We start from the raw sequence: 52,997 nt of genomic DNA on the forward strand, positions 1-52,997 counted from the left end.
GTCCTTGAGCGCCTCCCAGAGAAAGTCGTGGAATTCCACCGGCGCGCCGAGGCGAAAGCCGCTGCGGTGGGTGTAGGCGGCGATGGGATTGCGGGTCATGGACTCGGCCGCCACGCACAGCACCCGGCTGGCCTGGCCGCTCTGCAACTGATCGCCAGCCTGGCGCAGCAGCTCAAGCCCCGTGCCGCAGACGCGTTGCACCTGCAGCGCCGGCACCGCCTCGGGCACCCCGGCATAGAGGCCGATATGGCGTGGCAGCAGATAGGCATCGAAGCTGGCCTGGGCCACCGAGCCGGCCAGCACGGAATCCACCGCTCCGGCCTCATGCCCGCGCGCCAGCAGCGCCCGCGCCACGGCGATGCCCAGGTCGGTGGGCGATACCTGCCCCAGGGCGCCATTCAGATCGGTCCAGGGCGTGCGCACGCCATCCAGCAGCAGGACATCGTCGTAGAGCGCACTCATTCCAATGGGCATCGGCTCCTCCTCTATTGCAGCAGATAGGCGTCGTAGACCACCGCCTTGCCCAGGCGCATGGCGCTGCCCACGCCCAGGGCGCGGTTGAGCCAGGCATAGGCCGGCGCGGCGGTCTCGAAGGTCAGGGTGACGCGAAAGAAATAGCGCCGGGGATCCACCGGCTTGCCGGCGGCCAGCTCGCGCATCACCTCCGGCGGGCCGTAGCGATAGCCCTTGGTCTGCAGATAGATCAGGGCGCCATCGTCGGTCTGCAGCAGATAGCGGGTGTCGATGATGGCCAGGCCATCGGCGGTCACCACCTGCCAGTCGGCGCCGTTGTCGAGGATCCGTCCATGCAGGCGCTGGCCGTCGAAGCGGCCGCCGGTGATGGGGATGATGCGCCGCTTGCCCAGGTCACTGGTCTGGCCCAGCTCCCAGACCGGGGCGTCGAGGGCCACCTCGAAGCGCGCCAGGAGTTCGAGCTGCAGCGGCGGTGGCGTGGCGGTGGCCGGATCGCCGTCCGTGGTGGCCGCCCGGGCCAGGCCAGTCAGCGTCAGCAGGGTGACGAGCAGCAGACTACGCATGCCCAGGCGCCTCCGCGTGGGTGGTAGCCGCCGGCACCGGCGCCCGCCGCTGCAGCAGGGCCAGCACCGCGCCCGCGGCCACCAGCACTGCCGGGGTGGTGGCCACCACCAGGGTCGCCGCGCCACCGCCCAGGGCCAGGACCTGCCCCGCCAGCAGTGGGCCGGCCATGGCGCCCAGGCGTCCGACCGCCACCGCCGCGCCGGTTCCGGTGGCCCGCACCGCCGCCGGATAGAGCTGCGGCGCCAGGGCATAGAGCACCAGTTGGCCGCCGACCACGAACAGCCCGGCGGCGAAACCGGCCAGGGCCACCAGCGGATAGGCCTTGGCCAGCCCTAGCCCGGCCAGACCCAGCAGGATGCCCAGGTAGATGGCCAGCACCGTCAGCCGCGGCCGCCAGCGATCCATGAGCAGGCCGAACAGCACCGAACCGATGCCGCCGCCCAGGTTGAAGAGGATCTGCACCCCCACCGCCTGGCCGCGGCTGAAGCCCTGCCCCACCAGCAGCGACGGCAGCCAGTTGAGCAGCATGTACATCACCGTGAGGGTGAAGAAGTAGCCCAGCCACAGCAGCAGGGTGGTCGACAGCGGGATGGCGCCCAGCCAGGCCCCGCGCGGACTACCCGCCTGAGTCCCGCCTCGCTTGCGCAGAAAGCCGGCGGTCTCCGCCAGGTAACGCCCGAGCAGCGGCGCCACCAGCAGCGGCGCCAGGCCGCCGACATAGAACACCGTCTGCCAGCGGCCGACGTCCAGCAGCCCCACCACTGCCGCCAGGGCGCCGCCCAGGGGCACGCCGCAATACATCAGGCTGACCGCCGTGGCCCGGGCGCGCTCGTCCACCGACTCGGCGGACAGGGCGATCAGATTGGGCAGGGCGCCGCCCAGACCGATGCCGGTGAGCAGTCGCGCCAGCAGCAGGCTCTCCAGACTCCAGACATGGGCGGTGGCCACCGAGAAGACGCCAAAGATCAGCACGCAGGCGATCAGCACCTTCTTGCGGCCGATGCGATCGGCGCACCAGCCGCCGATGAAGGCGCCGGGCAAGAGGCCGAGGATGCTGGCGCTGAACACCAGGCCCATCTGCCCCGGCTGGAAGCCGAAGGCCTTGGCCATGGCCGGCGCGGCGATGCCCATGGCCTGGAGGTCCATGCCTTCCAGGAGGGCGACGATGAAGCACAGCACGAGGGTCAGGCGGGCCCCGGGCGGGGCGGTCGAGAGCAGGCGCATGGTGGATTCCTCAGAAGCGGAAGGTGGTAGCAGCCATCAGGAAGCTGGTGTCGTCGCCATCGGCCTGGCGCACGGCGGCGCCGGCCTGGAAGTAGCTGTATTCCAGGTCCAGGGTCAGGTTGGCGGTGGGCATCCAGCGCAGGTTGTTGCGCCAGAGGGTGCCGGCCTTGCGCGCCGAGCTGGCCGCGGTGCCCGGCACCGTGGTCATACCCGGCAGGTAGACGCCGTCTTCGGTGCTCTGCCGCCAGACGCCGAACAGTCCGCTCTCCAGCTGCAGCGTCGGCCGCGGCGCCAGGGTCAGCAGCGGCCCGACCAGATAGAGGTTGGCCAGGGTGGTGAGCCCGGAGTCGCCATAGAAACCGTTCTTGGGAAAGAGCGGATCGAAGGTGCCGACGCGGTCGTCGCCCAGGCCGTGATCGCCGCTGGCGGCGTCCACCCGCAAGGCCAGCCGCGGCTTCCAGGCGCCGCCCAGGCGATAGCCGGTTTCGCTGCTGAGGCCCCAGGCGCGGATCCGGGCGCCGGCCAGATGCCCGCCCTGCCCGGCCAGGTCCCAGCTCCAGTCCCAGGGACCGGCGTTGCCGAACAGACGGATGCCGGCGGTGTAGCGCTTTTCCGCGCCGGTCAGGCCATCCAGGGTGCGCTGGTCGGTCTCCAGACCGAAGCCGTAGACGTCGAGCTTGAGCGGCCCGGTCAGCGGCAGGGTGCCATAGAGACCATAGAACTTGACCGCGTTGTTGGAGCCGTCGTCGAAGCTGTCTTCGCCGGTCACCACGGGCCGCAGGCCGAAGGCGTCCAGCCGGTAGCCGTCCGGACGGGTCCAGGCCAGGCGCAGGCCGTCGAAGTTGAGGCGGATGTTGCGCGCGTCGCGGTAGGTGACGAAGGCCTGGTTGCCGTAGCCCAGCTCCTGGCGACCGATGCGGGTCATCAGCTTGCCACCGGCCAGCGGCGTGTTGAGGTCGATGAAGGCCTGGTGCAGTTCGGTGCGGCTCTGGTCGTAGGGGCCGTAGAGCGCCTTGTTCCAGGCGCGGGTGTTTTCCAGCTGGACGAAGGCGCGCAGGGCGTCATCGAACAGGTGCAGGTCCGCGTGCAGCTGCAGGCGCTGCTGGATGTAGTGATCGGTATCCACCCCCCGCCGGCCAAAGACCGGATTGCGGATGGTGTCGAAGCGGTAGCGCGCCTCGCCACCGGTCTGCAGCCAGGCCGAGTCACCGAGGCGCTGGTAGCGCAGCCCGTCGAAGGGATCGGTGCGCTTTTGCGGATCGTCGAGGAAGCGATAGTCCTCCGCCCAGCGCGGCGGTCCGGGCGGCAGGGGACGCGCCGTCTCCAGGTTGTTGAGCGGCTTGGGGCGGGCGCTTTCCAGGGTGGTGGAAGGCGCGGCGACAAGGCCCTGGCTGGCGAGCAGGGCGGCGAGAGCGGTAAAGGCGAGGCACGAGCGGGCCCGTGCGCAGGCCGGAAGCGAGCGCGAACAAGACATGAGATGACCGTCCTGACTGAGGATGCGGAAGGCGCCGCGGGGGCGCGGATCAGGGCCTAGCGGGCGCGGATCGGGTAGCGATCAGGCGGGAGAGTGGTTGGATAGCGAGCTGACATGGCGGGTGTCCCTTTGTTGTTGTTGTCGTCACCGTGGGGGCCGGGTGGCCCTGGTTCGATGATGGTCGATGGCCAAAATGGATCAAGCCATCCGACCCGAATCTGGCCGATTACCGAACGTTATATTTATTAACTTTATGCCTGCAGGAAGACTGCTCACCCAGGTCTCGCAACGTCTCCTGTATCGCGCTTTGTAACAATGCCCGCCCTTGAGGGGTCCATCAGGAGGCCCGTACGGGTTAAGGTTCCTTCTCTCACGATCGAAAAGGCGAACTCATGAGCTTCAAGACTCCCCTCCTGCTGGCTGGCGCCGCGCTCTTCACCCTGCTGGCCGGTTGCGGCTCGCACGAAACCCAGAGCAGCCCGGCGGCCTCTTCGGCCCCGAGCGGCGCCGTCAGCAGCAGTGGCCGGTGCAACTCCGATGCGGTCCAGGATCTGGTCGGCAAGGCCCTCTCCCCGGCCCTGGCCGAAGAAGGCCGGCAGCGCGCCGGTGCCCAGGTCGTTCGCGTGGTCCGTCCACAGGACCCCATGACCATGGACTTCAACTCCCAGCGCCTGACCATCACCACCAGCGCCAGCCTGGTGGTGCAGACCGCCACCTGCGGCTGATCCCCCTCGCGCCCCACGACCTGCCGGCCACCGCCGCGCAGGTCGGCGCCTGCCGCTAGAGGCCGAAGCCCTGGCGCAGGGCTGCCACGCTGTGGAAGTGAAAGGCCGGGCGGTGGCGCTCCAGCTCTTCCCGGCTACCGAAGCCATAGCCCAGGGCCACCGCCGCCACGCCGTTGGCCCGGGCGGCGATCAGGTCGTGCTCGCGGTCGCCCAGCATCAGGCAGCTCTCCGGCGCCAGGCCTTCGGTGTCCAGCACGAAACGCAGCAGCTCGGTCTTGTCGGTGCGGGTGCCATCCAGCTCGCTGCCATGCAGGGCGATGAAGAACTCTGTCAGCGCGAAGTGCCGGAGGATCTCCACGGCGAACACCCGCGGCTTGGCCGTCACCAGATAGAGCCGCCGCCCCGCCGCCTGCAACGCGGCCAGCAACTCGCGGATGCCTGCATAGACCTCGTTTTCATAGAGACCGGTGGCGCGGAAATACCCGCGATAGGCCGCCACCGCGCGCCAGGCGCGCGCCTCGTCGAAGCCGTAGTGGGTCATGAAACTCTGCAGCAGCGGCGGACCGATAAAGACCTCCAGCCTGCGCAGATCGGGCTCCTCGATCCCCTCGGCGCGCAGCGCCACCTGGATCGCCCGGGTGATGCCCAGGCGCGAATCGGTGAGGGTGCCATCGAGATCGAACAGCAGATGGGGGTGATGCATGGGGCGTCCTGGGCGGCGGAGATCCCCGTCAGTATGGCGACCGGCGGCAGAGATCGGTAGGCTCGACCGCTCCACTGGAAATGAGTCTTGTTCGCTGATGCCTCTGTCGCCGCTCTCCTCTCGCCGCCCCCCACGCTGCGCCTGGCTGGCCCTGCCGCTGCTGCTGGCCCTGGCCCTGCCGGGCCAGGCGCGCCCCATCGATCAGCCCATGGACGCCCAGGTGCTCCAGCAGCCGGGCCACGGCTATGCCTTCAGCGAACTCCAGCTGGATTCCACCGACGGCGCTCGCCACTACCAGGTGTGGATCGCCCGCCCCACCACCCCGGCGCCGGCCACCGGCTATCCGGTGCTCTATCTGCTCGACGGCAACGCCGCCCTGGGCGGGCTGAATGCCGAATTGCTCGACACCCTGGCCAAGCGGCCCCATCCGCCCGTGCTGGTGGCGGTGGGTTACACGGGCGGCAAGCGTATCGATGGCCCGGGTCGGGCCTATGACTACACGCCCTCGGCCCCCACCAGCGAGCGCTTTCGCGAGATGGCCACCGGCGGCGCCGACGTCTTTCTCGCCTGGCTGCTGGAGCGCCTGGAGCCGGCGGTGGCCCGTCAGGTCCCCCTGGATCCTGGCCAGCGCGCGGTCTGGGGTCATTCCCTGGGCGGGCTGTTCGTCCTCCACGCCCTGCTCACCCGTCCGGACGCCTTCGCCGAGGGCTACGCCGTGAGTCCTTCGCTGTGGTGGAGTCCCACCGTGCTGCCGCAAGACGACGAGCAGTTGAAGGAACGCTTCCAGGCCCATCCGGCCCGTCTGGTGCTGCTGCAGGGCGGCGCCGAGCGCGAACTCCCCGCGCACTTCCAGAGCGAGGTCCCCGCCGATGCCACCCGGCGCCTGGCCGATCGCCTCGGCCAGCTCCCCGGCATCCGGGTGCGCTACGAGGTGATAGAGGGCCTGGGCCACGGCCCCATGCTGCCGGCCTCGCTGCAGGCCGTGTTGAGCGAGTGGCGCTAGTCCGCCAACCAGCGATACATCACATGGCAATCCACCAGCCCCAGGCTGGAGTGGCGATAGGCCCTGGGCAGGGTGCCGACGATCTCGAAGCCGTGCTTCTGCCAGAGCCTTACCGCCACCTGGTTGCTGGCCACCACCGAGTTGAATTGCATCGCCTGAAAGCCCAGGTCGCGGGCCACCTGCAGGGAGTGCTCGCAGAGGGCGCCGGCGACGCCCTGGCCGCGGGCGGCGGGGGCGACCATGTAGCCGCAATTGCAGACATGATCGCCTGGCCCCATGGCATTGGCCTTGAGGTAGTAGCTGCCGAGCAGCTGGCCGTCGCGCTCGGCGACGAAGGTCGCCCGCGGTAGCTCCACCCAGAGGCGCCAGGCCTCGTCGCGGGTCATGTCCGGGTCGTAGGCGTAGGTCTCCCGGGCCTGGGCGACCTGCTGGATCAGCGGCCAGACCTGGTCGAAATCGGCGGCTTCGAGGGGGCGAATCTGCATGGGTGACTCCGGCGGACGAAGGAGCCGCCAGTGTCGCCTAGCCGAGTGCCGCTGCCAAATCACCGCCCTCTTCCAGCAGCCCCTGAGCGCCCTGGCGACAGGCCGCCAGCAATTCCTCGGCGAGGCTCTCGTCATCCAGTGCCCGCGCCAGGGCCACGCCCCCGATCAGGGTGGTGGCCAACTGCAGCGCCCGGGCGCGCCGCTGCGCCGGCGGCCCCGACAGATCCTGCTCCAGTCGGGTGACGAAGCGCGCGAAGAAGCGGGTATAGCTGCCCCGGATGGCGGCCTCCCGGTGGGTGACGTCGGCCGCCAGAAAGGCCAGCGGACAGCGCAAGGCTTCGCCCTCGGCATGCTCGCGACTCAGGTAATGCTCGACCAGTTGCCCGAGGCCTTGGCTACCGAGATCGTCGAGCCGGGCACTGCCGACCCGCGCGGCATGGGCGATGGCCTGGTCATAGACCTCGGTCTTGGTGCGGAAGTGGTGGTAGAAGGCGCCGCGGGTGAGACCGGCATCGGCCATCAGGTCGTCGAGACCGACCGCATCGAAGCCGCGCAGGGCGAACAGGCGGGCGGCGCTGTCGAGGATGCGCTGGCGGGTCTGCTCGCGCTGATCAAGGGGCCAGGCCATGGCTACTCCAGATTATGTTCTTGAACATAAGGTCCCCTTTGCCAGCATGCAGCCTTCTTTGCAAGGAGCCTGCAGCATGACGCCCTATCTCTTCGGTCCCGCCTTCAGCACCCTGGTGCGCAGCGTGCGCCTCCATGCCCTGGAACAGGGCCTTGAGCTGCCCTGTGGCCTCGCACCCGCCGGCCAGGCCATCGCCTGGCGCAGCGAAGCCCATCTGGCGCTGCACCCCTTCGGCCAGGTGCCGGTGCTGTTCGATGGCGAGCTGCGGATCTTCGAGACCCTCGCCATCTGCCGCCATCTCGATCGTCGGCTCTCGCCGGAGCGCGATGGCAACCCGGAGCAGGACGCCTGGAGCAGCGCCCTGCTGACCACCGTGGATACGCGCCTGGTCCGCCGCTACCTGCTGCGCGTCGCCGGGCCACGACCCGCCCCCTTCCGCACGCCGGAGGACGAGCAGCGCGCCCTGGCCGACGTCGACGCGACCCTGGCCGTGCTCGATCGCCAGCTGGGCAACCAGGACTTTCTCTGCGGCGCCGAATTCAGTCTGCCCGACGCCTTGCTGGCGCCCATGCTCGACTATCTGGAGCCCCTGCCGGCCCTCAACTGGCGGACGACCTGGCCCCGCCTCGCCGCCTATCTCGACCGCCTGCGCGCGCGACCCTCCGGCCAGGCGATCCTGGTGGCAACCGACTTAAAGCTGCGCTGAGCCGACCGGAGCTACCAGGAACCACCTACCTCCCCAACACACCGTAACCATCCCCTCTCCCTCCGGGAGAGGGCTAGGGTGAGGGCCCACCCATCACCCCTCCCTACCTGCTAGCCTTGGAAGCTCCTCCCCTGTCCAAGGACCGCCCATGACCACCGCCCGCCCCATCGCCCTCGTCACCGGTGCCTCCCAGGGCATCGGCCGCGCCGTCGCCCTCGGCCTGCTGCAGGACGGCTTCCGCGTGGTCCTCGCTGCCCGTCGCGCCGAACCCTTGGAGGCCCTCGCCGAAGAGGCGCGGCAACAGGGCGGCGAAGCCCTGGCGGTACCCTGCGACGTCACCGATGCCGCCAGCGTCGAGGCGCTGTTCGCCCGCATCCGCGAGACCTACGGCCGCCTGGACCTGCTGTTCAACAACGCCGGCGTCGGCGCTCCGGCGGTGCCCATCGACGAACTGGAACTGGACGCCTGGCACCGGGCGGTCAACACCAACCTCACCGGCGTCTTTCTCTGCAGCCGCGCGGCCTTCGCCCTGATGCGCGCGCAATCGCCCCGCGGCGGGCGCATCATCAACAACGGCTCGATCTCCGCCCACACGCCACGCCCCTTCAGTGCGCCCTACACCGCGACCAAGCATGCCGTGGCCGGGCTGACCAAGGCCCTGGCTCTGGACGGCCGCGCCTTCGACATCGCCTGCGGCCAGATCGACATCGGCAACGCTGCTACCGAGATGACCGAGCGCATGGCCAACGGCGTACTCCAGGCCGACGGCAGCACCGCCGTGGAGCCGCGCATGGACGTCAGGCACGTCGCCGACGCCGTCCGCTACATGGCCAGCCTGCCGCTGGACGCCAACGTCCAGACCCTGACGGTGATGGCGACCAAGATGCCCTATGTGGGGCGGGGCTGAGGGGTTCCACGTGGAACCCCAAGGGGCTGCCAAGAGGGCGGTGAAAGCCATTCCTTCTGCCGCCTCGCATGGAGATGATTTCTAAGCTGCCGCGGAGGCAGCTTAGAAAACTCAGCCCGTCGTTGGCGAGCCGGTATCACGGTTCACTGCTGTATAGGCAGCATTAGAAAATGCCGGGTTTTTTCAAGGTGCGTAGCGATAGGTTCACTGCCGTGCAGGCAGCTAAGAAAGCATTCCAACCCAGACTGGGGTAAGGGGAAAATTCATTGCCGCAACGGCAGCTCACAAACTAGGACTGGGACGGTCAAGCCTCCAACGCCGCCAGTACATGCACGGGATCGTTCTTTAGCGCTACCAACAAGGCCTTCGCCGGCCCGGTAGGTTCGCGGCGGCTCTGCTCCCAGTTGCGCAACGTACCGACGTCGATATTGAGCTTTCTGGCGAACTGCGCCTGGCTCAGACCGGTATTCTTGCGGATCTGCTTGATCTGCAAGGCATCGACGTGGAATTCACGGGAAGGTTGTCGCTCACCCCGGACGATCTCGTCCATTTGGGTAACGCTTTCCATGAGGTCATCCAGGAACTTGGTCATGCTGTCTATCTCCACTTTTCGATCATGGCCTTCAGGGCTTTCCGGTCCTCGACGGAGAGGTCATCCTTCTCACTCTTGGGGTAGATCAGTAGCAGCGCAATGCGAGCATCGGCAGCGAAGTGATAGTAGATCACCCGAAAGCCGCCACGCTTGCCATGGCCACCGCTGGCGACACGGATCTTGCGTAGGCCGCCGGTATCCCTGATGACATCGCCTGCAGTCGGATTTTGCGCCAGTTCACGTTGGAAAGCGGCGTAGGCATCATCCTCAAGTAGCTCTTTGACGAGCCGAGTGAAGACCGGCGTTTCGATAAAGATCATGTCGCAATCCATGCGTCATTGGCGTACCCCAATCATACGGTGGCCAACATATAAGTCAATGACGCACCATCCCCATGACGCAGCCTCCTCGGATAGCCGCGTCTCGCCGTACCAAGCAATCAATTGCCGCAGGTCTCCAGGCTATGCTTTGTGGAACCACCACCCAGGCAAGCCGGGATCGATCGGAGGAAGACAGCATGCAACCACAGGAGGTCGTAACCTTCTGGCGCTCTGCCGGCAGGCGCAAATGGTTCAGCGGCGGCCCCGAGTTCGACACCGAATGCCGTACACGCTTGGAGGCAGGGCATTTCGCTGCGAGTCGTCGCGAATTCGATAGCTGGGCCGCCAGCGCCGAAGGCGCCCTGGCCCTGTGTCTGCTGCTCGACCAGATCCCGCGCAATATCTATCGCCACAGCGGCCACGCCTTCGCCACCGACGGCCTGGCCCTGCAGCACGCGCGACAGGCGATAGCCGCCGGCCTGGATCAGCAGGTCGAAGCCGAGTTGCGCGCCTTCTTCTATCTGCCGTTCGAGCACTCCGAGACCCTGGCCGATCAGCAGCGCTCGCTCGAACTGTTCGAGGCCCTGGGCATCGAGCACTATCGGCGCTATGCCGAGGCCCATCTGCAGGTGATCGCCCGCTTCGGTCGCTTCCCGCACCGCAACCGGGCGCTAGGCCGCATCAATACGCCGGACGAACAGGCCTGGCTGGATGCCGGCGGCGGTTTCTGAAGACCCAGGGTTCAGGCCAGGCGGCGGGCATCGCGGCGGATCATCTGCGGCGGTACGCCGAAGCCGCGCATGAACACCTCGCGCAGATGGCGGCGATCGCGAAAGCCGGTCTCGCGGGCGACCGTTTCCAGCGAATGACGAGTCTGCTCGATCATCAGCCGCGCCGCCTCCAGGCGCAGCCCCTCGATGGCCTTGGCCGGTGACTGTCCCGTCTCGGCGGTGAACACCCGGCTGAATTGCCGAGGACTGAGGTGGGCGACCTCAGCCAGCTCCTCGACACTCAAGGCGCGGCCCAGGTGCTGCCGGGCGTAGGCGAGCGCGGTCTGGATACAATCCGACTTGGGCGCCAGGGCCAGCAGCTCCGAATGCTGGGTCTGACCGCCCGAGCGAAATTGCTGCATCACCAGGCGATGCGCTACCGAACGGGCCACGTCCATGCCCAGGTCCTTCTCCACCATCCCCAGCGCCAGATCCAGGCCGGCGGTCATGCCGGCGGAAGTCCATACCGGACCATCGACGATGAAGATGCGGTCTTCCTCGACGCGGATCTGTGGATAGCGTTCCTGCATGGCCCGGGCGAACGACCAGTGGGTGGTGGCCCGGCGCCCATCGAGAAGGCCAGCCGCCGCCAGGGCGAAGCCGCCGGTACAGATGCCGGCGGTGCGCCGCGCCTGGGCGCCGGCCTGGCGCACGAAGTCCAGCAGCGTCGGCGATGGCTCGGTGGCCAGGGGCGTCAGGTTGCCGACGATGAACCAGGTATCGGCGCGGCCAGGCGTACCCAGGGCTTCGGTCTCCACCAGCAGTTGCTGTGAAGAACGCACTAGGCCGCCCTGCTCGGAAAAGATCGCCTGGGTATAGAAGGGCTCGCCCAGGACCAGATTGGCGAATTCGAAAACGCTCTGGGTCGCCAGCGCCATCACCTGGAAACGCTCGCCCAATACATAGCCAATCCGGTGCATGGCTGCTCCTGATGTCCTAAATCATGACTATAAGCGTCATTTGCGCCATCGACCAGCGCGCTCATCATGGCCTCACACCCACCCCGGAGACACGATGATGACCCGCTCCCCACAAGGTACTGCCCTGATCACTGGCGCCTCGTCCGGCATCGGTGCCCACTACGCCGAACAACTGGCCCAGCGCGGCTACGACCTGATCCTGGTCGCCCGGGATCGCCAGCGCCTGGATGCCCTCGCCCAGCGCCTGACCGACGCGACCCGCCAGAGCGTCCAGGTCCTGCCGGCCGACCTGGCCGACCCTGCCGCCCTGGCCGAGGTCGAGCGAACCCTGCGGGAAGACGCCAGCCTCACCCTGCTGGTCAACAACGCCGGGATGGGCACCCACACGCCGCTGCTGCAGAGCGATCCGGTGCAGATGCTGCGGATGATCGCCCTCAACGTCACCGCCCTCACCCAGCTGACCTATGCCGCCGTACCGGCCTTCGTCGCCCGCGGTCGCGGCGCCATCATCAACGTCTCCTCCATCGTCAGCCTGGCGCCGGAGTTGCTCAACGGCGTCTACGGCGGCAGCAAGGCCTATGTCACGGCCTTTACCCAATCCCTGCAGCGCGAGCTGGCCGGGACCGGCGTGCGCGCCCAGGCCGTGCTGCCCGGAGCCACCGCCACCGACTTCTGGGCGCGCGGCGGCCTGCCGCTGGCGCACCTCGATCCGGAGATCGTCATGAGCCCGGCCGACCTGGTCGCCGCCGCCCTGACCGATTTCGAGCGTGAAGTCGCCATCTCGATCCCCTCGCTGCACGACCTGTCCCGCTGGGAGACCTACGAAGCCAGTCGCCTGGCCATGGCCGACCAGTTGTCCAGCCGCCAGCTCGCCCCCCGTTATCACACCGCCCATTGATCTTGATCCCGAGAGGAGCACACCCCATGAAACTGACCGACAACACCGTCTTCATCACCGGCGGCACCTCCGGCATTGGCCGCGCCCTGGCCGAGGCCCTGCACCATCGCGGTAACCAGGTGATCGTCGCCGGTCGCCGCCAGGCGCTGCTCGACGAGATCGCCGTCGCCAATCCTGGTATGGATACCGTGCTGCTCGACATCGGCGACCCGGCGCAGATCAAGGCCGTCGCCGCCGAAGTCATCGCCCGTCACCCCGGTCTGAACGTGGTGATCAACAACGCCGGCATCATGCCCTTCGACGATGCCGGCGCCGGCGATCTGGACGATGCCCAGGCGGTGCAACTGGTCACCACCAACCTGCTCGGCCCGGTGCGGGTGAGCGCCGCCTTCATCGAGCACCTCAAACGGCAGCCGACGGCAACGCTGATCAACAACACCTCGGTGCTGGCCTTCCTGCCGCTGGCGGCCACGGCGCTCTACTCGGCCACCAAGGCGGCCCTGCACTCCTACACCCTGTCCCAGCGCTTCCAGCTACGCGACACCTCGGTGCAGGTGCTGGAGATCGCCCCGCCGTGGGTGGACACCGACCTAGTCCACAAGAGTGGCGACAGCCGCGCCATGCCCCTCGACGATTTCATCGCCGAGACCCTGGACAAGCTGGCCACCGCCGAGACCGAGGTGCTGGTGGATCGCGTGGTGCCGCTGCGCGCCAACCCCGGTCCCCAGGAGCATGCGCTGATCGACCAGTTCAACCTCTCGCTGGTCGAGAACCCCATCCCCGTCGCCTGACCTCGGCACGCCGGCCGCCTTCTGCGGTCGGCGTGCGTTCTGGAGCCTCCCATGTCCTCACTTCCCTTGCCCGGGGCGCTGCGGCCCCTGAGCCTGGCCTACTTCGTCCAGGCGGTCGGGGCGCTGTCGGTCGTCGGCTGCCTGCAGGCGATTTCCCGCGAGTGGCACCTCAGCGACAGCCAGAGCGCCTACCTGCTCAGCCTCTTCGGTATCACCTTCGCCCTGGCGGCGCCCTTGCTGCAGATACTGCTCGGCCATTGGGCGCGGCGGACCCAGGTGCTCGGCGGGCTGCTGCTGTTCAGCCTGGCCGCCCTGCTGCTCGCCTGCGCCGCCGATTACCCGACCCTGCTGGTCAGCCGGGTGCTGATGGGTGTGGGCGCCGGTTTCATCGGTCCGGTGCTGGGCGCGCTGGGCGCCGGTCTGGTCAGCCGCGAGCAACAGGGCAGCGCCATCGCCACGGTGCTGCTGGGGCTGAGCCTGGCCAGCCTGGTGGGTCTGCCGCTGAGCGCCTGGGTCGCGACGGCCCTTGGCGTGCGCCCGCTGTTCGCCGGCATCGGCGGACTGGGGCTGCTCACCGCCTGGCTGATCTTCAGGCAGGTGCCCGATCGGGTCCCGGTCGAGCGCATCGCCCCGGCCGTGGTCGCGCGGCTGCTGACCACCGCCCACTCGCTGCACGCCTTCCTGGTGGTGTTCTTCATCGCCGCCGGGGTGTTTTCCACCTACGCCTTCCTCACGCCCATCGTGCGCCAGGACTTCCACGGCAGCGTCGCCGATGTCTCCCTCGCACTCGCGGTGCTGGGTGTCGCCGGGGTACTGGGCAACCTGCTGGTGATCCGCGCCGCACGCCGCTTCAGTGCCGAGCGGCTGCTGCTCGGCGGCCTCCTGCTACTGGCCCTGGCGCTTTCGATCCTGGCCCTCGGCCAGGGCCGCTTCGTGGCGCTGCTCCTGGGCCTGGTGGTCTGGGCGTTGGCCACCGACATCCTCTGGCCGTCCCAGCAGAGACGTATCCTCGAACAGCTCGCCGAGGTACGGGGCATCGCCCTGGCGCTGACCGCCTCCTTCATGTTCTGCGGCATCGGCGTCGGCACCTTCGTTGCTGGGCAGGTCTATCCCCGCCATGGCTTCCAGGGACTGCTGCTGACGTCGCTGGCTTTCCTGCTGCTGGCGCTGTTCAGTCTGCAGCGCTCAAGGCGCACGGCGACCGCGCCGCCGCTGCCGGCCTGATCCGGCCACAAAAAGGCCCCTGACCGGGGCCTTTTTCATGCTCAGGCGGCGGGCGGAAAATCCACTTCGGTCGCCGCCAGGTTGTTGAGGTAGTTGGTCAGGGTCAGCAGGCTGACCTGCGCCACCACCTCGACGATCCTGGCATCATCCAGACCGGCTGCGCGGGCGGCCTGCAACTGCTCGTCATGCAACTGGCCACGCTGCTCGGTCACCTCCCGCGCCAGGCGCGCCACGGCGCTGAGCGTACCCGCCCGGGCGGCGGCCAGCTCCACAGTGGTCAAGCCGGTCTTGCCACCGAAGAATTCATGGGCCGCCAGGCAATAGTCGCAACCATTGACCGCCGAGGCCGCCAAGGCCACCACCTCGCGCTCCTGGGCGCTGAGTCCGCTCCTGCCCAGCGCCTGGGCCAGCGCCAGATAGCCTTTGAGCGCTGCCGGCGAATGCGCCAGGGTTGCGAAGGCGTTGGGTAGGAAACCGAGGCCCTTCTGGATGCCCTGCAGGGCGGTTTGCGCCTCGGCGGAAGCCTGGTCGAGGGTAAGGGGGGCGATACGGGTCATGAGGGTGCTCCTTGGGTTGCGGCCTGGTCATCAGGCGTGGAACCAGATTAGGCAGGGCGACTTGACGCCTGGACGCCCAGCGTCCAAACATCGCGACAGATCGTCCAAATCGGTACCTCATCCATGGATCGCCTCGCCGTCTTGCTCGACCACTTCGCCTTCACTGCGGACAGCTACCACCAGGGCGCCTTCTGTGGCGTGAGCCGCCATGCGGACGGTGAAGCCACCGGCCAGGTCCACCTGCTGCGCGGCGGACGCCTGAGCTTCGCAACCGCACGGGGCGAGCGGCAGGACCTGGTCGAGCCCAGCCTCATGCTGGTGATCCGCCCGCGCGCGCATCAGCTGAGCACCCCGGACGATAGCCCTGCCGAGCTGGTGTGCGCCTCGCTGGCCTTTCGCGGTGGTCCGGATAACCCGCTGACCCGCGCCCTGCCGGATTACCTGGTCAGTCCACTGCGCCAGCTGCCAGGTCTCGCCGCCAGCGCCGACTGGCTGTTTGCCGAGGCCTTTGGCAACGACTGCGGGCGCGGTCTGGTGCTCAACCGCCTGTTCGAACTGATGATCATCCAGCTGCTGCGTCAGCTGCTGACCCGCCCCAGCGCCACGCCCGGCATGCTCGCCGGCCTGGCGGATCGCCGGCTCGCGCGTGCCCTGACCGCCCTGCACGAACGGCCCCAGCAAGCTTGGACCGTAGCCGAGCTGGCGGGCCTGGCCGGCATGTCACGCGCGGGTTTCGCCGCACATTTCCAACGTGTCGTCGGCAGTGCCCCAGGCGACTACCTCACCCGCTGGCGCATCGCCCTGGCGCAACAGCGCCTGCAGCAGCGCCGCCCTCTGGCGCTGATCGCCGACAAGGTCGGCTACGAAAGTCCCTCGGCCCTGGCCCGCGCCTTTCGCCGCATCATTGGCGCGAGCCCGACCGAATGGCAGCGGGCACAGGCCTAGGCCTTGCCGGCAGCCGCCCCATCCCGCCACTCCACCACCAGATCCGCCCGCGCCCGGTCGCCGTCGATCAGGCGCGCATTGGGCTCGTCGGTGCTCGCCACCCAGGCCTCCGCGTCCGCGCGGCTGCGGCCGAAGTGCATGTGCCGGGCGACCAGCCGCTCGCGACGCTCCGCGGGATCGACGCGCACGTACCAGCACTCGTCGAACACCTCGGCGACATCGCTCCAGGGCGCCTGGGTCAAGAGCAGGTAGTTGCCCTCGCTGATCACCAGTTGGGTCTCGGCGTGGACCGGGATGGCATTGGCGATGGGTTCTTCGATCTCGCGATTGAACAGCGGCGCATAGACGGTCTCGCCGGCCACCGGCGTCTTCAGCCGCTGCAGCAGGGCGCGATAGCCGCGGGCGTCGAAGGTGTCCGGCGCGCCCTTGCGCTGGGCGCGGCCCAGACGCGCCAGTTCGCGATTGGCCAGGTGATAGCCGTCCATGGGCACCACCACGGCGCGCTCGCCGAGCGCCGCCGCCAGGAGCTCGGCCACCGTCGACTTGCCCGCGCCCGGCGTACCGGCGATGCCCAGCAGGCGGCGTCCCCCCTGGGCCAGCAGCGCCTCGGCGCGGGCGAGGAGTTCGGCGGGGAGTTGCAGGCCATCGACCGGACGCTGACTGCTCATGCCGGCACCCCCGGTAGCGCAAGGATGGAAACGGCAGGCAGGCACGGGAGAGCGGTCATGGCGGAGGTTCCGGCAGTGGGGATCGCGGCACGCTAGCACCCCGTGGAGCGGGTCGTCGACTCGGCACCGACACCGCCGGAAAGCCATCACAGTCTGTGGCCAGGCGAGGCGATCCCGGCCGCTCCCCCTCGGCATCCACCCGGCGCTCTCGTACACTCCGCTTCCTATCGGCCGTGCGCCGCCGTGAGCCTCATGCAAAGGGATTTGGTCACCATGAAGAAACCGCTACTTACCACCCTCGCCGGTGTGGCCCTGGTCGCCGTCGGCACCGCCGTGGGCGGCGCCTGGTACACCGGCACCCGGCTGGAAGGCGAATTGCGCCAGGCCGCGAGCCAAGCCCAGCTGGCCCTGCAGGCGCAACTGCCCGAGTACCCCTTGCAACTGCAGCTGGTCGAGGTGCAGCGCGGTATCTTCAGCAGCACCGCCACCTTCAGCCTGAGCGTACAGGCCGAGGATCGACCGCCGGTGGAGGTGCTGCGGGTGCTCGACGACATCCAGCACGGCCCCTTCCCCCTGAGCCGCCTCAAATCCCTGCAGCTGGCGCCGGTCATGGCGGTCAACCGCTTCACCCTGGCGCGCACGCCGCTCACCGCCGATCTCTTCACCCTGGCCAAGGGCGCCGAACCCGTGCGGCTCGACGCCACCCTGGGCTACGACCGCACGGTGGACGGCGGTCTGACCCTGGCCGCCCTGCACCTGGACCAGCCCCAGGGCGCGGTGGCCTTCTCCGGCCTGACTGCCACCTTCGCTACCGACATGGAAGCCAGCCGGCTGCGCCTGGACAGCACCGTCGGCCAATTCAGCCTCAATGTGCGCACGCCGGATGGCTGGGCCAAGCTGGAGACCGAAGGCTTCGGCCTGACCGGCGACAACCGTCGCAATGCCGATGGCTTCTGGCTCGGCCCGGGGCAGTTGCGCCTCGGGCGCCTGCTGCTGGCCATGCCCAGCAAGCCCGCGGTCGAGCTGCGGGATCTGCAGCTCCAGGGCGACACCCGGCAACAGGGCCAGCAACTGGCGGGCACGCTCAACGCCAGCCTCGGCCGGCTCGACATCGCCGGCCAGACCCTGGGCAAGGCGACCCTGAAAAGCCACTACAGCAATCTCGACAGCCCGGCCCTGGCCCAGCTCAATGCCCTGCTGCAGCACCTGCAGCTGGATACCGAGCAGGGTCTCGATCCCACCACCCAGGCGACCCTGCAGCAGCACCTCGGCGATGTGCTCGCCGCGCGTCCCCAGCTGGTGGTGGATGAGCTGCGCTTCGACACCCCTGGCGGCAGCAACCGCCTGCAACTGGACCTGACCCTGGCCAAGCCGGCGACCTACGATCTGCCGCCGGAGCAACTCGCGGCCCAGCTGCTGGCCGGTCTCGATGCGCGCCTGTCGGTGGCGCGGGGCAGCCTGGTGGATGGCGTGCTGCTCCAGGCGGGCGCCCAGCGCAGCCAGCCGGCCATGCAGCAACAGGCCCAGGCCACCGCCGAAGCCCTGGCGGGCATCGGCCTCAACAGCGGCCTGCTCAAGGCCGAAGGCGAGGATCTGGTGGCTACCTTGAATTACAGCGCCGGGCGGCTGCTGCTCAACGGCCAGGAGGTCCCGCCGGAACAGCTGCTGGCCCTGCTGGAACGCCCGCAACCCGCGGCACCCGCCAAACCCCAGGGCAAGGCGCCGAAGCGCTAGCGGATGCCGGGGCGGTTGGGCTTCGACGATGGCGCCGTCTCAACCCAACCTACACAGCTCCCGTGGGTTGGGTTGAGCGCAGCGAAGCCCAACAGCCTGGTACCGCTCCCCTCACCCCAGCCCTCTCCCCAGGGGAGAGGGGGCTATCTGGCCCCTGCTGTACCTTGCGCAGGCTGGGTTGAGCCCAGCGAAGCCCAACAACGCCCGGCCGCCCCAACCGCCCTACTTCAACTCCAGCCCGCCACTGGCCTTGTTCAGCTCGCGCAGGTGCTTGCCGAGCAGGTCCAGGTTGGCTTCGGTCAGGTCCAGGCCATCGCGGGCCTCCGGCGAGAGCAGCTGGCGAACCTCGTTGTTGAGGGTGTCCCGGAGGCTGCGCAGGTGCGCCTGGCGCTTCTGGCTCTCGGCGGTCAGCTGCTCCCACTCGCCCGGCTGCGGCAGGCCGTAGCCGTCGGTGCCGAGCAACTCGGCCGGACGACTCAGGTAGCCGCTGTCCTTGAGGATCTGTTCCAGGGCACCACCGGCCTTGCCGAAGCGTGCCTTGTCCACCGTGTCCTGGCCCAGGTAACGATCCTTGAGCTCGGTCTGGGCCTGCAGCAGCGCCCGGCGATAGGCTGCCTGCTCCAGCAGCAGCAGGGCGGCGCTGGCGCGCAGGTCGGCACGCTGGAATTGCTCGCGACGCTGCTGCGGGGTCAGCGCCAGCCAGGCCTCGACATCCGCCTGGGGCAGCTGCAGGCGCTCCCGCGCCACCTTGAACATCGCCTGGAAACGCTCGCGGAAGCTGTCGAAGCGATAGCCCAGCCGCAAGGCCTCGCGCGGATCGTCGAGCACCGAGGTGTCCACCAGGTCCTTGAACCTCAGCGCATCCATCAGGCCCGTCGGGGTGATGACATCGAGCTGGGCATCGGCCAGGCGCGGCACCCCGTCGTGCAGCAGCTTGAAGGTCTCCACCGCGCAGTTGTTGGTCACGAAGTAGTACTGGCCGTCATAACTCCAGTGCACCTGGGCGGTCCGCTCGAGGAAGTCGGCGATCTCCGGGCGGGTCAGCTTGAGCGGCACGGATTGCAGGCCGCGCAACTCCACCTTGGTGTACTCGTCCACCACCTGGGCCAGCGGCAGCACGAACAGCCGCGACGGATAGGAGCCGGTCAGGCCGCGCCAGCTGGAAAGCTGGACGTCATTGACGAAGGCGCGGAACGACAGCACCAGGTGGTATTGCAGATCCAGCCGGCAATCCGGGCCACGCGGCCGACCGGGGGCGCAGACAACCAGGCGCAGCATGCTGTGCCCCCAGCGGCTCATGACCTTCTCGTTGCCCTCGGCCAGCAGGTAGTCCACCGCATAGACCCGCTCCGGATCGAGCCAGCCCAGGGGCGCCTCGCCGAAGTCGTTGCCGGCGTTGAGATAGGGATAGCGCCCCGGACAGGCATCGTGCTCGGGCGACCAGCCGAAGTGCTCGGCGAAGTAGCGCTGCAGCGCCGGCCGCCGGCAGGCGTAGCTGGGGTCGAGCAGGAAGTACTCCATGTTCACCGCCACGAATTCCTTCGGGTTGGTGACTTCATAGAGATCGGGACTGCGGGCGATGAAGAGATTCTTCGACTCGCGATTGCCATGCTTGCGCGTCTTCACCTGCCAGCCGGCCAGGTCCAGCAGCCGTGGATCGTCGGACAGGGTATAGCTGCGCCCGGCCTGGCCCTGGCATTTCACCGGCAGCTGGTCGGAGGTCAGCCCCAGGCCGCCGCAGGAGAGGATCAGCTGGCGCTGCGCGGGCGTCCAGACGCGCTCGCGGTCATAGAAGTGGGTCAGCTCGTGCAGCACCGTGGCCAGCAGCTCGCGGTGCTGGGTGCCATGGGGCCGGCCGGTCTGGATGCGGGTGTCGCTGCCGTCGACCAGGCTGGGCAGCAGGCGGCGATTGAGCAGCAGATTGCGCCGGTCCGCCTCGCCATAGGCTTCTTCCAGCAGCTCGCTGCTCCAGCGCACCGGGATGCGCTCGTCCAGCGCCGCCTTGAATCTGGGTGGCAGCAGGGCCTGGGCTTCATCCAGCAGTTGCTGGGTCGCCTGGATCTGCGCGGGCGTCAGGCCCTGGGTATCGAGTTCGAGGTGCAGGGCGGCCTGGGCCCCACCGAGGGCCAGGCCGGCCGCGAGGCCGGCCAGCCACTGCCGCAGCCGGCCGGCGCGGTTCTTCACAGTGCCAGGATGGCCTGGGCCAGCTGCAGGTCGTTGGCCTGGCGCGCGGCCGGGAACTGGTCGCGCAGGCTGCGGAAGGCTTCTTCCAGCTGGACGCCACGGATGTCGCCGTCGGTGGCGACAAAGCTGGCGGCATCGCCGCGCGCGGCCTGGATCATCTTGGCGTCGCGGATGGAGGTGGTGGTATCGGAGGTGAAGTCGATGCTGCGCTGCAGCGCCCGCACCACGATGTTACTGGTGGCCACCAGGGTCTGGGCCTGAGCCAGGCTCGAAACGCCCAGGGTCAGGGCAGCGGCGATAAGCAGGGAACGGCGCATGGATACTCCAGGGATGTCACGGAATTGAAACGGACTACTGACTCAGAATCGCCTGGGCGAGTTCCCGGTCGGAGGCGTGCAGTGCCGGATCGGCTGCGCGCAGGGCGCGGAGGGTTTCCTCCAGCTGAGCACCGCGCAGGGCGCCGTCGGTGGCGACGAAGGCCGCGGCATCGTCACGCGCCGCCAGGACCAGCTTGTTCTGGAAGGGGCCGGTGGTGAGCTGGCTGGTGCCGTAGATGGTCTTCACCAGCCCCTCGGTGGTGGAGTCGAACGCCAGGACCGGCGTGGCAAGACAGAGGCCGAGCAACAGCGCGGCAGAACGACGGATATGCATGGATGACGACCCTCCGGTGGCAGATGGTCGCCAAGGCTAACGCAGCCCCCCGCTCCGGGCTAGCAGCCACGGGGTACGGGGGGTATCGCGGTGTTGCGCGTCAGATGGCGAGAATCGCCTGGGCCAGTTGGTCATCGCTGGCCTGCCGCAGTTCGGGCGCCTGGCTGCGCAGGTGGTCCAGCGCCGCTTCCAGGCGTACGCCGCGGATGTCGCCGGCGCTGCCAACGTAGGTAGCCGCATCGTCACGGGCTTCCTGGACCAGCTTGTCGTTCTTGAAGGAGCCGGTGATGGACGAGGTGGTGTCCGAGGTCGCATCGATGGCGTTGACGATGATGTCGGTGGTGACATAGAAGCTCGACGCCGAGGCGGCGGTGGACAGGCAGAACAGCGCCGCGGCGGCGCCCAGGTGCAGGGTTTTCATGGGGGACTCCCGTCTGGATAGGCCTGAGTGAGACTACCGTCAGCCCAAGGAAGTCGCATCCCGGCGCAGATTTTCACTCGCGCCAGAAGGGTTTGTCGCCTTCCCGCCGCTGATCCGCCAGATTCAGACCCAGATCGCCCAGCGCCCGGCCGTCCAGCTGCTGCAGTTGCCGCCGGCCCAGGGCACGCAGGCGCCAGCGGACGAGCAGCGCGAACAGGGCGCGGCATCCGCGCCGAGGGGAGATCGAGCGGGCAATGGCACTGTCGGGCAAAAGGCGGTCCATGGCGATATCCAGCGAAACGGCAGAGGAGACTCAGCTTCGCCGCTGGCGCGGAACCAGACCACTTACAGCTGCAAAGCACTGTATCCGTACAAAACTCCCAATTTCGGATCTGTACCTGTCGCTCCTGTCCAAATCGCTCTGGCACGGCTCACTGCGCCGGTCGGACGGGATACGGCTGTATCGCCTGCCTGCGGCGTATGCCTGATCTGTCCGAGTCGCTACAATCGAGGCTTTCAGCGCCCATCCGCGAGAGGCACCGCCATGAGCTTCAAAGTTTTCGTCGACGGCCAGGAAGGCACCACCGGCCTGCGTCTGCTGGACTACCTGACCGGCCGTTCGGACATCGAACTGCTGCGCATCGACGAGAGCAAGCGCAAGGATCCGGCCGAACGTGCACGCTTCCTCAATGCCGCCGACGTGGCCTTCCTCTGCCTGCCCGATGCCGCCTCCCGCGAAGCGGTGAGCCTGGTGACCAATCCCAACACCTGCATCATCGACGCCAGCACCGCCTTCCGCACTGACAGCAGCTGGACCTACGGCCTGCCGGAGCTGGCGCCCGGTCAGCGCGAAGCGCTGCGCGCCAGCAAGCGCATCGCCAACCCTGGTTGCCACGCCACCGCCTTCATCCTGCTGGCCCGGCCGCTGGTGGATGCCGGTCTGCTGGCCCCGGACACCCCGCTGTCGGCCTTTTCCCTGACCGGCTACAGCGGTGGCGGCAAGCAGATGATCGCCGCCTACGAAGCCGGCGGCGACGCGCGCCTGCTGAGTCCGCGCCCCTATGCCATGGGCCAGGGCCACAAGCACCTGCCGGAAATGCGCGTGCAGAGCGGTCTGACCGCCGCGCCGGTGTTCAGCCCCATCGTCGGCCCCTTCCTCAAGGGCCTGGCGGTGACCATTCCGCTGCATGCCAGCCAGCTGCGCCCGGGCACCACCGCTGCCGACCTGCAGGCGGCGCTGGCCCGTCACTATGACGGCGAAGCCTTCATTCGGGTGGCCCCGGTGGCCGCCGAGGAGGAGCTGGACAATGGCTTCTTCGACGTCCAGGCCAGCAATGACACCAACCGCGCCGATCTCTTCGTCTATGGCAATGCCGAGCGGATGACGCTGGTGGCGCGCCTGGACAACCTGGGCAAGGGCGCGGCGGGTGCTGCGGTCCAGTGCATGAACGTGCACCTGGGCGCCGACGAGGGTCTGGGGCTCGCCAGCGGCCGCTAGTCAGGGCACCGGCTTTCTGCTCGGACGGGGCGAACCTTTTTCCTGGCGCCCCGTCTGAACTGCTGAACGGTTTGGATAGCCGTTCTGCTCCTTTGCTGTTTAGTGTTGGCAGATGCTGGACCCCTGCTTGGCGGTCCAGTCTTGAACTCCGGACTTCTCCCCTCCCCCGATGGAAGTCCGGAGTTTTTTTATGCCTCGGCGACGGGCTCGTCGAGGCCCAGCCAGCGGGCCAGCACACGCTGGGCGTCTTCCACGCCCTGACGCTTGGGCGCCGAGAACAGCTGGATGCTGGCGGTATCGCCCCAGCCCTGGCGTACGTCGCGCTGCACCTTGAGCAGGGCATTCTTCTGCGCCCCGAAGGCCAGCTTGTCGGCCTTGGTCAGCAGGATGTGCAGCGGCATGGAGCTGGCCTGGGCCCAGTCCAGCATCAGGCGGTCGAATTCGGTCAGCGGATGACGGATATCCATCATCAGCACCACGCCGCTGAGCGAATTGCGGCTGCTCAGATAGGCCTCCAGGTGCTCCTGCCAGTGCTGCTTGAGCGGGATCGGCACCTTGGCGTAGCCATAGCCGGGCAGGTCCACCAGGCGCCGCTCGTCGTCGAGGCTGAAGAAGTTGAGCAGCTGGGTCCGCCCCGGCGTCTTGGAGGTACGCGCCAGATTGGCGTGGGTCAGGGTGTTGAGCGCACTGGACTTGCCGGCGTTGGAGCGACCGGCGAAGGCCACTTCCAGGCCGCTGTCGAGCGGGCACTGATCGACCTTGGCGGCGCTGATGAGAAAGGACGCCTGCTGGCACAGACCGACGATGGGATTCTTGAAGCTGGACATGGGGGTACTCGCGAGCGCGCGGCAAAGCCAGCAGTATATCGGATGCGCCGGGCGAGAGCCGTGCCCCCGGCAACCTGAACGAAGCCTGAACATGGCCGGCCTCGGGCGCGCCGGCGACTAGGCGCGGCGATGCACCCGGCTACAATGCCCGCAATCCGTCATGCCCGGTTGGTGGGCGTGCCTTCTTCCAGGAGTAGTCCCATGCGCAACCTGCTTTTCTCCGCCGTGTTCGCCGCCGCCAGTCTGTTCGGCGCGGCCGCCCATGCCGACGACATCCAGGCCGGCAAGCAGTACACCGAACTGAGCAGTCCGGTTCCGGTGTCCGAACCCGGCAAGATCGAAGTGGTTGAGCTGTTCTGGTACGGCTGCCCGCACTGCTACGCCTTCGAGCCCACCCTCAACGCCTGGTCCAAGAAGCTGCCCGATGACGTCGCCTTCAAGCGTGTGCCGGCCATGTTCGGCGGCATCTGGAACGTTCACGGTCAGCTGTTCGTGACCCTGGAAGCCATGGGCGTGGAAGCCAAGGTGCATGACGCCGTCTTCGCCGCCATCCACAAGGAGCACAAGAAGCTGGCCACCCCCGAAGAGATGGCCGACTTCCTCGCCACCCAGGGCGTGGATCGCGACAAGTTCCTCAGCACCTACAACTCCTTCGCCGTGAAGGGTCAGGTGGAAAAGGACAAGAAACTGGCCATGGCCTACCAGATCACCGGCGTGCCGACCATGGTGGTCAACGGCAAGTATCGCTTCGACCTGGGCTCCTCGGGTGGTCCGGACGAGACCCTGAAGGTCGCCGACTTCCTGATCCAGAAAGAACGCGCAGCTAAGTAAGCGTTACCCGCCGCCGCGTCCCGCGGCGGCTCCTCAGCTCGTCCCTCTCAAGCGGCCTCCGGTCGTCCTGCTCAAACTTTCCCCGAAACCGCCGATACCCTAGCCACTATCAAGTCGGCTGGCCGCCCCGTCGTGCCTGCCTGCTGGCCACCCTCAAGCCTTTGGAGCGGGCGGATGGAGCGCGCGGACGTCGAACGCTGGAAAAGCAAATACCTGGAGAGCCTCGAGAACCTCGAACGCCTGGAAAGCCGGTGGGAAAACCGCCTGGACCTGGTGCGTCGTGGCCTCGTGCGCAGCAGCCTGGCCGCCGAAGGCAACGACGCGGCGGTGGACGCCTGCCTGGTCGAATTGCGCGACATCCTCCGCCGTGACGACAGCGACGCCGACCTCGCCAAGCTGATTCCGCGCCTGGAGCGCACCGTGCTCGATTCCGAGCAGCGCCGGGAAATGCGCGCGCGCCAGGTGGCCGAGGCCTTTGCCGAACTGTGCCGGCTCTTGCAGACCCTGGAGTTGCCGCGCGACCAGCGCAAGGCGCTCAAGGGTTTCGCCAAGCGCGCCCAGGCCGCGGCCGACCAACCGGGTGAATTGCCCGCGCTGCTCGGTGAATTCAGCCGTCTGCAGCAACAGGCGCTGAGTCAGCTGCACCCCGAACAGCCCGCCCGCGCCGGTTTCCTGCAGCGCCTGCTGGGCGGTCGGGGCGAGGCGGCGGAAGAGGCGCCGGCGACCGCGTCGAGTCCGCTAGCTGAAGACGCCTCGCCGGCGCCAGTAGCCTCGCCAGCGACGGAAGCGCTGGCAACGCCCGAACCGCCGCCGCTGCCGGTCGAAGGTATAGCCGCTGCGCCATCTGAAGCCCCTGTAGAGCCCCTGGCAGTCCAGGCCGATCCGGCCTATGCCCTGCCCCCGGTGCCCGAACCCGGCTACAGCGCCATTGCCCCGCACCTGGAAGCCACCCTGCTGCGGCTGCTCGACGACCTGGCGCTGCCGGACAGCCACAAGCCCCAGGCCGAGCACCTGCGCCAGCGCATCCAGGGCAGTCTGAACTGGTACGAACTGGTGCCGGTGCTCGACGATCTGTCGGTGCTGGTGCTGGCGCTCAACCATTCCGGGCAGAGCGAATTCCAGCTCTACCTGCGCCGCCTCAACGAGCGCCTCGCCGCCTTCCAGACCGGTCTGCAGGACGTCCACGTCGGACGCCAGGACGGCCAGACCCAGGAGCGCGCCTTTGGCGACGCCCTGCGCGGCCAGGTCAATGAATTGCAGACCGAGGTGCAGGAGGCGACCGACCTGGACAGCCTCAAGCTGTCGCTCGACAGCCGCCTGGAAGGCCTGCTGACCAGCCTGGCCGACCAGCAGAGCCAGCGCGAGACCCGCGAGCAGGAAGCCAGCGAAAGACTCAGCGCCCTCACCGAGCGCGTCGCCGGCATGGAGCGCGAGGCCCAGCAGTATCGCGGCCACCTGGAAGAACAGCGGCAGAAGGCCCTCTGCGACCCCCTCACCGGGTTGCCCAATCGCGCCGCCTGGAGCGAGCGCCTGGAGCTGGAGGTGGCCCGCTGGCAGCGCCACGGCGGCGATCTGCTGCTGGCGGTGCTCGACGTCGATCTGTTCAAGCGCATCAACGATGGCTACGGCCACCTGGCCGGTGACAAGGTGCTCAAGATCATCGCCAGCGAATTGCAGCGCCGCCTGCGCAAGACCGACTTCATCGCCCGCTTCGGCGGCGAGGAATTCGTCATGCTGCTGGGTGCCACGCCGGTCGCCGGCGGGGTCACCCTGATCGAGCAGCTACGCGCCGCGGTCGCCGCCTGCCCCTTCCATTTCAAGGGCGAACGGGTGGTGATCACCCTGTCCGCTGGTCTCGCGGCCTTTGCGCCGGGCGAGGATGCCGATACCGTATTCGAGCGTGCCGACCAGGCGCTCTACCGCGCCAAGCGCGCCGGACGCGATCGCCTGGACGTGGCCTGACCCCTTCCACGTTCGCGAGGTAATCGTGCGAAAGCCTTTCAAGCTCCTCCCCTGGCTGCTCTGCGGCCTGCTCCTGGCCGGCTGTTCCAGCGGTCCGCGCATCAATGACGACTACACCGCCCGCGATCAGGACAGTCGGGTGCAGTACATCGTGCTGCACTACACCGCAGCCGACTCCAAGCAGTCGCTCAAGCTGCTGACCCAGGCCGGTGTCAGCGCCCACTACCTGATCGATACCGACGGCACCATCTATCGCCTGGTGGACGAGAATCGCCGCGCCTGGCATGCCGGCGTGAGCGAATGGGAAGGCCGCACCTGGCTCAATTCCACCTCCATCGGCATCGAGATGGTCAACCTGGGCTTTCGCGACACCCCGGCCGGACGCCAGTGGTATCCCTTCAGCGAAGCCCAGATCAAGGCGCTGATTCCGCTGCTCAAGGACATCGAACAACGCCATGGCCTGGATCGCCGCGCCATCGTTGGCCACAGCGATATCGCCCCGGGGCGCAAGCAGGATCCGGGTCCGCTGTTTCCCTGGGCGCGTCTGGCCGCCGCGGGCCTGATCAACTGGCCGGATCCGGCGGTGGTCGCCCAGCGTCAAGCCAGCCTGGGGGGCGTGCTGCCACCCCCGGCCTGGTTTCAGGATCAGCTGGCACGGATCGGTTATGCGGTGCCCCGCACCGGCGTGCTCGATGCGGCCACCCGCGATGTGATCGGCGCCTTCCAGATGAAGTACCGGCCGGGCCGCTTCGACGGCCAGCCGGATCTGCAGACGGCGGCGGTGCTGCTCAGCCTGCCCAGCGGTCGCTAGGCGGCCGCAGGCGGCTTACAGCCGCACGCTGGCAAAGGTGGATTCGCCCTGGGCCTGGCTCAGGGCCGCCAGCGCGGACGAGGCCGGCATCAGCGACAATTCCTGGGACAGCGGCATCAGCGCGATGGGCTGCTGGATGGTCGGCCCCTGGCGCTCGTCACGCGGCGGGATGCCGAAGTATTCGCGGTAGCACTTGGAAAAGTGCGGAGTGGAGACGAAGCCGCACACCGAGGCCACCTCGATGATCGACAGGGTGGTCTGCTTGAGCAGCTGCCGGGCGCGGATCAGCCGCAGCTTGAGGTAGTAGCGCGACGGCGAGCAGTGCAGGTACTTCTGGAACAGCCGCTCCAGCTGGCGTCGGGACACGTCCACGTAGACCGCCAGTTCGTCGAGGTCGATGGGTTCTTCGAGGTTGGCTTCCATCAGCGCCACGATTTCCTGCAGCTTGGGCTGGTTGGTGCCCAGCATGTGCTTGAGAGGGACGCGCTGGTGATCCTGCTCGTTGCGGATGCGCTCGTAGATGAACATTTCCGAGATCGCCGCCGACAGCTCGCGGCCATGCTCGCGACCGATCAGGTGCAGCATCATGTCCATCGGCGCGGTGCCGCCCGAGGCGGTGCAGCGATTGCGGTCGATGGTGAACAGGCGGGTGCTGAGCACCACGCGCGGATAGGCTTCCTGCAGGGCCGCCAGGGTTTCCCAGTGCACGCTGCAGTCGTAGCCGTCGAGCAGGCCGGCCCGGGCCAGGGCCCAGCTGCCGGTACAGACCGCGCCCAGCTTGCGGCCCTGGCGCGCCTGGCTCTGCAGCCAGGTGCAATGTTCGCGCGACACGCTGCGCTGGATGCCCACGCCGCCGCAGACGATCACCATGTCCATCACCGGGGCGGCGCTCACGGCGCTGTCCGGGGTGATCTGCAGGCCATCGCTCGCCCGCACCGGTCGGCCGTCCAGGCTCAGGGTGCACCAGCGATAGAGTTCCCGTCCCGACAGCTGATTGGCCATGCGCAGCGGCTCCACCACCGACGCCAGGGAGATGAGTGTGAAGTTGTCCAGCAGCAGAAAGCCGATGGACTGGATCGCACGGGCCTGTGACGAGGTGGGAATGGGCGACATGGTTTGAATCTCCTTCACGCAGGCTGGGGCCCTTGGCTGGGCTCTAATGAGGTGCGACGGACAACGTTGGGTGAAAGATGTGTCGCGGACGCATAAGTCATGTCGCAATTCCCATGCCGAAACTGGGTGAACCCCTGCCCAGGCAAGCTGTCTGGCACGAACAACCCATTCAGCAGCGCTCAATGACGTTGATTAGCTAGGGTTTTTATTTGCGACCTTTCTGATCCGAGACCGACCCTTTGCCGATGGCACTTCGCCAGGTGGACGCCATCGGTAACACCGAGACGTAACCGACGCGCGCCAAAATGTGGCATGGCGACTCAACGGGCACGGTTGTAGGTCAGGCCCGGCGACCGTCCGTCGCCCTTCTGGCCACTTATGGCGAAAAGCCACCAGCCCCCGGGCCAGACGGACCGGTACGTGCAGCGGCCAGCGGCCCTTCCCCTCGCGACCCCTGGAGTTCAGGATGAAAATCTACCCAGCGCTGTGGTTGTCCGGTCTGTTGCTGAGCGCTGCCGTACAGGCAGGCGAAGCCGAGAATTGTCAGCAGGTACGCCTGGCCGATGTCGGCTGGTCGGATCTCAATATCACCAACGCCACGGCCCGCTATCTGCTCAGCGCCCTCGGCTACGAGACCGAGGTGCTGCGCCTGTCCCTGCCGCAGACCTACGACGCCCTGGCCGCGGGCGAGGCCGATGTCTTTCTCGGCAACTGGATGCCGGCACAGGCCAAGCTCAGTCAGCCGCGGGTCGATGCGGGTGCGGTCGAACGCCTGCACGCCAACCTGGAAGGGGCCCGCTACACCCTGGCGGTCCCCCAGTACGTCTATGACGCCGGGGTGAAGAACTTCGCCGATATCGCCCGCTTCGCCGAGCGCTTCGATCACACCCTCTACGGCATCGAGCCCGGCAACGACGGCAACGCCCTGGTGAAGAAGATGATCGCCAGCAACGCCTTCGGCCTGGGCGACTTCAAGCTCGATGAATCCAGCGAGCAGGGCATGCTCACCCAGGTGCGGATGAAGGAATTGCTGGACCACCAGTGGATCGTCTTTCTCGGCTGGGAACCCCATCCGATGAACGTCCGGCACAAGCTGGCCTACCTCGACGGTGGCGACGAGTATTTCGGCCCGAACCAGGGCGGGGCGACGGTCTACACGGTGGTGCGCAAGGGCTACGCCCAGCAGTGCCCCAACGTGGCCCGGCTGCTGGGCAACCTGGTGTTTTCCCTGGACATGGAAAACCAGCTGATGGATCGGGTGCTCAATGAAAAGGACAATCCGCGCCGCGCCGTGCGCAACTGGCTCAAGCGCAATCCCGAACGCCTCGACGCCTGGCTCAAGGGCGTCGCCACCCGCAGCGGCGCGCCGGGTAACGTGGCGGTGAAGGCCAGTCTGGCCAACTGATCCAGGGCCGCTCCGGCCGACGCCAGCGCCTCTGGCCAGCGTTCCGCCACGGCGAGGGACGCTGCTGCCCGCCTCTCTCGCTCTGCCACAGCGCTCCGGGCGCGGACGTGCCCTGGGGCTCACGCTGGATACGACATCTCCGCTTCTGGTTACGACGCCGCGTACACTGGTAGCGACGCAGGCGGTAGGCGAGCCTGGGGGGATGGGTTACAGATAAATACACGTGGGGCGCACCGAAAGGTACCCCGCCAAACGCAAGGAGATGTGTCCATGAAAGGTTGTTCCCGTTGGCTCTTGAGTGCCGCCCTGCTGGCGCCACTCGCTGTTCAGGCGGCTGAACCGGCTTCCTGTGCCAAGGTGCGCTTTGCCGATGTCGGCTGGACCGACATCACCGTGACCACGGCCGTGACCAGCGAGGTGCTGCACGCCCTCGGCTACCAGACCACGACCAACATGATCTCCGTACCGGTCACCTACAAGTCCTTGCAGAACAAGGACATCGACGTCTTCCTCGGCAACTGGATGCCGAGCATGGCGGCGGATATCAAGCCCTATGCCGACAACGGCAGCGTCGAGACCGTACGCGCCAACCTGGAGGGCGCCAAGTACACCCTGGCCGTGCCCCAGTACGTCTACGACGCCGGGGTGAAGAGCTTCGCCGACATTGCCAAGAACGCCGACAAGTTCGACGGCAAGATCTATGGCATCGAGCCGGGCAACGACGGCAATCGCCTGATCCAGGGCATGATCGACAAGAACACCTTCGACCTGGGCAAGTTCAAGCTGGTGGAATCCAGCGAGGCAGGGATGCTGTCGCAGATCCAGCGCGCCGAGCGCCGCCAGCAGTGGGTGGTCTTCCTCGGCTGGGAACCCCATCCGATGAACACCCGCTTCAAGATGGCCTATCTCGAAGGCGGCGACGACGTCTTCGGTCCCAACTTCGGCGGCGCCACCATCTACACCAACGTCCGCAAGGGCTACGTCCAGGAATGCCCCAACGTGGGCAAGCTGCTGACCAACCTGTCCTTTACCCTGGACATGGAAAACCAGCTGATGGACAAGGTCCTCAACGAAAAACAAGCCGCGAGCGCCGCCGCCAAGGCCTGGCTCAAGGCCCATCCGCAGGTGCTCGACCAATGGCTGGCCGGCGTGACCACCCGCGATGGCAAGCCTGCGCTGGAAGCGGCCAAGGCCACCCTGGCCCCTTGATAGAACAATAACATTCGACTGTCCCGCGCCAGTTCGGGCGGGTACTGCCACAGCCGAAGCACGAATCCGCGGTTCTCGTGCTTCGACCTGTCCACTCCTACCTGACGGGCACCGTTATGTTACTTACCGACCACAAGCTCCCTCTCGGTCAGCAGATCGCCGACTTCATCGACTGGCTGACGCTGCATGGCGCCAGCGTCTTCGACAAGATCTCCGATGTGCTGTCCGGCCTCATCCACGGCCTCACCGCCGGCCTGATGTGGTTCAACCCGCTGGCCTTCATTGCCCTGGTCGCGGTAGGGGTCTATCTGTTGCAACGCAGCATCGGCCTGGTGATCTTCGCCCTCGTCTCCCTGCTGCTGATCCTCAACCTGGGGTACTGGCAGGAAACCATGGAAACCCTGGCCCAGGTGGTCTTCGCCACCCTGGTGTGCATCGCCGTCGGCGTACCGTTGGGCATCGTCGCCGCGCACAAGCCCTGGTTCTACACCGGCCTGCGCCCGGTCCTGGACCTGATGCAGACGGTCCCCACCTTCGTCTATCTGATTCCGACCCTGACCCTGTTCGGCCTGGGCGTGGTGCCCGGGCTGATTTCCACGGTGGTATTCGCCGTGGCCGCGCCGATCCGCCTGACCTGCCTGGGCATCCAGGACGTTCCCGCCGAGCTGATGGACGCCGGCAAGGCCTTCGGCTGCTCGCGCTGGCAGCTGCTGACCCGCATCGAGTTGCCCCACGCCATGCCCAGCATCGGCGCCGGCATCACCCAGTGCATCATGCTGTCGCTGTCCATGGTGGTGATCGCCGCCCTAGTGGGTGCCGACGGCCTCGGCAAGCCGGTGGTGAACGCCCTCAACACCGCGGACATCGCCCTGGGCTTCGAAGCCGGCCTGTCCATCGTCCTGATCGCCATCCTGCTCGACCGGGTGTGCAAGCAACCCGCCCCTCGCGAGGTTAAGTAAATCATGACCGCCATACGTTTCGAACACGTCGACGTCATCTTCGGCAAGCAGAACAAGCGCGCCCTGGAGCTGCTCGACCAGGGCAAGGGTCGCAGCGAAATCCTCCAGGAGACCGGCCAGGTGCTGGGTGTCGAAGACGCCTGCCTGGAGGTGCAGAAGGGTGAGATCTGCGTGCTGATGGGCCTCTCCGGCTCGGGCAAGTCCAGCCTGCTGCGCTGCATCAACGGCCTCAACACCGTGAGTCGCGGCAAACTGCTGATCGAGCACAAGGGCAGCGAGGTGGACATCGCCAACTGCTCCCCCGCGGTGCTCAAGGACATGCGCACCACCCGCATCGCCATGGTGTTCCAGAAGTTCGCCCTGATGCCCTGGCTGACTGTGGCCGAGAACGTCGGCTTCGGTCTGGAGATGCAGGGCCGCTCGGCCGCCGAGCGCAAGAAGCTGGTCGAGGAGAAGCTGGAGCTGGTCGGCCTGACCCAGTGGCGCAACAAGAAGCCCGACTCCCTGTCCGGTGGCATGCAGCAGCGCGTAGGCCTGGCCCGCGCCCTGGCCATGGACGCCGACATCCTGCTGATGGACGAGCCCTTCTCCGCTCTCGATCCGCTGATCCGCCAGCAGCTGCAGGACGAATTGCTGCAACTGCAGGCCAAGGTCAACAAGACCATCGTCTTCGTCAGCCACGACCTCGACGAAGCCCTCAAGATCGGCACCAACATCGCCATCATGAAGGACGGTCGCATCATCCAGCACGGTCGTCCCGAGGACATCGTGCTCAATCCGGCAGACGAATACGTGCGCACCTTCGTCGCCCACACCAATCCGCTCAACGTGCTCAGCGGCTACAGCCTGATGCGCGGCCTGGACAAGTGCGGCCGCGAGGGCAACGAGATCTGCCTGGAACGCAGCCACGACATCTGGCTGGCCCTGGACAACCAGACGGTCAAGGCGCTGCGCCGCGGCGGCGAGAGCCTGGCCCTGCAACGCTGGACCCCGGGCATGCCGATCAACAGCCTGCAACGCCAGCCGACCCTGGCACCGGCCGATATCCGTATGCGCGACGCCCTGGAGATCCGCTACCACACCGGGCACAAGCTGGTGCTGGAGACCGATGGCCGCGCCGTGGGCATCCTCGGTGACAAGGAGCTCTACCACGCCCTGCTGGGCAAGAACCTGGAAAAGGCCGGCGAAGACGTCGCCCCGCCCGCGGTCCGCTCCACCCTGTCCCAGGCGGGCTGACCGTCCGCCCCGCCACCCGCCTCTCCGCTGCAGAGGCGGGTGCGCCCCTCTCCTGCTCCATCGCCGGCAGAGCCAGCAGGCTTGCCTGACCGGCACCTGCCTCCCCTGATCCTGAGCTCCACCTTTGACCCTGGCCAACAGACGCGCAGACGCCTTCCCCGGCAACACCTGACGGTGCCGCCGCGCGACTGGGAGATGATCGAGGTGATAGAAGGCAGGCGGGCTGCGAGCGCCTCGGCGATCTCGCAGCCCGCCTGGAGCGGTAGCGGGAAGGCCTTAGAGCACCACCGTCCGCCCGGCGTTGAGGAAGACGCGGCGTTCCAGGTGATAGCCCACCGCCCGAGCCAGGGTCAGGCACTCGATGTCGCGGCCGCGGGCCACCAGGTCCTCGGCGTAGTGGGCATGGTCCACCGACTCGACGCCCTGGGCGATGATGGGGCCTTCGTCCAGGTCGTTGTTGATGTAGTGCGCCGTGGCGCCCACCAGCTTGACGCCCTTGGCATAGGCCTGGTGATAGGGCCGCGCGCCCTTGAAGCCGGGCAGCAGCGAGTGGTGAATGTTGATCGCCCAGCCGTCGAGGCGACGGCACAGCTCGGGCGACAGCACCTGCATGTAGCGCGCGAGAATCACCAGCTCGGCACCGGTCTGCTGCAATACCTGCCAGACCCTGGCCTCCTGGGCCGGCTTGTCCTGGGGATCCAGGGCAAAATGGTGATAGGGAATGCCGTGCCAGGCCGCCAGGGGCTCCAGATCCGGGTGGTTGGAGATCACCGCCACCACGTCCATGGGCAACTGGCCGATGCGCTGGCGATAGAGCAGGTCGTTGAGGCAGTGGTCGGCCTTGGAGACCATGATGGCGACCTTGGCGCGATAGCCGGGCGGGGTCAGTTCGAAGGTCATGTCGAAGGGCGTGAAGCGCAGGTCCAGACCGACGCGAAACAGGCCTTCGTTGAAGTCGCTGGGTACCTGGAATTCCACCCGGATGAAGAAGCGCTGGGCTTCACGATCGTCGAAGCTGTGGTGCTGGGTGACATAGCAGCCCTGCTCGAACAGGTAGCGCGTGACCACGTCCACGGTGCCGAGGCGACTCGGGCTCTGGGCGGTGAGAATCCAGGTATCGGGCGTGCGGCTCATAATGAATTCCTTTGCATGGAGATGAAGCCAGAATCACAAAACCCGACCTGCGCCTCACGCAGGTCGGGTTCGAGAGAACGACTGGACGCAGCGACCGATCAGGCCTCGATGCGCAGTCCGTACTCGGCGCTCGCGTCCTGCAGCCACAGCCAGACGTAGTCGGCGAAGCTGCGCCGCACCACCAGCTCCCAGGTGTCTTCCGCGGTATGGCGGATCATCAGCTGGGACTTGGCGAACACCGTCCCCACCGCCTTGCCCACCGGGAAGTTGCTCGGATGGACGTCGTAGGAGGTGGACTTCATCAGCACTTCACGCACCTTGGGGCCCTTGAGCTCGACCAGGGTCTGGCCACCGCCGACGTTGACGATGGCGACATGGCGCTCGCCGAGGGCCTGACGCAGGGCCTGCTCGGTGGCGAACTCGCTGCCACCGGGCACCACCAGCAGCCACTCGTCCGGGCCGAGCCACTGCAGCGAGCTCTCGCCCTTCTGGGTGATCGCCAGGGGACCGGGCACTTCCAGGCCGACCACACTCTGCACCGCGCCGGTGAAGCCTTCGTCATGGGCGTCGCCACGGATGACCAGATGCCCCAGCAGGGCCCGCTCGCGCAGGGTCACCCCGGCGGTGGCCGGGCCGCGGCCGGCGAGCTTGTTCAGCTCGGCGTGGAACAGCGGGGATTCGGCGCGCGCCGTGGCGGAGTATTGGTCGTAGACATTGATGTTGTTCATGGGGCGCTATCCTCGTTAGGCGACGTTCTGCCGCTCACCCTTGGGGTCGTAGAACACCGGCGAGACGATCTCGGCAGCGATGTAGCGGCCATCGGCCAGCGGGGCGTAGACGGTCTGGCCCATGCGGCCCAGGCCACCCTTGACCATGGCCATGGCGAAGCCGTAGCCCAGGGTCGCGCTGTGGTAGCTGGAGGTCACGTGACCGACCATGTCCATGGGGATTGGCTGGTTGCGCTCGAACACCAGTTGCGCACCTTCCGGCAGGACGTCGCGGGCATCCAGGGGCTTGAGGCCGACCAGCTGCTTGCGATTCTCGCGGACGCAATCCTGGCGATGCATGCCGCGCTTGCCGATGAAGGAGAAGCTCTTGTTCAGGCTCACCGCCCAGCCCATGCCCAGGTCCTGGGGCGTGACCGAACCATCGGTGTCCTGCCCGATGATGATGAAGCCCTTCTCCGCCCGCAGCACGTGCATGGTCTCGGTGCCATAGGGGGTGAGGTCGAATTCCTTGCCCGCAGCGACCACCTGCTCCAGCACGCCCATGGCGTAGTTGGCCGGTACGTTGATCTCGTAGGAGAGTTCGCCGGTGAAGGAGATCCGGAACACCCGCGCCGGTACCCCGCCCACCTGGCCTTCCTTCCAGGCCATGAAGGGGAAGGCGGCGTTGTCCAGATCGATGTCGGTCAGCTTGGCCAGCAGCTTGCGGCTGTTGGGACCGGACAGGGTCAGGGTCGCCCAGTGGTCGGTGACCGAGGTGAAGTACACCTCCAGCTCCGGCCATTCGGTCTGGTGGTACAGCTCCAGCCATTCGAAGACGCGCGCGGCGCCGCCGGTGGTGGTGGTCATCAGGAAGTGGTTGTCGGCGAGACAGGCGGTGACGCCGTCGTCGAAGACCATGCCGTCTTCCTTGCACATCAGGCCGTAGCGGGCCTTGCCGATGTCCAGCTTGGTCCAGGCGTTGGTGTAGACGCGGTTGAGGAATTCCCGCGCGTCCTTGCCCTGGATGTCGATCTTGCCCAGGGTGGAGGCGTCGAGCAGACCGACGCTGCGGCGTACGGCCAGGCACTCGCGGTTGACCGCGGCGTGCAGGTCCTCGCCCGCCTTGGGGAAGTACCAGGGGCGCTTCCACTGGCCGACGTCCTCGAACAGGGCGCCCTGCTTGAGGTGCCAGGCATGCAGCGCGGTGTAGCGCTTGGGCTCGAACAGGTGGCCGCAATGCCGTCCAGCGATGGCGCCGAAGGTGATGGGCGTGTAGTTCGGGCGGAACATGGTTGTGCCGACTTCCGGGATGGCCTTGCTCTGCACCCGGGCGGCGATGGCCAGGCCGTTGATGTTGCCCAGCTTGCCTTGGTCGGTGCCGAAGCCCATGGCGGTGTAGCGCTTGACGTGCTCGATGGACTCGAAGCCCTCGCGGCAGGCCAGCTCGATGCCGGCGGCGGTCACGTCGTTCTGCAGGTCGACGAACTGCTTGGGGGCCCGCGACGACGGCTTGTCGTGGGGCACCTGGAACAGCGCCAGACTCGGCTCTTCCTGACGGAATTCGGCCTGGGGCAGCTCGCCGCTGACGACCTTGGCACCGGCTTCGGCCGCGGCGGTGGCGCCGGCCTCGAAACCGTCGGCCAGGACATCGCCCAGGGCGAAGACGCCATTCACGCCACCGGCGCAGAGGCGCTTCTGCGGCGCCGGACCGGGCACGAAGGCCTGGATGTCATCACGCCACAGCGGACGACCGCCCAGGTGCGAGGCCAGGTGGACCACCGGGCTGTAGCCGCCGGAGGTGGCGATGAGGTCGCAGTCCAGCCACTCGCCGCCACCCAGGGTGCGGAAGGCGGTCAGGTCGATGGTGGCGATCTTGGCGCCGGTCACCCGGGTATTGCCGCGGGCTTCGCTGACGGCGGTACCGCCCATGACGCGCACGCCACGCTTGCGCACTTCCTCGACCCAGGCGCCGCGGGGGTTGGGCCGCGCATCGGCCACGGCCACCACCTGGCGACCGGCTTCGAGCCAGTCCAGGGCCACGCGGTAGGCGTAATCGTTGTTGGTGGACAGCACCAGACGCTGCCCCGGGGCCACCGCATAGCGACGGATGTAGGTGGACACGGCGCCAGCCACCATGTTGCCCGGCAGGTCGTTGTTGGCGTACACCAGCGGCCGCTCGTGGGCGCCGGTGGCCAGCACCACGCGGGTGGCGCGGACGCGGTGCAGGCGCTGACGCACCTGGCCATGGGGTGCGCGATCACCCAGGTGATCGGTGAGTCGCTCGTGGATGGTGAGGAAGTTGTGGTCGTGGTAGCCGTTGACCGTGGCGCGCGGCAGCAGCACCACGTTGTCCAGGCCCTGCAGCTCGGCCACGGCCTTGGCGGCCCAGTCGGCGGCCGAGGCGCCGTCGAGACGCTCGCGGCTGTCCAGCAGGCTGCCACCGAATTCTTCCTGTTCGTCGGCCAGGATCACCCGGGCGCCGCTGCGACCGGCGGCCAGGGCGGCGGCCAGGCCGGCGGCGCCACCACCCACCACCAGCACGTCGCAGTGCTGGTTGAAGTTGTCGTAGGTATCCGGATCGACCTGGGTCGGCGCGCGGCCGAGGCCGGCGGCCTTGCGGATGTACTTCTCGTAAGTCATCCACAGGTTCTGCGGATACATGAAGGTCTTGTAGTAGAACCCGGGCGGCATCATCTTGCCGCCGACCTTGCCGAGGATGCCCATGAGGTCGTTGTTGACGCTCGGCCAGCCGTTGGTGCTGGCGGAGACCAGGCCCTGGTACAGCGCCTGCTGGGTAGCCCGCACGTTGGGCACCTGGGTGGCCTCGGTGGCGCCGATCTGCATGATGGCGTTGGGCTCTTCGGCACCGGCGGCGACGATGCCGCGCGGCCGGGAGTACTTGAAGCTGCGGCCGATCACGTCGACGCCGTTGGCCAGCAGGGCCGAGGCCAGGGTGTCACCCTTGAAGCCCTGGTAGGTCTGACCGTTGAAGGTGAAGGTGATGGCCTGGCTGCGGTCCAGGCGACCGCCCTGGGTGAGTCGATGGACCTGGCTCATGTGCGCTCTCCTCGCTCGGCGGTGAAGCGGGGTTGCTCGCCGATCGGATAGGTTTCGAGAATTTCGTAGGTCTCGGTGTTACGGGTCGCGTTGAAGTACTGGCGGCAGCCCGAAGCGTGGACCCACAGCTCGTGACGCAGGCCGCGCGGGTTGTCGCGGAAGAACATGTAATCGCCCCACTCCGCGTCGCTGCAGGCCTCGGGATCCAGCGGACGCGGGATGTGCGCCTCGCCGGCGGCGTGGAATTCTTCTTCGGAGCGCAGTTCCCCGCAGTGGGGGCAATGGATGTACAACATGCTCGGGCTCCTTAGTGCGCGACGGCCGCTGCGCCGTGTTCGTCGATCAGCGCGCCGGTGTGGAAACGGTCGATGGAGAAGGGCTTGGCCAGCGGATGCATCTCGCCGGAGGCGAGCGACGCCGCGAAGACGTTGCCCGAGCCGGGGGTGGCCTTGAAGCCGCCGGTACCCCAGCCGCAGTTGAAGAACAGATTTTCCACCGGGGTCTTGGAAATGATCGGGCAGGCGTCGGGCGAGGTGTCGACGATGCCGCCCCACTGGCGGTTCATGCGCACCCGCGAGAGGATCGGGAACATCTCGACGATGGCCTGCAGGGTGTGCTCGATCACCGGGTAGGAGCCGCGCTGGCCGTAGCCGACCCAGCTGTCGATACCGGCGCCGATCACCAGGTCGCCCTTGTCGGACTGGCTGATGTAGCCGTGTACCGCGTTGGACATGATGACGCTGTCGATGATGGGCTTGATCGGCTCGGAGACCAGCGCTTGCAGCGGGTGGGATTCCAGCGGCAGGCGGAAGCCGGCCAGCTTGGCCATGTGCCCGGAGTTGCCGGCGGTGACCACGCCGACGCGGCGGGCGCCAATGAAGCCACGGTTGGTTTCCACGCCAATCACCTTGCCGTCCTGCTTGCGGAAGCCGGTGACCTCGGTCTGCTGAATCAGGTCCACGCCCAGGGCGTCGGCGGCGCGGGCGAAGCCCCAGGCCACGGCATCGTGACGGGCCACGCCGCCGCGGCGCTGCACGGTGGCACCAAAGATCGGGTAGCGGGTGTTCTTGCTGCAGTCCAGGTAGGGGATCTCTTCGGCCACCTGGCGGGTGTCGAGCAGTTCGCCATCCACGCCGTTCAAGCGGTTGGCGCTGACCCGGCGCTCGGAATCGCGCATGTCCTGCAGGGTGTGGCAGAGGTTGTAGACGCCGCGCTGGGAGAACATGACGTTGTAGTTGAGGTCCTGGGACAGGCCTTCCCACAGCTTCATGGCGTGCTCATAGAGGTGCGCCGATTCGTCCCACAGGTAGTTGGAGCGGACGATGGTGGTGTTGCGCGCGGTGTTGCCGCCGCCCAGCCAGCCTTTCTCGATCACCGCGACGTTCTTCACGCCGAATTGCTTGGCGAGGTAGTAGGCGGTGGCCAGGCCGTGACCGCCACCGCCGACGATGACCACGTCGTACACCGGCTTGGGCGTCGGGGTGCGCCACATCCGCTGCCAGTTCTCGTGATGGCTCAGGGAGTGCTTGAAGAGGCCGAAGCCGGAATAGCGTTGCATCTGGAGACTCCTGCAGACGACGCCCCTTTCCGCAAAGGGGGAAAGGGGTTGGATAAGGGTTGCGTCAGGCGCGTGGCGACTAGCGGTAAACCGGGTAGTCGCGGCACAGCGCGGCCACCTGGCGCGCCACCTGGGCTTCCACATCGGCATCGCCGAGGTGGTCGAGGATGTCGCAGATCCAGCCGGCGACGCGTTCGCTTTCGCTGACGCCCAGGCCGCGGGTGGTCAGGGCCGGGGTGCCGATGCGCAGACCCGAGGTCACGAAGGGCGACTGGGGATCATTGGGCACGGCGTTCTTGTTCACGGTGATGCAGGCGCGCCCCAGGGCGGCGTCCGCGTCCTTGCCGGTGATGCCCTGCTTGATCAGGCTGACCAGGAACAGGTGGTTGTCGGTGCCGCCGGAGACCACGTCGAAGCCGCGGGCCTTGAACACGCCGGCCATGGCCTGGGCGTTCCTGATCACCTGCTGCTGGTAGGTCTTGAAGCCCGGCTCCAGGGCTTCCTTGAAGCACACCGCCTTGCCGGCGATGACGTGCATCAGCGGGCCGCCCTGAGCCCCTGGGAACACCGCGGCGTTGAGCTTCTTCTCGATGTCGGCGTTGGCCTTGCACAGGATCAGGCCGCCACGGGGGCCGCGCAGGGTCTTGTGGGTGGTGGTGGTCACCACGTCGGCGAAGGGCACCGGGTTGGGGTAGACCCCGGCGGCGACCAGACCGGCCACGTGGGCCATGTCGACGAACAGCAGGGCACCCACGCTGTCGGCGATGTCGCGAAAGCGCTGGAAGTCCAGGGTCTTGGAGTAGGCGGAGAAACCCGCCACGATCATCTTGGGTTTGTGCTCTTCGGCCAGACGCTGGATCTCGTCGTAGTCGATCAGCCCGGTATCGGTGTCGATGCCGTACTGGACGGCGTTGTAGAGCTTGCCGGAGGAGCTGACCTTGGCACCGTGGGTCAGGTGACCGCCGTGGGCCAAGCTCATGCCCAGGATGGTGTCGCCGGCCTGCAGCAGCGCCAGGTACACGGCCGAGTTGGCCTGGGAACCGGAGTGCGGCTGAACGTTGGCGTAGTCGGCGCCGAACAGCTGCTTGGCGCGCTCGATGGCCAGCTGCTCGACCTTGTCGACATGCTCGCAGCCACCGTAGTAGCGCTTGCCCGGATAGCCTTCGGCGTACTTGTTGGTCAGCACGCTGCCCTGGGCTTCCATGACGCGCTGGCTGGTGTAGTTTTCGGACGCGATCAGTTCCAGGTGATGCTCCTGGCGCCGCGCTTCCTCGCCCATGGCGGCGAACAACGCATCATCGTAGCCCTGGATTTGGTCCTGCTTGCTGAACATCGCGGCGCTCCTAAAGTCTGTGGCGGTGAAAACCACCCCCTTGGCCGCGATGGTAGGCCCGGCCCCAGACCCCAAGATGCCTGTTTACGCCCCGGGCCGGCGCGTTTGCGACAGCCACTCAACGGCCGAGTTCTGCCGTTCGCCGGGTGCCATCAAGTCGCCCCGATCCGCGCCGATAGGCTGACTACCTCTCCCCCGGCCAGCGAGTTCTGCCATGTTCAATGCGCACCACAAGAAGACCATCGCTCGGCTGGAGGCCGAGTTGCACGCCAACCAGGGCCTGACCCAGGCGCTGGAGCGGTCCATGGCGGTGATCGAGTTCGATCCCGACGGTACCGTCCTGCGTGCCAACGACAACTTTCTCCGCCTGACCGGCTATCGTGCCGACACCCTGGTCGGTCAGCACCATCGCCGCCTCTGTCCGGCCAATGTGGTGCAGGGTCGCGACTATGGCGATTTCTGGGCCCGCCTCAAGCGCGGCGATTTCGTTTCCGGCACCTTCCAGCGCCTGGACGCCCAGGGCCGTACCCTCTGGCTGGAAGCCAGCTACAACCCGGTGCCCGACAGCAGCGGCAAGATCGCCAAGGTGGTGAAGTACGCCCTCGACGTCACCGCCCAGGTCGAGCGCGACAGCGAAGCCCAGAGCAACCTCAAGGCCTTGGACCGCGCCCTGGCGCGCATCGAATTCGATCTGGACGGGCGCATCCTCACGGCCAACGACAATTTCCTGGCCACCCTGGGCTACAGCCTCAAGGAGATCCAGGGCCAGCAGCATCGCCTGTTCTGCGAGCCGGCCCTGGTCAATAGCAGTGAATACGCCGACTTCTGGCGCCGCCTCAATGCCGGCGAGTTCTTTCGCGGCCAGTTCAAGCGGCTGGGCAAGCACGGCCGGGTGGTCTGGTTGGAGGCGAGCTACAACCCGGTGTACGACGCCACCGGTCGGCTATACAAGGTGGTCAAGTACGCCAGCGACATCAGCGAGCGGGTGGAAAAGCACGAAAGCGACAGCCGCAGCGCCTCGCGGGCCTATCACATCTCCGCCGAGACCGAGAAGGTCGCCGAGCACGGCACCCGGATCATCCAGGCGGCCGCCGGCGAGATGCGCGAGATCGCCCACAACGTCAGCGCCTCCGCCGAGGTGATCGGCCAGCTGGGCCAGCGCTCCGAGCAGATCACCGCCATCGTCAACACCATCCGCGGCATCGCCGACCAGACCAACCTGCTGGCGCTCAACGCCGCCATCGAGGCCGCGCGCGCCGGTGATCAGGGGCGTGGCTTCGCCGTGGTCGCCGACGAGGTCCGCCAGTTGGCGGGGCGCACCAGCAGCGCCACGGCGGAGATCGCCGAGATGATCGGGCGGATCCTGAGCGAGACCCAGCAGGCGGTCGCCAGCATGGAAAGCACCCAGGGTCGAGCGGTCAAGGGCGTCGAGCTGGCCGACCAGGCCGGTGCGGTGATCGTGCAGATCCGCGATGGCGCCAGCGACGCCGTGGAAGCCGTGAGCATGTTCGCCAGCAAGCTGGACGAATCCGAGGTGATTCCCAAGGGCGCGCGCAACTGGGTGGGGCATTGAGGCCGCGGGCTTGATTGGGATCAAGCGTCCCTGACAGCCAGGGTCTAGCATGAAGGCATACCCCTCTCGTGGAGATGCCCCATGCACAATGTCCTGGTCGCCTACGACGGTTCCCCCAGCGCCGACAACGCCCTGCGCTACATCCTCGACCTGGTGAAGGCCGGGCTGTCGCTGGAGCTGCACCTGCTCAACGTCCAGAACGAGCCGGAGATCTACGGCGCGCCCTTCGACGACCGCATCCTGCGCGAATGGCGCGGCAGCCTGCAGGACAAGGCCGAAGACATCCTCGTCCGGGCGCGCCCGGCCCTGCTCGAAGCCGGTATCGAGGCCCAGACCCACGTGGGCTTCGGCGGCATCGCCGAGACCATCGGCGAGACGGCGCGGCGCCTGCAGGTGGACACCGTGGTCATGGGCACCCGCGGCCTGGGCTCGCTCAGCGGCCTGCTGCTCGGCTCGGTGGCCCATCGCGTGGTCCATCAGGTGCCCTTGCCGGTGATCCTGGTGAAATAGTCGCCCAACAAAAAACCAGCCCGCGGGCTGGTTTTTTCGTTTCGGAGCAGCGTCTGGATCAGATGCTCAGGGTCCAGTCGTAGTCGACGATCAGCGGCGCGTGCTCGGAGAAGCGCGGCTGCCGTGGCAGGCGCGCCGAGCGGACGAAGCGGCGCAGACCCGGGGTCAGGATGTTGTAGTCGAAGCGCCAGCCCAGGTTGAGGTGCTCGGCCTGGTCGCTGTCCGGCCACCAGCTGAACTGGTCGCCTTCGCGGCTCACTTCGCGCAGGGCATCCACATAGCCCATGTTGCCGATCACCTCGTCCATCCAGGCCCGCTCGGGCGCCAGGAAACCGGGGATCTGCTGGCAGTCGCGCCAGTTCTTCACGTCCTGCTTCTGGTGCGCCACGTACAAGGAGCCGCAATAGATGTACTCGCGACGCTTGCGGCGCTGCTTGTTCAGGTAGTGGGTGAAGTCGTCCATGAACTTGAATTTCATGTTCAGGTCTTCGTCACCGCGCTTGCCGGAGGGCAGCAGCAGGCTGGCGATGCTGACCTTGTCGAAGTCCGCCTGCAGGTAGCGACCGAAGCGATCGCAGGACTCGAAGCCCAGGCCGCTGATCACCGCCTTCGGCTGGACCCGCGTATAGAGCGCGACCCCGCCCTGGGACGGCACTTCGGCGTCGCAGGCATAGAGGATGTAACCCTCCAGCGCATAGGCCGGATCGTCCATGTCGTAAGAAGAGGCGCGCGTATCCTGCAAGCAGATCACGTCGGCATTCTGCGCCTTAAGCCAGGGCAACAGGCCCCGCTCCACAGCGTCCTGAATACCATTGACGTTCAAGCTGATGATCCGCATAAATGGCCCCCAAAAAATCGTGGATGTATGATACCCGAGCTAAACCGGTTTAGCTAAATACAAGCCGCGCAAGGACTTATATGCAGGCGTATCAGCGTAATTTCATTCGTTTCGCCATCGAGCGCGGAGTTCTGCGCTTTGGTGAATTCACCCTGAAATCGGGTCGTATCAGCCCCTATTTCTTCAACGCCGGCCTGTTCCACAGCGGTGCGGCCCTGGCCCAGCTCGGCCGTTGCTATGCCGATGCGCTGGTGCAGGCCAACCTGCCCTTCGATGTGCTCTTCGGCCCGGCCTACAAGGGCATCCCCCTGGCCGCGGCCACGGCGGTGGCCCTGGTCGAGCACCACGGCCGCGACGTGCCCTGGTGCTTCAACCGCAAGGAAGCCAAGGACCACGGCGAAGGCGGCCTGCTGGTGGGCGCGCCCCTGACCGGCCGGGCGCTGATCATCGATGACGTCATCACCGCCGGCACCGCCATCCGTGAGGTCATGCAGATCATCGAGGGTCAGGGCGCCAGCGCGGCCGGGGTGCTCATCGCCCTGAACCGCCAGGAGCGCGGCCGCGGCGAATTGTCGGCCATCCAGGAAGTCGAGCGCGACTACGGCATTCCGGTGCTCAGCATCGTGGCGCTGGATCAGGTGCTCGAATACCTGGCCGAGGACGCCGAGCTCAAGCGTCACCTCCCCGCCGTCCAGGACTATCGCGCTCAATACGGCATCTAGCCCCAGGAGAGACGGCCATGGTCGTACGTCGCGCCGCTGCCAGCCTGTTGCTCATCGCCCTGCCGCTGGCCGGCCAGGCGGCCGAGCTGTACCGCTATCTGGACCGCAACGGCACCCTGGTCATCGACCGCCAGGGCGTGCCGCCGGAATACGCTGGCAAGGGCTATGACGTGCTCAACGAGCAGGGCCGGGTGATCCGCAAGGTCGCCCCGGCGCTGCCCGCCGCCGAACTCGACCGCCAGGCACGCGAGCGCCAGCAGGCCGTGATCGATGGCCAGCTGCGCAAGCTCTACAGCAATGTCGAGGACGTCGATCGCGCCAAGGCGCGCAAGCTGGCCGAGCTCGACGGCCTCATGCAGATCAAGAAGGCTAACCTTGAGGCCACGCGCCAGCTGCAGAGCCAGCTGATGCAACAGGCCGCGGTACAGCAGCGCAACGGCCAGGCGCTGCCGGCGGACCTTCAGGCCCGCCTCGACGCCGCGGCGGCCGATCAGGTGCGTCTGCAGGCCGATCTGCAGCGCTACGCTGAATTGCGCACCAGCACCAGCGCAGCCTTCGACGCCGATCGTGCGCGCATGCAGCGCCTGGAAGCGGCTCAGGCCACGGATCGCTAGCCTTTCTGCGTTCACTGCCGGCGGCCCCCTCCGCCGATGGCATGCTGGGCGGCACGACAAGGTTGCCGCCTCTTCACGCCATATTCTGGCACGTACCGTGCAGTTCGATTTTCTACGTATTGTTGAACAATCGGGCTTGAAGACCTATGAGCGGCAAAGACGCAGGCGCGCTGTCCCTGGGGGCTCAGCTGCTGCTGGAAATGCGCGAGGACATCATCGGCGGTCGCCTGCTACCCGGTACGGCGCTGGTCGAGGCTGAACTGGTCAAGGCCTACAACGCCTCGCGCAACACCATTCGCGAAGCCCTGCACCAGCTGGATCGCGAGGGCCTGGCCACCTATGTGCGGCACAAGGGGGTGATGGTGCGGCGCCTGGGCCTGGCCGAGGTGCGCGACCTCTTTACCGTGCGCCGCACCCTGGAACTGCAGGCCATCCTCACCAGCCGCCCGCTGCGCGAATACCAGTCCGATCGGATGCTGGACGCCCTGGAGGCCGCCGAACTGGCGCAGTCGCGTGAAGACTGGCGCGCCCTCGGCACCCACGGCCTGCATTTCCATCAGCACATCGTCGGCCTACTGGGCAGTCCGTTGTTCGATGAATTCTTCGCCACCGTCGCCGCCCAGATACGCCTGCTGTTTTCCCTCGCGCCCGACGAGGAGCACTTCCAGCGGCCCTGGATCATCCGCGACCGCCAGATCCACGACCTGCTCGCCGCCGGACAGCGCCAGGCGGCGGCCGAAGCCATGGCCAGCTATCTCGACGATTCCGAAAACCGGCTGCTGGATCTGCTGAGCGCAGCCAGGCCGCTCTGACCGAGGAGACCTCCCATGTACAAGGACTACCCCGCCGCCTACCAGTCCACCCAGGGTTCCGCCCTGCAGGTCGACCAGGCCTTTTACGATCGCCTGCGCGAGGACAAGGACGCGCGTACCCTGATCGAGCAATTCGAGATCCCGATCCGCACCGGTCGCGCCTGGAAGGTCCCGGCGGGCCATCTGTTCCGCGTCACCACCCCGCACGGTCCCCAGGTGGGCGACTTCAACGTCTGGAACGCCGAGGATCCGCGCGAGCGCATGTGGGCCGCGCGCACCCGGCAACTGCAGGGGGCCCACGTCAGCACCTACGACCGCCTCTGGTCGAACCTGCCCTTCCTGCGTCCGCTGCTGACCATCACCGACGACAGCCTGGCCGGCTACGGCATCGACGAACACGGCGGCCGTCTGCATGACCTGCTCGGCACCCGCTGCGATCCCTACGTCAACAAGATGCTCACCGGCGAGGACTTCCACCACCACTGCCACTCGAATCTGACCCGCGCGGTGCTGCCCCACGGTCTCACCGAATTCGATGTCCACGATGTGCTGAACATCTTCCAGTGCACCGGCCTCAACCATGACGACCTGTACTTCATGAAGGCCTGCCCGGCAAAGCCCGGCGACTACCTGGAATTCTTCGCCGAGATCGACGTGCTCTGCGCCCTGTCCACCTGCCCGGGCGGCGATCTGTCCCTGGCGATGTGGGGTCCTGACGCCGAGGACCCGCTCAAGGTCTGCCGCCCGTTGGGCGTGGAGATCTACCGGGTCGAGGAGGCGTTGCTGCAGGGTTGGGAATCGCCCAAGCGGGCGGCCTACAACGGCCAGCACGGCCTGACCCTGCCCAAGGCCAGTTGGGAGCAGTGAGTTCAGTCCACCAATGAAAACGGCGCCCTGGGGCGCCGTTTCTGGTCCGACCGAAAGCGCTCAGCGCTTGCGGTTGGAGATCAGGGTACCGACGCCGACGTCGGTGAAGATTTCCAGCAGCACCGCGTTGGGCACCCGGCCATCGATGATGTGGGCGCTCTGCACGCCGCCCTGCACCGCTTCCAGCGCGCAGCGGATCTTCGGCAGCATGCCGCCGTAGATGGTGCCGTCGGCGATCAGCGAATTGACCTGCTCGGTGGACAGCCCGGTGAGCACCTGGCCCTGCTTGTCCATCAGGCCAGCGATGTTGGTCAGCAGCATCAGCTTCTCGGCCTTGAGCGCCTCGGCCACCTTGCCCGCCACCAGGTCGGCGTTGATGTTGTAGGACTCGCCGTCCGGACCCACACCGATGGGCGCGATGACCGGAATGAAGTCGCCGCGCACCAGCATGTTGATCAGGTCGGTGTTGACCCCGGTGACCTCGCCCACATGGCCGATGTCGATGATCTCCGGCTTGGTCATTTCCGGCGTCTGCCGGCTGACCTTGAGCTTGGTGGCGCGGATCAGGCCCGCGTCCTTGCCGGTCAGGCCGATGGCCTTGCCGCCATGGCGGTTGATCAGATTCACGATGTCCTTGTTGACCTGGCCGCCCAGCACCATCTCCACCACATCCATGGTCTGGGCGTCGGTGACGCGCATGCCATCGATGAAGTGGCTTTCGATGGACAGGCGCTTGAGCAGGTCACCGATCTGCGGACCGCCGCCGTGCACCACCACCGGGTTGATGCCCACCGCCTTCATCAGCACGATGTCACGGGCGAAACCGGCCTTGAGCTCGTCACTCTCCATGGCGTTGCCGCCGTACTTGATCACCAGCGTCTTGCCGACGAACCGGCGGATATAGGGCAGCGCCTCGGACAGCACCTCGGCGACGTGCGAGGCATCCTCGCGGCTCAGGGTCATGGCTCACCTCTCAAGGTCGACATAGAAAAGACAAAGGGCGCCTAGGCGCCCTCTGTGCTACCGCTGACCCGAGGTCAGAACGGCAGATTCAGATCCGGCTGTACCGCCAGCAGCTGCTTGCGGAACACCGTCTTGATGCGCTCCAGCTCTTCGAGGGTTTCCGCCTCGAAGCGCAGCACCAGCACCGGCGTGGTGTTGGACGCACGCACCAGGCCCCAACCGTTCTGGTAATCGACGCGGACGCCGTCCAGGGTGGTGATCTGGGCATCGCCCCACTGGGCGTCGCGCTGCAGGGTTTCGATGATGCCGAACTTGTTCTCTTCGGTCACCTGGATATTGATCTCCGGGGTGGAGATGTCTACCGGGAAGGTATCGAACACCTGTTGGGCGCTGTTCTTCTCCTGGCTGAGGATCTCCAGCAGACGCACGGCGCTGTAGATGCCGTCGTCGAAACCGAACCAGCGCTCCTTGAAGAACACGTGGCCGCTCATCTCGCCGGCCAGCAGCGCGCCGGTTTCCTTCATCTTCTTCTTGATCAGCGAGTGGCCGGTCTTCCACATGATGGGACGACCGCCGTAGCCGGCGATGAGGTTGTTCAGGCGGCGGGTGCACTTGACGTCGAAGATGATGTCGGCGCCCGGGTTGCGGGAGACCACGTCCTTGGCGAACAGCATCAGCAGCTGGTCGGGATAGATGATCTTGCCTTCGTTGGTCACCACGCCGACGCGGTCGCCGTCGCCGTCAAAGGCCAGGCCCAGGTCGGCACCGGTTTCCTTGACCTTGGCGATCAGGTCTTCCAGGTTCTCGGGCTTGCCCGGATCCGGGTGGTGGTTGGGGAAGTTGCCGTCCACCTCGCAGAACAGCGGGATGACCTCGCAGCCCAGGGACTCGATCAGCTGGGGCGCGTTGACCGCGGCGACACCGTTGCCGGCGTCCACCACCACCTTGAGCTTCTTGGCCAGCACCACGTCGTTGCGGATGTAGTCGGCGTAGCTCTTGAGCACGTCGACCTGCTTGATCTGGCCCTGGCCGCTGGCCACGTCACCGGTCTCGATGCGCTCGCGCAGACGCTGGATGGATTCGTTGGCCAGGGTCTCGCCGGCGATGACGATCTTGAAGCCGTTGTAGTCCGGCGGGTTGTGGCTGCCGGTCAGCATGACGCCGGACTTGCCTTCGAGCACGTTGGCGGCGTAGTAGAGCACCGGGGTCGGCACCATGCCGACATCGCTGACATTGGCGCCGCTGTCGGCCACGCCCTTGATCAGTTGGGCGACCAGCTCGGGGCCGGACAGGCGGCCGTCACGGCCGACGGCCACGTTGGGCTCGCCACGTGCCAGGCTCTCCGAGCCGATGGCGCGCCCGATCCAGTAGGCGGCTTCGGCGGTCAGGGAGTCACCCACCACGCCACGGATATCGTAGGCGCGGAAGATGCTGGCGTTGAGTTGGGGGGCTTGCGGGGTAGTGCTCATCGGGGGTTTCTCCAATCCCAGGAGATCCTGGTCTTCGTCGAGGATACTGATATCGAGGATGTCGGTGGTCTGGAACAGCGGCTCGCTCTGCTGAGAGCGGCCTCTGTCGGCAAACTCCGCCAGGGTCTTGGCCACCGCATCGCTGGGAGCGGTGGCGTACAGGTCCGGCGACGACCCGGCCGATCGGCTGGCCAATCGGGCCGTCGACTTGGCCACGGGTTCCATTACCGCCAGGCGCAAAGTCGGGCTTTTGGCTATCTGATTGGCTTCTAGTTCCTCGGCATAGGCCGTCAGACTGCGGACGTCGTCACGGAGCCGGCGTGACAGCTCCCGGGAAAACAGCCAAAAGCCCGCCAGCACGCCAAACAGCGCCAGCAGCAGCGCCACCAGGGGGATACCCAGCGGTGTATCGGCGCCCGCCTCGGCGGCGGGTGCCAACTCCAGCGTCCAGAGCGGGCTGCCGGTGGCGAGCCGCCGCATCAGCGCCGGATCACCGGGGCTGCCGCCACTGGCCAGCACCTGCACGCTGCCACCGGGAAATTGCTGCAGCAGGCGCCACTGGCCGACGTTCGCCGGTGGCGTGGCCCAGCCCTGCAAGACGGCCGGGAGTTCTTCCACCAGTACGGCGCTGCCAAGCAGCTGATCGCCGCGGCGGATGGGTTGGGCGCTGTAGACCAGCCAGCGATCGCCCAGTCGATAGGCTTCCGGCGGGGTCCGCTGGCCGCTTTCCAGGCGCTTGAGCAGATCGAGGGCAGCATAGTTGAGGGGGCCGGGACGATCGTCTTCGATCTGACGCATGCCGGCCGGCACCACCAGCACGTCGACCACGCCGAGGCGCTCGCGCAGCTGGCTTTCCGCCGCCGCGCGCGCCGCGGGATCGTCGCCCTGCAGGGCCTGCAGCACCAGGGCATCCCCGGCGACACCCTGCAGCCGACGGGTCAGGCCGACCAGCAGCTGATTGAGGGAGGTCGCCTGCGCCTGCAGCGCCTGGTCCGCCTGCTGCTCCTGGTTGCGCGCGCCCTGCGGCTGCAACACCAGGAACCACAGCAGCAGCGCGGCCAGCAGCAGGCCGGCGAGCGCCAGCAGCAGTCCCGCGCCCATGCCGGGCAAGCCAGCGACCCGGGGGGCCGCCTTGCGCACATCCTTGTCGTTCTTGCCCCTTGCCATGCCGTTCTTCTCCTTTATGTCACGGCGCGCCTTGCGTGTCTGGCGTCAGCGGGTACCGGAGTGGCCGAAGCCGCCAGCGCCCCGCTCGGTCTCGGTAAAGCTGTCGACGATATCGAAGTGCGCCTGCACCACAGGTACGAGCATCAGCTGGGCGATACGTTCGCCCACGCTCACGGTGAAGGTGGTCTGGCCGCGGTTCCAGCAGGAGACCATCAGCTCGCCCTGGTAGTCCGAGTCGATCAGGCCGACCAGGTTGCCCAGCACGATGCCGTGTTTATGGCCCAGGCCCGAACGCGGCAGGATCAGCGCTGCCAGCGACGGATCGGCCACATGGATGGCGAGCCCGGTGGGAATCAGCGCGGTCTGCCCCGGCTCCAGCACCAGATCCTCCTGCAACATGGCGCGCAGGTCGAGGCCGGCCGAGCCGGGGGTGGCGTAGGACGGCAGCGGGAAATCGCGCCCCAGGCGCGGGTCGAGGATCTTGGCTTGAAGGCTATGCATGGTTCTGGGCAGTGTCTTTCAGGTGGGTGGAAATCAGGGCGATGAGCTGCCGGGCGATCTTGCCCTTGCTGGTCTGCTCGAAGCGGATCTCGTGCAGGCCACGGTCGATCACGGTGACCGCGTTGTCTTCGCTGTTGAAGCCGATGGCCGGATTGGCCACGTCGTTGGCGACGATGAGGTCGAGATTCTTGTCGCGCAGCTTGCGCTGGGCGTACTCCAGCAGATTCTGGGTTTCCGCGGCGAAGCCGACGCTGAAGGGCCGATCCGGGCGCCCCGCCAGGGTGGCGAGAATGTCCGGATTGCGCACCAGCTCCAGCAGGAGACCGTCACCGCGGGTGGGGTCTTTCTTCAGCTTGTGCGGCGCGATGACCTCGGGGCGATAGTCCGCCACCGCCGCCGAGGCGATGAGCACGTCGCAGGGCATCAGCGCCTCACAGGCGGCCAGCATGTCGCGGGCGCTGATCACGTCGATACGCTCGACGCGATCAGGGGTCGGCAGATGCACCGGGCCGCTCACCAGGCTGACGCGCGCACCCGCCTCCGCCGCCGCTTCCGCCAGGGCGAAGCCCATGCGGCCGGAGCTGTGGTTGGTGATGTAGCGCACCGGGTCGATGTTTTCCTGGGTCGGCCCCGCGGTGATGACCACGTGGCGACCGGTCAGGTCGAGGCGCTGGAAGCAGTCGGCGGCGAGCTGGGCAAGGTCGGTGGCTTCCAGCATCCGGCCGGGGCCGACGTCGCCACAGGCCTGGCTGCCGCTGGCCGGACCGAACAGCTTGATGCCACGGCTGCGCAGGAGCTCGGCATTGGCCTGGGTGGCCGGATCGCGCCACATGGCCTGGTTCATGGCCGGTGCCAGGGCGACCCGGGCATCGGTGGCCAGCACCAAGGTCGTGAGCAGATCGTCCGCCACGCCCTGGGCCAGGCGCGCCATGACATCGGCGGTGGCCGGCGCGACCAGCACCAGATCGGCCCAGCGGGCCAGCTCGATATGCCCCATGGCCGCTTCGGCGGCCGGGTCCAGCAGATCCAGATGCACCGGCAGACCCGACAGTGCCTGCAGGGTCAGCGGCGTGATGAATTCGCGACCGCCGCGGGTCAGCACCACCCGCACCTCGGCGCCCTGATCCTTGAGTCGGCGCACCAGCTCGGCGCTCTTGTAAGCGGCGATGCCACCTCCGACGCCCAGCACGATGCGTTTACGATGGAGCCGCTGCATATAGCCTTTCCGTTCTCGAACCGTCTAGAACGGGCATCGCACGGCCAATCGAGGCCTGCGCGCACCCGCGAATGATCCGGTTAAGATAGCACAGCGCCTGCAGGACGCAGGCGCCCCGCCAGACAAGGAGCGTCCATGAGCATCAAGGATTGGCCGGCCCAGGAACGGCCGCGGGAGAAACTGCTGGAACGCGGCGCCCAGGCTCTCACCGACGCCGAACTGCTGGCGATCTTCTTGCGCACCGGCGTGGCCGGCAAAAGCGCGGTCGACCTCGCCCGCCAACTGCTCGGGGAATTTGGCAGCCTCAGAGCCCTGCTGGAGGCCGATCTCGCCGCCTTCAGCGCTCACCTCGGCCTCGGCCCGGCCAAGTTCAGCCAGTTGCAGGCGGTCCTGGAGATGGGCCGCCGCCACCTGGCCGAAGGCCTCAAACGCGACTCGGCTCTGGAAAGCCCGCAGCAGGTCCGCGACTATCTCAAGGCCCGCCTGCGCCACGAACCCCACGAGATCTTCGGCTGCCTGTTCCTCGACACCCGCCAC

The 52,997-nt window shown here is 67.2% G+C and carries 54 protein-coding genes and 2 pseudogenes (2 of these 56 only partly in view); 26 read left to right on the top strand and 30 right to left on the bottom strand.

Features of this window, described 5'->3' with window-relative positions:
• The 4 genes in view from PSEK12I1_RS0100980 to PSEK12I1_RS0100995 are tightly spaced (at most 23 nt apart) and all read right to left on the bottom strand, a layout consistent with a single transcriptional unit that may run on beyond the window.
• Window positions 1–462, bottom strand: the beginning of a protein-coding gene (locus PSEK12I1_RS0100980) for a thiolase family protein (protein WP_027600405.1). It extends 771 nt beyond the left edge of the window; the window shows 462 of its 1,233 coding nt (coding positions 1–462); the start codon lies at window positions 460–462; its stop codon lies beyond the left edge, outside the window.
• A gap of 23 nt (window positions 463–485) precedes the next feature.
• The gene (locus tag PSEK12I1_RS0100985; protein WP_027600406.1) at window positions 486–1,037 is read right to left on the bottom strand and encodes a DUF3237 domain-containing protein; all 552 of its coding nucleotides are present in this window, start codon (window positions 1,035–1,037) and stop codon (window positions 486–488) included.
• A complete protein-coding gene (mhpT, locus tag PSEK12I1_RS0100990) occupies window positions 1,030–2,262 on the bottom strand; it encodes a 3-(3-hydroxy-phenyl)propionate transporter MhpT (RefSeq protein ID WP_027600407.1) in 1,233 nt (410 codons plus the stop codon). Before mhpT ends, PSEK12I1_RS0100985 begins: the two co-directional genes overlap by 8 nt.
• Window positions 2,263–2,272: 10 nt before the next feature.
• On the bottom strand, window positions 2,273–3,736 hold the full coding sequence (locus tag PSEK12I1_RS0100995) for an alginate export family protein (RefSeq protein ID WP_027600408.1): 1,464 nt from the start codon (window positions 3,734–3,736) through the stop codon (window positions 2,273–2,275).
• A 392-nt stretch (window positions 3,737–4,128) separates the two neighbouring features.
• Between PSEK12I1_RS0100995 and PSEK12I1_RS0101000 the strand changes: the two genes are divergently transcribed.
• Complete coding sequence (locus PSEK12I1_RS0101000) at window positions 4,129–4,461, top strand: I78 family peptidase inhibitor (RefSeq protein ID WP_027600409.1); 333 nt, start codon at window positions 4,129–4,131, stop codon at window positions 4,459–4,461.
• A 55-nt stretch (window positions 4,462–4,516) separates the two neighbouring features.
• On the opposite strand, the gene PSEK12I1_RS0101005 is transcribed toward PSEK12I1_RS0101000, so the two are convergent.
• Window positions 4,517–5,164, bottom strand: a complete 648-nt coding sequence (locus PSEK12I1_RS0101005; protein ID WP_027600410.1) for an HAD hydrolase-like protein — start codon at window positions 5,162–5,164, stop codon at window positions 4,517–4,519.
• A 97-nt stretch (window positions 5,165–5,261) separates the two neighbouring features.
• Between PSEK12I1_RS0101005 and PSEK12I1_RS0101010 the strand changes: the two genes are divergently transcribed.
• Window positions 5,262–6,167 (top strand): alpha/beta hydrolase, encoded by a 906-nt coding sequence (locus tag PSEK12I1_RS0101010; RefSeq protein ID WP_051399174.1) that lies wholly within the window; start codon window positions 5,262–5,264, stop codon window positions 6,165–6,167.
• Here the strand turns inward: PSEK12I1_RS0101010 and PSEK12I1_RS0101015 are convergent.
• Entirely contained in the window at window positions 6,164–6,652 is a 489-nt protein-coding gene (locus PSEK12I1_RS0101015) for a GNAT family N-acetyltransferase (protein ID WP_027600412.1), read from the bottom strand. The genes PSEK12I1_RS0101010 and PSEK12I1_RS0101015 overlap by 4 nt on opposite strands.
• A gap of 37 nt (window positions 6,653–6,689) precedes the next feature.
• Complete coding sequence (locus PSEK12I1_RS0101020) at window positions 6,690–7,280, bottom strand: TetR/AcrR family transcriptional regulator (protein WP_027600413.1); 591 nt, start codon at window positions 7,278–7,280, stop codon at window positions 6,690–6,692.
• A 76-nt stretch (window positions 7,281–7,356) separates the two neighbouring features.
• On the opposite strand from PSEK12I1_RS0101020, the gene PSEK12I1_RS0101025 reads away from it, so the two are divergent.
• A complete protein-coding gene (locus tag PSEK12I1_RS0101025) occupies window positions 7,357–7,986 on the top strand; it encodes a glutathione S-transferase family protein (protein ID WP_027600414.1) in 630 nt (209 codons plus the stop codon).
• 148 nt (window positions 7,987–8,134) lie between these two features.
• Window positions 8,135–8,893, top strand: coding sequence for an SDR family oxidoreductase (locus PSEK12I1_RS0101030; protein ID WP_027600415.1), 759 nt, complete (start codon window positions 8,135–8,137; stop codon window positions 8,891–8,893).
• 304 nt (window positions 8,894–9,197) lie between these two features.
• Here the strand turns inward: PSEK12I1_RS0101030 and PSEK12I1_RS0101035 are convergent, their stop codons facing one another.
• A complete protein-coding gene (locus tag PSEK12I1_RS0101035) occupies window positions 9,198–9,485 on the bottom strand; it encodes a DNA-binding transcriptional regulator (protein ID WP_027598600.1) in 288 nt (95 codons plus the stop codon).
• A 5-nt stretch (window positions 9,486–9,490) separates the two neighbouring features.
• On the bottom strand, window positions 9,491–9,805 hold the full coding sequence (locus PSEK12I1_RS0101040; RefSeq protein WP_027600416.1) for a type II toxin-antitoxin system RelE/ParE family toxin: 315 nt from the start codon (window positions 9,803–9,805) through the stop codon (window positions 9,491–9,493).
• A gap of 197 nt (window positions 9,806–10,002) precedes the next feature.
• Between PSEK12I1_RS0101040 and PSEK12I1_RS0101045 the strand changes: the two genes are divergently transcribed.
• Window positions 10,003–10,536, top strand: a complete 534-nt coding sequence (locus tag PSEK12I1_RS0101045; RefSeq protein ID WP_027600417.1) for a DUF924 family protein — start codon at window positions 10,003–10,005, stop codon at window positions 10,534–10,536.
• Window positions 10,537–10,547: 11 nt separating this feature from the next.
• Here the strand turns inward: PSEK12I1_RS0101045 and PSEK12I1_RS0101050 are convergent, their stop codons facing one another.
• On the bottom strand, window positions 10,548–11,495 hold the full coding sequence (locus PSEK12I1_RS0101050; RefSeq protein WP_027600418.1) for a GlxA family transcriptional regulator: 948 nt from the start codon (window positions 11,493–11,495) through the stop codon (window positions 10,548–10,550).
• Window positions 11,496–11,592: 97 nt separating this feature from the next.
• Between PSEK12I1_RS0101050 and PSEK12I1_RS0101055 the strand changes: the two genes are divergently transcribed.
• The 3 genes from PSEK12I1_RS0101055 to PSEK12I1_RS0101065 are packed head-to-tail and all read left to right on the top strand — an operon-like array spanning window position 11,593 to window position 14,408.
• Entirely contained in the window at window positions 11,593–12,393 is an 801-nt protein-coding gene (locus PSEK12I1_RS0101055) for an SDR family oxidoreductase (protein ID WP_027600419.1), read from the top strand.
• A gap of 26 nt (window positions 12,394–12,419) precedes the next feature.
• Complete coding sequence (locus PSEK12I1_RS0101060; RefSeq protein ID WP_027600420.1) at window positions 12,420–13,184, top strand: SDR family oxidoreductase; 765 nt, start codon at window positions 12,420–12,422, stop codon at window positions 13,182–13,184.
• 51 nt (window positions 13,185–13,235) lie between these two features.
• On the top strand, window positions 13,236–14,408 hold the full coding sequence (locus PSEK12I1_RS0101065) for an MFS transporter (RefSeq protein WP_027600421.1): 1,173 nt from the start codon (window positions 13,236–13,238) through the stop codon (window positions 14,406–14,408).
• 41 nt (window positions 14,409–14,449) lie between these two features.
• On the opposite strand, the gene PSEK12I1_RS0101070 is transcribed toward PSEK12I1_RS0101065, so the two are convergent.
• Window positions 14,450–14,965 (bottom strand): carboxymuconolactone decarboxylase family protein, encoded by a 516-nt coding sequence (locus tag PSEK12I1_RS0101070; RefSeq protein ID WP_027600422.1) that lies wholly within the window; start codon window positions 14,963–14,965, stop codon window positions 14,450–14,452.
• A gap of 123 nt (window positions 14,966–15,088) precedes the next feature.
• On the opposite strand from PSEK12I1_RS0101070, the gene PSEK12I1_RS0101075 reads away from it, so the two are divergent.
• Window positions 15,089–15,910, top strand: a complete 822-nt coding sequence (locus PSEK12I1_RS0101075) for an AraC family transcriptional regulator (protein WP_027600423.1) — start codon at window positions 15,089–15,091, stop codon at window positions 15,908–15,910.
• Here the strand turns inward: PSEK12I1_RS0101075 and PSEK12I1_RS0101080 are convergent.
• Window positions 15,907–16,578, bottom strand: coding sequence for a nucleoside/nucleotide kinase family protein (locus tag PSEK12I1_RS0101080; RefSeq protein ID WP_027598608.1), 672 nt, complete (start codon window positions 16,576–16,578; stop codon window positions 15,907–15,909). The two genes, PSEK12I1_RS0101075 and PSEK12I1_RS0101080, sit on opposite strands and share 4 nt — an antisense overlap.
• Before the next feature lie 273 nt (window positions 16,579–16,851).
• Here PSEK12I1_RS0101080 and PSEK12I1_RS0101085 point away from each other — a divergent pair, with 273 nt between their 5' ends.
• Window positions 16,852–18,312 carry a YdgA family protein gene (locus tag PSEK12I1_RS0101085; RefSeq protein ID WP_027600424.1) on the top strand — a complete coding sequence of 487 codons (1,461 nt, stop codon included), beginning with the start codon at window positions 16,852–16,854 and terminating at the stop codon, window positions 18,310–18,312.
• 222 nt (window positions 18,313–18,534) lie between these two features.
• Here the strand turns inward: PSEK12I1_RS0101085 and PSEK12I1_RS0101090 are convergent, their stop codons facing one another.
• The 5 genes from PSEK12I1_RS0101090 to PSEK12I1_RS0101110 all read right to left on the bottom strand — a co-directional run bounded on the left by PSEK12I1_RS0101090 (window position 18,535) and on the right by PSEK12I1_RS0101110 (window position 21,851).
• Window positions 18,535–20,496, bottom strand: a complete 1,962-nt coding sequence (locus PSEK12I1_RS0101090; protein ID WP_037006564.1) for a DUF4105 domain-containing protein — start codon at window positions 20,494–20,496, stop codon at window positions 18,535–18,537.
• Window positions 20,493–20,813: a DUF2388 domain-containing protein gene (locus PSEK12I1_RS0101095; RefSeq protein WP_007160025.1), complete on the bottom strand. Its 321-nt coding sequence runs from the start codon at window positions 20,811–20,813 to the stop codon at window positions 20,493–20,495. Before PSEK12I1_RS0101095 ends, PSEK12I1_RS0101090 begins: the two co-directional genes overlap by 4 nt.
• A 34-nt stretch (window positions 20,814–20,847) precedes the next feature.
• Entirely contained in the window at window positions 20,848–21,147 is a 300-nt protein-coding gene (locus PSEK12I1_RS0101100) for a DUF2388 domain-containing protein (protein ID WP_037006567.1), read from the bottom strand.
• A gap of 100 nt (window positions 21,148–21,247) precedes the next feature.
• On the bottom strand, window positions 21,248–21,568 hold the full coding sequence (locus PSEK12I1_RS0101105; protein WP_007160027.1) for a DUF2388 domain-containing protein: 321 nt from the start codon (window positions 21,566–21,568) through the stop codon (window positions 21,248–21,250).
• 73 nt (window positions 21,569–21,641) lie between these two features.
• Complete coding sequence (locus PSEK12I1_RS0101110) at window positions 21,642–21,851, bottom strand: DUF1127 domain-containing protein (RefSeq protein ID WP_027600426.1); 210 nt, start codon at window positions 21,849–21,851, stop codon at window positions 21,642–21,644.
• Between the two features lie 261 nt (window positions 21,852–22,112).
• Between PSEK12I1_RS0101110 and argC the strand changes: the two genes are divergently transcribed.
• Window positions 22,113–23,066, top strand: a complete 954-nt coding sequence (gene argC, locus PSEK12I1_RS0101115) for an N-acetyl-gamma-glutamyl-phosphate reductase (protein WP_027600427.1) — start codon at window positions 22,113–22,115, stop codon at window positions 23,064–23,066.
• Between the two features lie 188 nt (window positions 23,067–23,254).
• Here argC and yihA read toward each other — a convergent pair whose 3' ends face one another.
• A complete protein-coding gene (yihA, locus tag PSEK12I1_RS0101120) occupies window positions 23,255–23,893 on the bottom strand; it encodes a ribosome biogenesis GTP-binding protein YihA/YsxC (RefSeq protein ID WP_027598614.1) in 639 nt (212 codons plus the stop codon).
• 201 nt (window positions 23,894–24,094) lie between these two features.
• Here yihA and PSEK12I1_RS0101125 point away from each other — a divergent pair, with 201 nt between their 5' ends.
• From PSEK12I1_RS0101125 to PSEK12I1_RS0101135, 3 genes are all read left to right on the top strand, one after another.
• Entirely contained in the window at window positions 24,095–24,724 is a 630-nt protein-coding gene (locus PSEK12I1_RS0101125; protein WP_027598615.1) for a thiol:disulfide interchange protein DsbA/DsbL, read from the top strand.
• Window positions 24,725–24,898: 174 nt separating this feature from the next.
• Window positions 24,899–26,686 carry a diguanylate cyclase gene (locus PSEK12I1_RS0101130; RefSeq protein ID WP_027600428.1) on the top strand — a complete coding sequence of 596 codons (1,788 nt, stop codon included), beginning with the start codon at window positions 24,899–24,901 and terminating at the stop codon, window positions 26,684–26,686.
• A gap of 25 nt (window positions 26,687–26,711) precedes the next feature.
• A complete protein-coding gene (locus PSEK12I1_RS0101135) occupies window positions 26,712–27,497 on the top strand; it encodes an N-acetylmuramoyl-L-alanine amidase (RefSeq protein ID WP_051399173.1) in 786 nt (261 codons plus the stop codon).
• Window positions 27,498–27,512: 15 nt separating this feature from the next.
• Here the strand turns inward: PSEK12I1_RS0101135 and PSEK12I1_RS0101140 are convergent, their stop codons facing one another.
• Window positions 27,513–28,610: a GlxA family transcriptional regulator gene (locus PSEK12I1_RS0101140; protein WP_037006569.1), complete on the bottom strand. Its 1,098-nt coding sequence runs from the start codon at window positions 28,608–28,610 to the stop codon at window positions 27,513–27,515.
• A 466-nt stretch (window positions 28,611–29,076) separates the two neighbouring features.
• Here PSEK12I1_RS0101140 and choX point away from each other — a divergent pair, with 466 nt between their 5' ends.
• From choX to choV, 4 genes are all read left to right on the top strand, one after another.
• Window positions 29,077–30,015, top strand: a complete 939-nt coding sequence (choX, locus tag PSEK12I1_RS0101145; protein WP_027600430.1) for a choline ABC transporter substrate-binding protein — start codon at window positions 29,077–29,079, stop codon at window positions 30,013–30,015.
• A 270-nt stretch (window positions 30,016–30,285) separates the two neighbouring features.
• Window positions 30,286–31,224: a choline ABC transporter substrate-binding protein gene (locus tag PSEK12I1_RS0101150; RefSeq protein WP_027598620.1), complete on the top strand. Its 939-nt coding sequence runs from the start codon at window positions 30,286–30,288 to the stop codon at window positions 31,222–31,224.
• Window positions 31,225–31,340: 116 nt separating this feature from the next.
• Entirely contained in the window at window positions 31,341–32,183 is an 843-nt protein-coding gene (gene choW, locus PSEK12I1_RS0101155; RefSeq protein WP_027598621.1) for a choline ABC transporter permease subunit, read from the top strand.
• A 3-nt stretch (window positions 32,184–32,186) separates the two neighbouring features.
• Window positions 32,187–33,419 carry a choline ABC transporter ATP-binding protein gene (choV, locus tag PSEK12I1_RS0101160; protein WP_027598622.1) on the top strand — a complete coding sequence of 411 codons (1,233 nt, stop codon included), beginning with the start codon at window positions 32,187–32,189 and terminating at the stop codon, window positions 33,417–33,419.
• Window positions 33,420–33,695: 276 nt separating this feature from the next.
• Here the strand turns inward: choV and PSEK12I1_RS0101165 are convergent, their stop codons facing one another.
• The 6 genes from PSEK12I1_RS0101165 to glyA form a co-directional block, all read right to left on the bottom strand.
• Complete coding sequence (locus PSEK12I1_RS0101165; RefSeq protein ID WP_027598625.1) at window positions 33,696–34,553, bottom strand: formyltetrahydrofolate deformylase; 858 nt, start codon at window positions 34,551–34,553, stop codon at window positions 33,696–33,698.
• A 98-nt stretch (window positions 34,554–34,651) separates the two neighbouring features.
• On the bottom strand, window positions 34,652–35,281 hold the full coding sequence (locus PSEK12I1_RS0101170; protein ID WP_007160039.1) for a sarcosine oxidase subunit gamma: 630 nt from the start codon (window positions 35,279–35,281) through the stop codon (window positions 34,652–34,654).
• A 15-nt stretch (window positions 35,282–35,296) separates the two neighbouring features.
• The gene (locus tag PSEK12I1_RS0101175) at window positions 35,297–38,317 is read right to left on the bottom strand and encodes a sarcosine oxidase subunit alpha (protein WP_027600431.1); all 3,021 of its coding nucleotides are present in this window, start codon (window positions 38,315–38,317) and stop codon (window positions 35,297–35,299) included.
• Complete coding sequence (locus tag PSEK12I1_RS0101180) at window positions 38,314–38,613, bottom strand: sarcosine oxidase subunit delta (RefSeq protein ID WP_017639232.1); 300 nt, start codon at window positions 38,611–38,613, stop codon at window positions 38,314–38,316. The genes PSEK12I1_RS0101175 and PSEK12I1_RS0101180 overlap by 4 nt, the downstream gene beginning before the upstream one ends.
• 11 nt (window positions 38,614–38,624) lie before the next feature.
• Window positions 38,625–39,875, bottom strand: a complete 1,251-nt coding sequence (locus PSEK12I1_RS0101185) for a sarcosine oxidase subunit beta family protein (RefSeq protein WP_017639231.1) — start codon at window positions 39,873–39,875, stop codon at window positions 38,625–38,627.
• A 79-nt stretch (window positions 39,876–39,954) separates the two neighbouring features.
• On the bottom strand, window positions 39,955–41,208 hold the full coding sequence (gene glyA / locus PSEK12I1_RS0101190; protein WP_027600432.1) for a serine hydroxymethyltransferase: 1,254 nt from the start codon (window positions 41,206–41,208) through the stop codon (window positions 39,955–39,957).
• 214 nt (window positions 41,209–41,422) lie between these two features.
• On the opposite strand from glyA, the pseudogene PSEK12I1_RS25140 reads away from it, so the two are divergent.
• The 3 genes and pseudogenes from PSEK12I1_RS25140 to PSEK12I1_RS0101200 all read left to right on the top strand — a co-directional run.
• Window positions 41,423–42,193, top strand: a pseudogene (locus PSEK12I1_RS25140) (PAS domain-containing protein); the annotation flags it as partial.
• A gap of 111 nt (window positions 42,194–42,304) precedes the next feature.
• A pseudogene (locus PSEK12I1_RS25145) lies at window positions 42,305–42,781 on the top strand (methyl-accepting chemotaxis protein); the annotation flags it as partial.
• An 81-nt stretch (window positions 42,782–42,862) separates the two neighbouring features.
• On the top strand, window positions 42,863–43,291 hold the full coding sequence (locus PSEK12I1_RS0101200; protein ID WP_007160045.1) for a universal stress protein: 429 nt from the start codon (window positions 42,863–42,865) through the stop codon (window positions 43,289–43,291).
• Window positions 43,292–43,349: 58 nt separating this feature from the next.
• Here the strand turns inward: PSEK12I1_RS0101200 and PSEK12I1_RS0101205 are convergent, their stop codons facing one another.
• A complete protein-coding gene (locus PSEK12I1_RS0101205; protein WP_007160046.1) occupies window positions 43,350–44,129 on the bottom strand; it encodes an exodeoxyribonuclease III in 780 nt (259 codons plus the stop codon).
• Window positions 44,130–44,209: 80 nt separating this feature from the next.
• On the opposite strand from PSEK12I1_RS0101205, the gene pyrE reads away from it, so the two are divergent.
• From pyrE to PSEK12I1_RS0101225, 4 genes are all read left to right on the top strand, one after another.
• A complete protein-coding gene (pyrE, locus tag PSEK12I1_RS0101210) occupies window positions 44,210–44,851 on the top strand; it encodes an orotate phosphoribosyltransferase (protein ID WP_007160047.1) in 642 nt (213 codons plus the stop codon).
• A gap of 17 nt (window positions 44,852–44,868) precedes the next feature.
• On the top strand, window positions 44,869–45,465 hold the full coding sequence (locus tag PSEK12I1_RS23435) for a hypothetical protein (RefSeq protein ID WP_028700296.1): 597 nt from the start codon (window positions 44,869–44,871) through the stop codon (window positions 45,463–45,465).
• A gap of 146 nt (window positions 45,466–45,611) precedes the next feature.
• The gene (locus PSEK12I1_RS0101220) at window positions 45,612–46,277 is read left to right on the top strand and encodes a GntR family transcriptional regulator (protein WP_027600434.1); all 666 of its coding nucleotides are present in this window, start codon (window positions 45,612–45,614) and stop codon (window positions 46,275–46,277) included.
• A 15-nt stretch (window positions 46,278–46,292) separates the two neighbouring features.
• Window positions 46,293–47,144, top strand: a complete 852-nt coding sequence (locus tag PSEK12I1_RS0101225; protein ID WP_027598633.1) for a DUF1989 domain-containing protein — start codon at window positions 46,293–46,295, stop codon at window positions 47,142–47,144.
• A gap of 60 nt (window positions 47,145–47,204) precedes the next feature.
• Here PSEK12I1_RS0101225 and argB read toward each other — a convergent pair whose 3' ends face one another.
• The 4 genes from argB to coaBC all read right to left on the bottom strand — a co-directional run bounded on the left by argB (window position 47,205) and on the right by coaBC (window position 52,460).
• Window positions 47,205–48,107 (bottom strand): acetylglutamate kinase, encoded by a 903-nt coding sequence (gene argB / locus PSEK12I1_RS0101230; RefSeq protein WP_007160051.1) that lies wholly within the window; start codon window positions 48,105–48,107, stop codon window positions 47,205–47,207.
• 74 nt (window positions 48,108–48,181) lie between these two features.
• On the bottom strand, window positions 48,182–49,576 hold the full coding sequence (algC, locus tag PSEK12I1_RS24830; protein WP_197027426.1) for a phosphomannomutase/phosphoglucomutase: 1,395 nt from the start codon (window positions 49,574–49,576) through the stop codon (window positions 48,182–48,184).
• A gap of 1,212 nt (window positions 49,577–50,788) precedes the next feature.
• The gene (gene dut / locus PSEK12I1_RS0101240; protein WP_027598635.1) at window positions 50,789–51,244 is read right to left on the bottom strand and encodes a dUTP diphosphatase; all 456 of its coding nucleotides are present in this window, start codon (window positions 51,242–51,244) and stop codon (window positions 50,789–50,791) included.
• Window positions 51,237–52,460: a bifunctional phosphopantothenoylcysteine decarboxylase/phosphopantothenate--cysteine ligase CoaBC gene (gene coaBC, locus PSEK12I1_RS0101245; protein ID WP_027600436.1), complete on the bottom strand. Its 1,224-nt coding sequence runs from the start codon at window positions 52,458–52,460 to the stop codon at window positions 51,237–51,239. Before coaBC ends, dut begins: the two co-directional genes overlap by 8 nt.
• A 135-nt stretch (window positions 52,461–52,595) precedes the next feature.
• Here coaBC and radC point away from each other — a divergent pair, with 135 nt between their 5' ends.
• Window positions 52,596–52,997 carry the 5' portion of a DNA repair protein RadC gene (gene radC, locus PSEK12I1_RS0101250; RefSeq protein WP_027598637.1) on the top strand. Its footprint extends 273 nt past the window's final position, so the window shows 402 of its 675 coding nt (coding positions 1–402); the start codon lies at window positions 52,596–52,598; its stop codon lies off the right edge, out of view.

The sequence above is a fragment of the Pseudomonas sp. MOIL14HWK12:I1 genome (genome assembly GCF_000510705.1).
Taxonomy (GTDB): domain Bacteria; phylum Pseudomonadota; class Gammaproteobacteria; order Pseudomonadales; family Pseudomonadaceae; genus Chryseomonas; species Chryseomonas oryzihabitans.

Excerpts from the sequence above, each read along its gene's own strand:
- PSEK12I1_RS23435 (WP_028700296.1), top strand. The coding sequence starts at position 44,869 with ATGGTCGTACGTCGCGCCGCTGCCAGCCTGTTGCTCATCGCCCTGCCG.
- PSEK12I1_RS0101045 (WP_027600417.1), top strand. The coding sequence starts at position 10,003 with ATGCAACCACAGGAGGTCGTAACCTTCTGGCGCTCTGCCGGCAGGCGC.
- PSEK12I1_RS0100985 (WP_027600406.1), bottom strand. The coding sequence starts at position 1,037 with ATGCGTAGTCTGCTGCTCGTCACCCTGCTGACGCTGACTGGCCTGGCC.
- PSEK12I1_RS0101185 (WP_017639231.1), bottom strand. The coding sequence starts at position 39,875 with ATGCAACGCTATTCCGGCTTCGGCCTCTTCAAGCACTCCCTGAGCCAT.
- PSEK12I1_RS0101165 (WP_027598625.1), bottom strand. The coding sequence starts at position 34,553 with ATGAGCCGCACGCCCGATACCTGGATTCTCACCGCCCAGAGCCCGAGT.
- PSEK12I1_RS0101225 (WP_027598633.1), top strand. The coding sequence starts at position 46,293 with ATGTACAAGGACTACCCCGCCGCCTACCAGTCCACCCAGGGTTCCGCC.
- PSEK12I1_RS0101205 (WP_007160046.1), bottom strand. The coding sequence starts at position 44,129 with ATGCGGATCATCAGCTTGAACGTCAATGGTATTCAGGACGCTGTGGAG.
- PSEK12I1_RS0100995 (WP_027600408.1), bottom strand. The coding sequence starts at position 3,736 with ATGTCTTGTTCGCGCTCGCTTCCGGCCTGCGCACGGGCCCGCTCGTGC.
- PSEK12I1_RS0101125 (WP_027598615.1), top strand. The coding sequence starts at position 24,095 with ATGCGCAACCTGCTTTTCTCCGCCGTGTTCGCCGCCGCCAGTCTGTTC.
- glyA (WP_027600432.1), bottom strand. The coding sequence starts at position 41,208 with ATGTTCAGCAAGCAGGACCAAATCCAGGGCTACGATGATGCGTTGTTC.
- PSEK12I1_RS0101100 (WP_037006567.1), bottom strand. The coding sequence starts at position 21,147 with ATGCATATCCGTCGTTCTGCCGCGCTGTTGCTCGGCCTCTGTCTTGCC.
- PSEK12I1_RS0101105 (WP_007160027.1), bottom strand. The coding sequence starts at position 21,568 with ATGAAAACCCTGCACCTGGGCGCCGCCGCGGCGCTGTTCTGCCTGTCC.
- PSEK12I1_RS0101130 (WP_027600428.1), top strand. The coding sequence starts at position 24,899 with ATGGAGCGCGCGGACGTCGAACGCTGGAAAAGCAAATACCTGGAGAGC.
- PSEK12I1_RS0101075 (WP_027600423.1), top strand. The coding sequence starts at position 15,089 with ATGGATCGCCTCGCCGTCTTGCTCGACCACTTCGCCTTCACTGCGGAC.
- PSEK12I1_RS0101035 (WP_027598600.1), bottom strand. The coding sequence starts at position 9,485 with ATGACCAAGTTCCTGGATGACCTCATGGAAAGCGTTACCCAAATGGAC.
- PSEK12I1_RS0101220 (WP_027600434.1), top strand. The coding sequence starts at position 45,612 with ATGAGCGGCAAAGACGCAGGCGCGCTGTCCCTGGGGGCTCAGCTGCTG.
- argC (WP_027600427.1), top strand. The coding sequence starts at position 22,113 with ATGAGCTTCAAAGTTTTCGTCGACGGCCAGGAAGGCACCACCGGCCTG.
- PSEK12I1_RS0101020 (WP_027600413.1), bottom strand. The coding sequence starts at position 7,280 with ATGGCCTGGCCCCTTGATCAGCGCGAGCAGACCCGCCAGCGCATCCTC.
- PSEK12I1_RS0101110 (WP_027600426.1), bottom strand. The coding sequence starts at position 21,851 with ATGGACCGCCTTTTGCCCGACAGTGCCATTGCCCGCTCGATCTCCCCT.
- dut (WP_027598635.1), bottom strand. The coding sequence starts at position 51,244 with ATGCATAGCCTTCAAGCCAAGATCCTCGACCCGCGCCTGGGGCGCGAT.
- mhpT (WP_027600407.1), bottom strand. The coding sequence starts at position 2,262 with ATGCGCCTGCTCTCGACCGCCCCGCCCGGGGCCCGCCTGACCCTCGTG.
- choV (WP_027598622.1), top strand. The coding sequence starts at position 32,187 with ATGACCGCCATACGTTTCGAACACGTCGACGTCATCTTCGGCAAGCAG.
- PSEK12I1_RS0101065 (WP_027600421.1), top strand. The coding sequence starts at position 13,236 with ATGTCCTCACTTCCCTTGCCCGGGGCGCTGCGGCCCCTGAGCCTGGCC.
- PSEK12I1_RS0101000 (WP_027600409.1), top strand. The coding sequence starts at position 4,129 with ATGAGCTTCAAGACTCCCCTCCTGCTGGCTGGCGCCGCGCTCTTCACC.
- algC (WP_197027426.1), bottom strand. The coding sequence starts at position 49,576 with ATGAGCACTACCCCGCAAGCCCCCCAACTCAACGCCAGCATCTTCCGC.
- PSEK12I1_RS0101095 (WP_007160025.1), bottom strand. The coding sequence starts at position 20,813 with ATGCGCCGTTCCCTGCTTATCGCCGCTGCCCTGACCCTGGGCGTTTCG.
- yihA (WP_027598614.1), bottom strand. The coding sequence starts at position 23,893 with ATGTCCAGCTTCAAGAATCCCATCGTCGGTCTGTGCCAGCAGGCGTCC.
- PSEK12I1_RS0101055 (WP_027600419.1), top strand. The coding sequence starts at position 11,593 with ATGACCCGCTCCCCACAAGGTACTGCCCTGATCACTGGCGCCTCGTCC.
- PSEK12I1_RS0101060 (WP_027600420.1), top strand. The coding sequence starts at position 12,420 with ATGAAACTGACCGACAACACCGTCTTCATCACCGGCGGCACCTCCGGC.
- PSEK12I1_RS0101080 (WP_027598608.1), bottom strand. The coding sequence starts at position 16,578 with ATGAGCAGTCAGCGTCCGGTCGATGGCCTGCAACTCCCCGCCGAACTC.
- PSEK12I1_RS0101140 (WP_037006569.1), bottom strand. The coding sequence starts at position 28,610 with ATGTCGCCCATTCCCACCTCGTCACAGGCCCGTGCGATCCAGTCCATC.
- PSEK12I1_RS0101150 (WP_027598620.1), top strand. The coding sequence starts at position 30,286 with ATGAAAGGTTGTTCCCGTTGGCTCTTGAGTGCCGCCCTGCTGGCGCCA.
- choX (WP_027600430.1), top strand. The coding sequence starts at position 29,077 with ATGAAAATCTACCCAGCGCTGTGGTTGTCCGGTCTGTTGCTGAGCGCT.
- choW (WP_027598621.1), top strand. The coding sequence starts at position 31,341 with ATGTTACTTACCGACCACAAGCTCCCTCTCGGTCAGCAGATCGCCGAC.
- PSEK12I1_RS0101200 (WP_007160045.1), top strand. The coding sequence starts at position 42,863 with ATGCACAATGTCCTGGTCGCCTACGACGGTTCCCCCAGCGCCGACAAC.
- PSEK12I1_RS0101025 (WP_027600414.1), top strand. The coding sequence starts at position 7,357 with ATGACGCCCTATCTCTTCGGTCCCGCCTTCAGCACCCTGGTGCGCAGC.
- PSEK12I1_RS0101015 (WP_027600412.1), bottom strand. The coding sequence starts at position 6,652 with ATGCAGATTCGCCCCCTCGAAGCCGCCGATTTCGACCAGGTCTGGCCG.
- PSEK12I1_RS0101010 (WP_051399174.1), top strand. The coding sequence starts at position 5,262 with ATGCCTCTGTCGCCGCTCTCCTCTCGCCGCCCCCCACGCTGCGCCTGG.
- coaBC (WP_027600436.1), bottom strand. The coding sequence starts at position 52,460 with ATGCAGCGGCTCCATCGTAAACGCATCGTGCTGGGCGTCGGAGGTGGC.
- PSEK12I1_RS0101040 (WP_027600416.1), bottom strand. The coding sequence starts at position 9,805 with ATGATCTTTATCGAAACGCCGGTCTTCACTCGGCTCGTCAAAGAGCTA.
- PSEK12I1_RS0101005 (WP_027600410.1), bottom strand. The coding sequence starts at position 5,164 with ATGCATCACCCCCATCTGCTGTTCGATCTCGATGGCACCCTCACCGAT.
- PSEK12I1_RS0101180 (WP_017639232.1), bottom strand. The coding sequence starts at position 38,613 with ATGTTGTACATCCATTGCCCCCACTGCGGGGAACTGCGCTCCGAAGAA.
- PSEK12I1_RS0101050 (WP_027600418.1), bottom strand. The coding sequence starts at position 11,495 with ATGCACCGGATTGGCTATGTATTGGGCGAGCGTTTCCAGGTGATGGCG.
- PSEK12I1_RS0101170 (WP_007160039.1), bottom strand. The coding sequence starts at position 35,281 with ATGAACAACATCAATGTCTACGACCAATACTCCGCCACGGCGCGCGCC.
- pyrE (WP_007160047.1), top strand. The coding sequence starts at position 44,210 with ATGCAGGCGTATCAGCGTAATTTCATTCGTTTCGCCATCGAGCGCGGA.
- argB (WP_007160051.1), bottom strand. The coding sequence starts at position 48,107 with ATGACCCTGAGCCGCGAGGATGCCTCGCACGTCGCCGAGGTGCTGTCC.
- PSEK12I1_RS0101175 (WP_027600431.1), bottom strand. The coding sequence starts at position 38,317 with ATGAGCCAGGTCCATCGACTCACCCAGGGCGGTCGCCTGGACCGCAGC.
- PSEK12I1_RS0101070 (WP_027600422.1), bottom strand. The coding sequence starts at position 14,965 with ATGACCCGTATCGCCCCCCTTACCCTCGACCAGGCTTCCGCCGAGGCG.
- PSEK12I1_RS0101085 (WP_027600424.1), top strand. The coding sequence starts at position 16,852 with ATGAAGAAACCGCTACTTACCACCCTCGCCGGTGTGGCCCTGGTCGCC.
- PSEK12I1_RS0101030 (WP_027600415.1), top strand. The coding sequence starts at position 8,135 with ATGACCACCGCCCGCCCCATCGCCCTCGTCACCGGTGCCTCCCAGGGC.